The following is a 57,671-nucleotide window of genomic DNA, read 5'->3' on the forward strand; positions in this document are numbered from 1 at the left end:
ATAATCGAGAACGCGGCCGCCCCAAGGAACACCCAGGAGAATCCTCCGGTCAATGCTTGCGCTTCGGCTACGCCGCGGCCCATCAAGCGATCGATTCGACCCGACGCCGCCGTTGTCAGCACCGCAAGTCCAATGGCTCCGCCGATCTGTTGGCTCGTATTGACCAAGCCGCTGGCAAGCCCCGCTTCCCCATCCGCCACGCCGTGAACCGCAAGCTCCGTTCCGGAGATGAAGGCGCCTCCCAGTCCGACCCCGATCAAAATAGATGGCCCCAGCAGATTAGCTGCGAATGTAGCGTCGCTAGGCGAAAAGGATAGCCATATTAACCCTGCGGCTAACAGAAGCAGCGATGCCGCCAGAGTCTTGCTCGTACCGATTGCCTTGATCGCTGCAGGAACGACTCCGGCGATGGCGACCAGCGCTCCGGCGAGCGGGAGCTGGGTGAGGCCTGCTTTTAACGCATCATAATGAAGCACTTGCTGCATGTAAACCGAGAGCGCGAAGAACAATCCCGTCGTCGCTCCTCCGATGAGGAACATGGCTAGATTGCCGCCTGTAACCGACTTGTTGCGGAAGATGCCGAACGGCATAAGCGGGTTCGAAGCACGCTTCTCGAGGAAGAGAAACAATCCGAGCAGCACCACCGCCAAGCCTGCGAGAATCAGCGTCTGTGGAGCCGTCCAGCCGACCCGCTCTGTCCCGGAGAGCGCAGCTACGAGCGCTACGATGCCGGCTGTTACAGTAGCCGAGCCCGAGATATCCAGGCTAAGGCGTTCGCCTAACGAATCCTTGGCGATGAGGAAGGGAACAGCCACCAGAACCAATGCGGCTACAGGAACATTCACATAGAACACCGCGGACCAGCCAAGCGAAGCCGTCAGCACGCCTCCCAACAAGACGCCCGCCGCGCTGCCGATACCCGCAACCGCGCCCCAGATGCCGAGCGCCTTCGCCCGATCCTTCGGATCCGCGAACAGCTTCGTGACGAGAGCAAGCGCGGCCGGGGCCAGCAGAGCAGCCGATGCGCCTTGAATCGCTCTCGCCATGAGCAGCCAGGCTCCCGAGTTTGCCATTCCGGCTGCGGCCGAAGCAAGCGCGAATCCGGCGACTCCGGTCATGAACAACCTTCGATGTCCGAACCGATCTGACAGCCTTCCTCCGAAAAGCAACAGGCCCCCGAAGGGCAATACATAAGCCGTAATAACCCAGCTCAGAGTAGTTGTGCTGAGGTGAAGCTCTGATCCGAGAGAGGGAAGCGCGATATTGACGATGGATGCATCAAGCACGACCAGGAATTGCGCGAACGCCAGCGCGATCAGCGCCCACCATCGTAGTGAAACAGCGCGAGAATTCGCGATTGCCGATTGAACCATGGAACTCATAAGAATCCCCTCCTATTATTGATTAATCACTTACACTTTTTCAAAAAAATATTCGACCCGCCAAACCGCTTATCCGTATTTATTAGAGTCCCTTTACCCACTGTTGCTCGACTCGTGACCAACAGGTGGATCGTGCTTGATCCCTCGCTTTCTCTGGTAGTGATTGATCAATTACTAACTTGTTGATTTCACTATATCAGAATGTTAGTAATTGATCAATAACAAATTTAGAAAAAATTTCACCCCTCACCCTTTCATCAATTCAGGCAAGTTAATCGCGACGGCGACGTTGCACAGCATTCCGCGCGCGAGGAACAGCATCGTCCGCTCTTCGGGCTTCTCGATACCGGCTTCACGGAAAGCGGTCAGCACCATATCGCGAACACCCTTAAGCCCGTTGCGCATCGTGTCCTGGATTGCTTCCTCCCGAATGGTCTGTGCTTGCATCTGCAAGAACATTTCGTTTTGGTACATCGCCTGAATGTTCTCGTACTCTTGAATAAGCTTCGCTTCCAGCAATTCCAGCGAAGTCGTCTCCACCACCTGGCGGAACGATTCGATCACCCGAGACCAAGAGACCTCCAACGCGGCCAGCAGCAATTGCTCCTTGGTCGCGAAGAATCGGAATACGTAGGGCTGCGAGATGTTCGCCCGTTCCGCCACCTGCGCTGTCGTAGCTCGGTAATATCCGGCTTCCGCGAACACTTCGATCGCTGCGGATATAATGTCCGATTTGCGATTGACTGACGTTGCTTCGGATTTAGCCATCCTTTAATTCCTCCTGTCGATAGTGATTGATCAATAATAAATAAAGTATACAATGGCCGACGGATCGATGCAAATCGGTCTGCAACAGTCCCGTGAGTGCCGATCGGAATCATCCGTATCTCTACGGCACCGGGACAAGATCGATTATAGTATACATATGTAATATTATACAATACGATTTACAAACGTTGCTATTGGGCTAAACTGCCCTTTAGCTGAATGATTGTTACAAAGATACGACCGGATTTAGTGTACTGCGCTCCTGTCGTATCTTTGTTAACTACTAGTCAAACTCACCGTTAATTCCACCTTACGCTTTACCCACTACATGACTATTTATATAGATAGAAATAATGGGGCAATAAGTTCTCCAGCTATTGCTGTAGACTTACAAAAGCACTACTCTTCCCAAACTTTACAAAGGCCCCATACTCAGTTAAAAGATCGACTTTACAACTACCTACATCGCCCAATTTAGGTTACAGCCTTATTTTTACGCAATAGGAGTACCATTAGGTATTTCAGTATCCGGCTTCAATAGAATAACATCTCCTTTTTCCGGGACTCCTCCCAAAACTAATACCTCCGATTTGAATCCCGCAATGCGCCGAGGAGGAAAATTGACGATTCCTATAATTTGCTTCCCTACAATTCCCTCAACCTTGTAACGCTTAGTTATTTGTGCACTTGAGGATTTCATCCCGATCTCCGGTCCAAAATCAATCTTAAGCTTTATCGCAGGGATCTTTGCTTCTTCAAAAAACTCCGCTTCCTTAATCGTTCCGACACGAATATCCAATGCTGAGAAATCATCAATCGTTGCCAACGTTTTGCCTCCTCCACTAAAGTCTTTAACCGCTCACGAAAATATCTCTCACGCTTTCCGGCAGAACTTAATGAGTTCCGCTCGGTGTTGCATTTACTGCGCTGGGCGGAACGGCTGCAGGAGTCGAATCCCTTCCTCAATGGATCCCTCCATCAGTTCTAAGAGCTGGGGCACCAGTTCCTGCATCCGGGGGGCGCTCAGGTGCCGATCGAGGGCATCCCGGTTTTCCCAGCGCTCGTAGATGATGAATGTGCCAGGCTGGCCTTCTACCTCGTGAGCCTCGTAGTCAATGTTGCCCAGGTCGTTGCGCGACGGGGTGACAGCAGCAGTCATGAAGGCCTTCATCTCGGCTTCTCTCCCTGCCTTAGCTCTCGCCTCCCAGAGTACAGTAACGTAACGGTTCTTTGTATCGTTCATACTAATTCCTCCTAATTTATAAATACTTCGTATTTTTTGCTTTACCGTTTTCTCAAATGGGGGAATTCCCCGTTTATGCTTGAAAATCTTGACGAACCACATCTAAACGCCGTGTTTGGTATTCACCCAAAGCTTTGGTTATCGAATTCGGATACTGTTTAATGGAGTCCATGATGGCAACCGTATCATCAAGTGAATCATTAAAGCCTGCGCCAGTCATTGGTGACATGGTATGAGCTGCATCGCCGATTATGGCTATTCTTCCTTTTGACAATATATTAGGGATGTATTCATTAACAGGTGCCCCGATCAAACTGCGGTCCTTAATCGCGATTTGCAAAATTGCATCATCTTCTTTATTCCAATTGGCTTGGCTGGTTTGTGATAGTTCTTCTAGAAGGGAATCCGGAATATCTTCACCGTATAAGGAATGCTGGGCAATCCCGCCCTTTAATACACCTAGTTCAGACAGCAAATGATTATGCGAATGATCAAACCAGCAAAAGCCAATCCATCGCTGACCAGGCTTAGTTCCCCCTTCTATACCTGGCATCACCGCAGTTGTTAATGTACCAGCAGCACTATTTTTAAAATAAGCACTCGAAAGTTTCCGTTTTTTCCAGTCCTTCTTTGGCAGCAGTTCTTCGTCCACCTTCCCTACCCAAACCAGATAGCCAGCATAATCTGCAAATGGTTTGTCAGGGTTTAAATAGCGGCGGACTATACTGCGATATCCATCTGCACCAATCAAAAAGTCACCTTTAAACGTCTGCTCCTCTTCACTGGTAGCCCAAGCAGATGATTCATTTTGCCCAACACTAACAATTCGTGTATTATGCCGAAGGATAATACCCGGTTCTTTAGCAACCGCATTGCGCAAACGTTCTTGAATGGCTGACCAGGCTTCGACATTGTTGTTACCATTGGATGCCAAGTGTCTTAATTCTCGTTCAATTTCACTATTACTATAAGGCTTTGTTTGCAAACGAATAAAAGCACCATTTCTTAATGATGAATCTGCACGTTCAAGAATGGTAACTGTATAACCAGAACGAGATAACGCAAGCCCCATCATTAGACCACCTAAAGATCCACCTACAATGATGGCATGTTCAAACTTGTTTTGTGGCATATTTCATTCCCCCATTTTAGCTTTCTGTCCAAGAGAATTCCTGAAACTGCCGTTACTGCAGCTTCATCTGGCTGCGGAGCATCCGGTCGAGGAGTTTGTCTGGGAGAATGCGGACCAGTCGGGTCAGCAGTGCCGAATCGCGACCGACCGTATAGCGGGTTCGTGGCTTTCTTGCGTGGATTGCGCGTGAAATCACTGCTGCCACTTTCTCAGGGCGGATACCGTCCGTTGCCCACGTTTCAGCCTGAGCCTTCACGGCGTCAAAAAGACGATCATGGCGTCGATGCTGGTCCGGCGTCATCAACTTGGCCAGCCGCTCCGCTGTCGTAATCCCGTGCTCCGACAAGCCAGTGCTTACGCCACCCGGGGTGATCATGATTACCTTGAGGCCAAACGAGGACATCTCCCTGCGGAGACTGTCATTGATCGCTTCCATAGCATACTTTGCTGCCGAATATATCCCGAAACCAGGCATGGAGACCTTGCCGCCAACTGAACCAATATTAACTACGCGCCCGCCGCTGTTCAGCAAGGCCGGGGTGAGCGCCTGAATAACCGCGACCTGTCCGATCACGCTGACTTCGATCTGGCGGCGAAATTCATCGAGCGGAACCATCTCAAGAGGTGCATTAACGGCGATGCCGGCATTGTTGACCACTGCCCGCAAAGGGCGACCAAGCGGATCTTGCTCCACCCGTTCGGCCAGTGCCTTTAGTGTGTCGATGTTGGTAACATCGACGATCACCGGCTCGATATTTTTGCGTCTGATTTTGTCAGCGTCTTCCTGACGACGAACCCCGGCCAAAACGTGAAATCCTTCATCGGCGAGCTGCTCGGCGGTAGCCCTGCCGATACCGCTGGACGTACCTGTGACCACGACCAGTTCTTGAGTTTTGAATGACATAGTATCCCTCCTAGGTTTGATAAGATATGGATCACGTTATAGCACCGCTATACAGGTATTATAGCACCGCTATACAAAGTTGTATATAGCGGTGCTATATATTTTCTAAATTGTTGCCCTGCGGCCTGAACATCGTTTTAGCGGGCGGTGCGTGATGCACTCGGCGTACTACATTTCACTTATCACACAACACAAATCCGAGCGAACTAAAGCTCGCATCCTCCAAACATAAAAAGATCGCCATCCTCTGGAGGTCCAGTTGGATAGGCGATCTTTATTATGCGTCTTCTAAATTGGGGCTTTGCCTGGAGTCTCCAGGCTCTGTCATCGAATCCCTCATTTTAAATCGGCGTCCGGCCTTTGGATCAAAATGATCTGCATTACGCTTTCCCGAATGAGATCAACGACGTCGGGTTGGGGTGGGGGTGCCTTACGGATCTGGGCCGTCACATAGAGCCAAGAGGCCGTATTGGCGGAAGCCCAGACCAGATCTGCCGCAGCCTGAGCTGACACAGCCAGTTTACCTTCGGCGGCGACTCTCTGAATATTTTGCACCAGTGTTTGGTACGAATGATCTGCCGCCTCGATATGGGCGCCCTCCAGCAACCGCCCCATCATCGCTGCATAAATCCGAGGACGGGCTGCCGCGAAGCGGACATAGTCATCCCATCCTTGACGAAGAGCCATCTCTGGAATGGTGGACTCCACTGCGGCAATCTTGCTTTCAAATAACTGTTTGAATGCTTCCACTATAGCTGCACTTAGAAGTCCATCGGCATTGCCGAAATGGTGGTAGAGCGTAGGAGCCGTAACCTGCGCGATCGCAGTTACGGCTCGCGTCGAGAAATGAGCTCCGCCCTCCTCTTCGAGTACCTGAAGAGCAGCTGCCAATATTTTGTCATATGTGTTCATACGTCCATTATAGCAGTGCTATATTCATATGTCCATGATGAAGGTTGTACGCCTGTGACATTATCCCTGTAGCCAAAAAAGGTACTGAGCATTTTTCTTTCAGATTAACTTCCTCATTGTTTTGTTCATTGGCTGAGAGTACGAATAACATCGACCGCAGCCTTAGGGTCTGCTCCGATCTCCGTTCTCTAGCATATCAAACAGCAGGCTGGCAAGCGGAGCCGGGAATTGTGCGCTTTGCGCCGCCGACAGAAAGAGACCGACATCCTTCTGCGGAATTTTGCTTTCGTATACGGATGCTGACTTTTCGGCAATCATTTTGCCGTAGCTTTGATAGATTGGGGCGGTAAACAGTGTGCTCGTAAGCATATTAACCGCCGCAGTGGGATCAACACCGCTGCGCTCAGCTATTCCTAGTGCTTCTTCCATTGAGCGTGCGGCGGAGACAATAAGGAAGTTACCGATCAGTTTGATGATTACAGCCGAACCGGCTTCCTCGCCAAAGTCAAAAATCCCCTTAGCTCCCATCGCATCCAGCATCGGCCGGATCCGCTCCTTTGCTTCCTTGGGACCCGCTATTGGAATCCACAATTGCCTGGCAGCGGCTGCTTCCGGCCGTCCAAAGATAGGCGCCTCAACATAGAAGGAGCCATGCCGCGCGTGCAGATCCGCCAGCTTCCTGCCCGTATCCGGCGACACCGTACTCATTGATACATGAATACCGCCTATGCCCAGGCGTTCTAGGAAATCTTCGCTTTTGACGACGTCTTCCAATGCTTCATCGTCCCAAACCAAGGTGACGACGATGCCGCCGGTTGTCATGGTGTCAGCTGGACGGACCGCCTGCAGCGCACCTTGGGCCACGAGCGGCTCCGCTTTTTCTGGGGTGCGGTTGTATACGGTCAATGCATATCCTGCTTGGAGCAGATTGGAAGCGACTGGAACACCGAGCAGTCCGAGTCCGATAAATCCAATGTTTTCTCTCATGAATTTAACCTCCTTAAATGCTAAACATTACGTTAACGTCATGTTTAGAGCAAAAAAAATTAATCGCTATCATTGGCCTCGAGCCATCGCTCGAAACGTTCTATATGTGACTGCAAATCGCTGCGGAACTGCCCGAGCGCTTCAAGCCTTTGATCCGTGTCGTCCAGATGTTGGCGCAGTATGCCGAGGACTTTCCGCTTCGGCAGCACCCCGCTCGTATCCGTAAAGTAAAGCTCAATTACGTCCCGAATTTCCTCCAAACTTAGGCCAAGCTTCTTCAACTGATCAATCTTACGCAGACGAGCAACCGTTTCTTCCGTATAGTAATGATGACCATTGCCTTCGCGCTCGCCTGAAGGAAGCAATCCGATGCTCTCGTAATAGCGAACCGTGCGCTGGGTTACCCCTGCTCGTTCTGTCAAATCTCCAATGCGCATGCGGTTCATGATGAACACTCCTTTCAAGACATAATATGACGTTAACGTCATGTTTGCATGATAGCATTTGAAATGGAAAATGTAAATTCACCTAAACTTGCCCTTATTTATGATAAGGTTCACCCCCATTACTCGAATGGGTTGCATGAAAAGCATAATAATGGAGATTCATCAGTCGATCTCATCCTATTACTCCTCTTTCTTTAAGAATATGACATAATGTTGTCAAGTTACCCATGGTACAATCCAATCGAATTCAATCATTGGAGGTTGAGCCGAATGAGCGAGAACCAAATGTCGCAAACTGAGAACCGTACCATTACCCCTTGGATCACTACAAAAAGCACAGAAAAATTGATTGCCTTTTTAGTTTCCGCATTTAATGCACAGGAACTTGGCCGGGTATACAATGCTGACGGAAGTATAGGGCATGCAGAGGTACGCATCGGCGATTCAAAAATTCTAATGTTCGATTCTCCTGCCGAATGGCCGTCGTTTCCTTGCTTTATTCGTCTGTACGTAGATGATAGCGATGAATTTTATGATCAGGCCATAAAAGCCGGCGCTACATCCATGACGAAAGTGATAACCCAGGCATGGGGGGAGCGGGGGGGAAGAGTGGTTGATCCATTTGGAAACATATGGTGGATAACATCTAAAATAGAGGACGTTAGTCCTGAAGAAATGGTGGAGCGTTCAAAACAGCAAAAGTATATCGATGCTTTGGAATATGCACATAAGAGCTTTAATCCATTATTGAAGGATGTGAAAACTAGCTAAGTTATTTAGCGCGACGCCAATAAGAGTATGCCACTGTACTGTTTTTACATTATGAGCAGAAAGCTAAAGCTGAACCTTCAGAAAGAGGATTTTTGCAGCCATTTTTCGCCGTCACTTATGATACGGTTCACCGTAATGTATCTAAGCACAAAGGTCGGTTTGACCACAAGGTATACATCTGTATATAAAGGACAAAACCACTCTGGCATTGGAGTGGTTTCTTAATTAAATAGGACTTTCTCTATGTGTTACGCCATCCCTTGATACTGACTATTCTCCTTTTTTTAGAGCGTCGACTAAATCAAAAGAGCATATGGAGTATCCCCATTTTTTCTCAATAGATTCTATTGCAACTTTTGTTCTCCACAATCCATTTAGTGTTTCAGCCGATTCGTATGTAGTAGTGCAGTCCCGAACTATATTAGTCATATAGCCATAGCTATTCATATTCACGATACCATAATCGCTATGCTGGACACATTCGTCGGTTTCAAACCCCATATAAAATAGAACTCGAATTTGCTTTTTCTGAAGCAATCGATGAAATTGTTGGTGAGAATACACAAGTATGTCCCCTTCTTGTGGTTCCATTGTCTTAGGAATTGAAATCTGCTCATAGGCATCACCCTGTATTTCCATCCATTTGCTATTGAATACATCGTCAATGTGCTTGCCTTTCCATGAATCTACCCACTCAATTGAAGGATAATTTCCCTTGTGGCTTGTGCTAGAAGTTGAATATTGGTTAGATGTTATCCTTTCGTCTGGAATTGTTGAACTATGCCACTGAGGGTATATTTCAAGAAACGGTTTATGGTTACAATGAAATATTTGAACACCTATCTTTCTTAATTCATCAACTGTTGGTTTAATTGCGTTTATGGTGATTTCACGTTTTCTTCTTGCATGAGATACTCCACGCTCTAGACTTAATTCATATCCCAATGAATCAACAACTGGACTATTTTCCCATCCAAAATTCCAAACATCTATTAGTGCTACACCAATTTCTGTAACATCAAAGGTGAATGGAGTTTTTCTACGTACAAAACTCGCTTCAGTATATGGAATACCATCAACAGGGCTTCTGGGGGTATACTCCAATTCAATATTAAATTTCATATAAACTACCCTCGATTCTAAAAATAGTTCATTCACCGTCATACTGCTTCTCTTAATTATACCACATGTTGGTAATTGCAAACTCTCGTATCGGTTCGAATTAGACTCATAGTCGGTCGATTGATGTGCCTACAACATATTTGAAAACAACAAACACAAAAATGATGTTAACTATCCCCCCACCCTTCAATAGGTCGCCAGACCGTTCAGCATCCTTTCTGACGTGTTTAGAGGTTGCTTCCATACCAGTTTAAGGGCAATCGTTAGAACTCATCACAAGCCCACTTTCGCCCTTACGGCTTATGTCAAAAACTATACGAATTGACAAGGTTCTATTACCCTTCAAAACTTAATGTCAAAATGTCTATTGTGACTATTGAAACATTTCATAATCGTTGATATACTTTATGACATAGAACGGTGCATAGGAGATGAACAAGATGAACGTTGCTTATGTCAGAGTATCAACCGCTGAACAAAATGAAGAACGGCAATTGAAAGCATTAGAGCAACACCAAATCGGTAAATGGTTCACTGAGAAGATCAGTGGTAAAGACCGCAACAGACCTCAACTACAAGCCCTATTAGACTTCGTAAGAGAAGGCGACACAATTTACATAGAATCAATCTCACGGCTTGCTAGAAGCACCTATGACTTCCTGAGCATTGTTAAAGAGTGCGAAGCAAAGGGAGTACAGCTTGTTAGCTTAAAGGAGAGTATTGATACAGGCACTCCACAAGGGAAGTTTATGCTGACCGTCTTCGGTGCTTTGTATGAACTTGAAAGGGATAATATCAAGCAACGACAAGCCGAAGGTATTGAAGTTGCCTTGAACAAGGGAGTGAAGTTTGGAAGACCCAAACAAGCGATTACACCTGTCTTTGAGAAGGTATATAAAGAATGGAAGGCAGAACAAATCACTGCGACAGAAGCCATGAGAAGACTTGACATGAAGCCAAATACTTTCTATCGTCGTGTCAAGGAATATGAACAATAAACCTATGTCTATCGCAATCTAACGAGCAAATGTTACTTATACTCGTGTACACTCACGATTACCTGTACTATCTCCCAAATACTTATTTTCAGTCTCATGCTATTTCTTTGACGATAAACAACTTTATATTGCTCGGTTTTCGGCTACATATCCTTATCGTATCGTAAAAAAATAACATCAGTCGGTCGAAAGATGTGTCATTTTCAATCTCAGACCAATTCACGGATACAAAAAAGAATCCTACTTCGTGTAGAAGCAGGATTCTGGGTTATGCTGTCATATTCATTTGCACTCTATGAGACATGAAGAGATCGAACAAATTTACGGATTGTTCTTTTGCTTTCTCTCTGATTCTTCGTTTAACTGAATCCCCACCGTATGCCGACCAATCCATTCTTGTATTACGTCTTAATGCCCGAAATGCCTTCCTATCCTGTTCCTTCAAACATCGTGATAGCTTCGCTGCATTTTCAACAAAGATGAATTTGTCTAAGTGCTTTCTCAACCATTCAAGGTTATTCGCACTTACTGACAAATTGTTCAGCTTAGGACGAATACGGATTTCTAGCCTTGTTAGATGTTCTTCTGGTATTTCTATATTCTTTTTCTGTTTTAGCTGTAACTTCTTATCGTATATTACTGCTCGGTTTTCACTTCTAATACCGTAAAGATAGTAGTTCTGATTACCGATAACCTCATCCTTTTTCACGTTTGCATTTTTCCAAATGAAATGCTGGCTTATCGGAGTTGACCAATCATAGGCAATGTCCATTCGCTTTACTCGCCAATCTCCAATATTGAAGATCAATTCAAGAATTGCTGGTTTTGACTGTATCGCTTCTTGTTGGAGTATAACTAGTATGTCATAGTGCGACTTTGTCCATAGTCCTGTCCTCACCCTCGGCTCAAAGAATACCATGAAGAATGGTTCTTTCGAATGGATGATGTGCTTATACACGGCATTCCCCTTCCAGTAAACCTTAAAGCCCTCACCGAAATCTTTACCAAAATCAATTAGATCATACAATTCGTCCTTCTGATCGTTAGTCAGCTTCGCCACTAGATGAAGCGTGTCGATCTGTATACTCTTCAACATAATTATTCCCCCTTGTCAAAATCTTGATCTACAAACGATATATAATTCTTTCATTACATCCGTATCTAACACACCATGTAGTGTGCTATTAATATAGAGGGTAGCATGACCAAATTTATGTCCACTGTCATGCTACCATTGCCATCTCTAACTCCCAATAGACTCTTCTGGCTTCTTCTTGCTCTGCGAAATAACTGTGGTATTCTGCTGGTGTTAATGATTCAAGAAATTCGGCAAATACCCTATCTTGTTCACTTATCCAATCCTCATCAACTGACCAACACTGCGTAAACACTGCTGGTGCAATGCCCCATTCATCATTAGCTTCGCCCGCTTCACTAGAAAGAAAGTCTAGTACAATACTCGACACCCTATCTATAAAAACATCAAGTCGGTTAATTGTGTTCATTCCGTCTGTTCCCTCCGTTACAAGTAAGTTTGTATTACTAAAGTAGCATGTGGTAGCATGAAAATCAAGTATTAAATTGCATGTATTGAAATTCATGCTACTATATGCTATCATTAAGAGTATCAAAGGGAGGAATGAACGTGAACGGTATTGATTTCGGACAAGAACTCAAAAGAATACGGACAACCGCAGGTATCTCCTCTAAGGTTCTGTCTTCGAAAGTTGGAAAAGCAGTAACGTACGTCTCACAACTTGAAAACGGAAAGATAAAGAATCCCGATTACAATACCTGTTACGCTCTGCTTAACGAACTTGGAGTCGACGAATCTAAAATTGAAGGTATTTTGGACTTCTTTGGATTCATCTCACCTGAACGAGAGAAAACAAATCTAGAGATGAATATAAAATTGATGGAGCAAGAGGAAGAGAAATGGGCTTCTGGATGGTATTCAAAGAGGTATGACGAAATCCATAAGAAACAATCCATCTTCGAAAACACCTTAACCAGCTTTATTCAGTTTGATCTATCCAGAGCAGAGAAGGTCATTGGTAACTTAGCTATGCTTACCGAAGAGGAAGAAGATTTCGAGTTCTTCTGTTCCTTGTTCGAAAATAATATCGCTTCACTTGATTCCAAAAGCAAAAGGGAAGTATTACGTTGGGTAACTGAATACGTTCGAAACAAACAGAACGATGCGTTCTTTGCAGACGATGAGGTTGATACGGAGGATATGGAGCGATGAGGGTAGCATTGTATATACGTGTTTCGACAGAAGAGCAAGTTAAAGAAGGTTACTCAATTGATGCCCAAATCAATGTGCTAAAAAGTCATTTTGAGAATAAGGGCTATGAAATTGTAAATGTTTATAAGGATGATGGATACAGCGGTAAGAATATCGAGGATAGACCGAATCTAAAGATGCTTCTAGCCGATAGCGGAAACGGTCTGTTTGATATGGTGGCAGTATGGAGAATTAACCGAATGTCACGGAAGCAATTGGATTTTCTTCAGATCATTGATACGCTTGAAAAAAACTCAGTTGCTTTCTTCAGCCTTAGTGAAAACATCGATGCTTCTACCCCAGTAGGTAAGTTGATGTTACAAATATTAGGAAGCTTTGCTGAGTTAGAAAGAAATCAAATCATTGAGAACGTGAAAATGGGTATGAACGAACGTGCCGAACAAGGCAAATGGAATGGTGGTATTGTATTAGGCTACAAGTCAGTAAACAAACAGCTTATTATTGATGAAAAAGAAGCCACCCTTGTACGCTATATATTTGACCTTTACATCAATGGTAAGGGCTATAAAGCGATTGCTAACCAGTTGAACAAAGAGGGCTACAAAACCAAAAAGAACGCCTTCTTCGCCATCCCAACAATACGTACAATTATCATTAATCCTTTGTATGCGGGCTTCATTCGGTTTAATCAGGTTCAAAATTGGAACGAAAGGAGAAGAGCAGGTAAGAATGAAAACTATACTCTTGTCCAAGGTGAGCATGAACCTATAATCGATCTGGCTGTTTGGGAGAAAGCTAAATCAATGAATGAAATGAAATCTCACAAGCCTACAAAAACCTTTCACGGTCACTTCCCACTTACTACCCTATTGCGTTGTCCAATGTGCGGACAGGGAATGATCGGACATAGAACTAAAAACTCCACTGGTGAATACCTCCGTTATTATCAATGTGCGGCATTACGCTCTAAAGGCTCTGCTGTATGTAAGACCAATTTAGTAAGGGCAGATGAAGCTGAAGCCTTCGTCTTTAAGAGAATCGAGCAGATTACATCCAATCCCGATCTCTTAGAGAAAATTGTGGGGAATGTAAACGGGAAGGTCAGAACATTAAAACAACCCCTCCAAGATCAACTTGAATATATTCAGGAGCAACTTCTGAATATTGAGAGAAACATTAAGCGGTTAATTGATGTGATCGTAACTACAGACAATCCCCCTTCATCTGTAGTGGAGAAGTTGGGTACGTTGGAAGATGAAAAGAAAAAGCTGATTGAAACAAAGAAGGATACAGAGTATGAACTCAATAGACCAACCATAAAAGAGGTGTCTTTTGAACAGGTTCATCAAGTCTTAATGGGCTTCTCAATGGTAATAACGAAGGTTGAACCAGTGAAACAAAAAGACCTACTTCACTCCATCATCAACAAGATCACTGTTAACGTTGGAAACAATCCCGACGAAAGAAGCGTCAAGGACATTGAATTGTTCTTTGACGCTTCAATTAACAACGACTTTGTGCTTACTTATGGTACGGTTCATTCCGATTAATCTTCACTGCGCGATAAATCTGCTCCACCAGCACCAGCCTCATGAGCTGATGCGGCAGGGTCATGCGCCCGAAGCTCAAGCGCTGCTTCGCGCGGCGCAGCACCTCATCGGAGAGCCCATGGCTTCCTCCGATGACAAACACGACATGGCTCGTCCCATACGTGCCGAGCTTGTCGATCTCCATAGCCAGCTCCTCGGAACTCCAGAGCTGGCCGTCCAATGCGAGCGCGACGACATGCGCCTCGCTCTTCACATGCGCGAGGATGCGTTCACCCTCGCGCTCCTTCACCGCCCGCACCTCAGCTTCGCTCAGGGTGTCGGGCGCTTTTTCGTCTGCGACCTCGATCATCTGAAATTTGATGTACGGGGCGAGGCGCTTGGCATATTCCTGAATGCCCAGCGTCAAATATTTTTCCTTCAGTTTGCCTACGCCAATAATCTGAATCAACATGAAGATTCATTCCTCCTAAATTATCTTTTTTTCGCAATAATCTATAAGTAGATGCTTCACAGCATCATTCGTTCCAACTGTGTTACCTTTACTACATATCTCTCCAATTCTAACGAACCCCACACACCTTACTCAGCCTCATTTCGGCTCCTTTAAAATCTAACGAATCTGAAACACGCTATCCCATTCAAAACGAGCTCTTCCCACCTGTCTCGAGGCCTTTTCAGTAATGTAACGTGTCTACGATTCGTTAGATTTTAACCAGACGGTATTTGCCACGAATAAGAAGTATCAGGTTCATTAGAGCTACTAGGCTCGTCTACATCCACGTCCCTACCCACATCAAGGTTACCCAACGTCACTTTCTCCCATGCCCAGGCTTCGATTACCTGCACCTTGCACCGTTGTTACAACCTAGCTGGCTCCCATCTCGGAACTTGGCACCTACCTAACTTTAACTCCTACTCTCGCCTAATTCCACATTAGCCCCTACGATCCAAGCCCAACTCCACGCTGCCTACCAACCCCACCACTCCCCAACAAACACAAAAAGAGCGCTCATCACGCTCTCCTTGGCTTCTTGCTGTGATGTTCATACCGGATGGAAAGTGATTTCTAGCTCGAAGCGCCACCTAAAGTCACACCTCCAGCCATCCATTTCCTACAGTACGCTAAACGACAAGGAATTCTGCGTGCTGTTCGCACTCGGCGCACTTCGCAGGCGGGTCCCAATCGGCAAATTCCGTCTCCTTCAGATCAACGATATCCGGAGCGTCCTCATACTCATCAACAAACATGTCAATGGCGATGTCCACGTGTTCTTTGCATACAACGTACATCCGTTCAAGCATCCTTTCTGTATCCAGCTATGCTCCCGATTCACAACCGCTTATCCATACAGGATAGCCACTTCTCTGTTCTATCACACCTGCCGCGGAAAAGAAACCCCTAGCCCCCATTTATCGTGTCCAACTTCCACCAGTCCTCTCATTTCAGCACAAACAAAACCAAAAAAGCGTCACTTCTCGACACCCGGTTGGCATCCCAAAGTAACACTTCTCCAAATTCCGAATCTATTCCATGCGGTCGTTACTATTCAGATTAACGGACACATGAAAGCAATCATCATATCTATTGTATTCGAATCCATACTCAATGAATATCGATCTTACTCCAGCCCCGACTGCGCCTTCGTCAGCAGCTTGCCGCCCTGGAATGCGATTACTGCATTGGCTCCCGAACCCCCGGTGCCTTTATAATTGTAGACCACCATATTTTCCGCTTCGCTCAATGCCTCGCCTTCACCGCCAAGGATATCGATAACTTCCTCTACCGCCATGCCAACCTCTAGCTTTTCATACTGGGCAAACGTAATCAGCACCCCATCGCCCTTTCCAGCCGATCCATTGTTCTCACCTCCAGGCTCATTCACCGCAATCACGGTGGAGCTCAGCTCCTCCAGCTTTTTCTCCAGATCCTCGATCTTTTTGTTCTGCTCACTATTCTTCTCGCTCTGGTCCGCAAGCTTCTTCTCCAGACCTGTAATCTTCTCCTGTAAACCACTAACATCAGCAGTCCCTGACGGGGACACCTCAGAAGTACATGCGGACAAAACAAACAGCGCAGATACCAGGCCTGTTCCCCCCAACATGGTTTTCGTCAAACGTTTCATTGAATTAACCCCTTCCACTCCAGATTGAGAATACCGATCGACAAACAGATGTTACTCGCACAGCCGCCCATCACCAACACATTCCCAACAGTTTACCATAAATGAAACCCTCTATAATAGAGACTTTGGCTCTGGTCCTAACTATCATAGGGAAACGACAAAATCCCCCCTGTAACCTCATGAATTTGGTTTATATGTAAATCAAGATTAGTGCAATAAAAAAGAGCAAATCAACGAGTTGATCGACTCTCCTTTATTACCCTATTTCTGTGTGTCATGTACATGAAAGCCATTCCCTTTACTCCGGTTTATCCGTGAGCTTCGCCGACACCTTCTCGGCGTTGCCGTCCCGGTAAAAGGTGATTTCAATCGTATCGCCGATCTTCTTCTTATCGTACAGATATTTCCGCAGATCAAGCGTAGAGGTAATTTTTTGCCCATCAAATTCCGTAATGACATCATTCAGCTTCATGCCGGCATCGGATGCCGGACCAGACGCTTCCAACACGACCACACCGCTATCTACGTGGGATGGCAGCTTCAGGTCTTTACGCTGCTCGTCATCCAGCGGAGCATATGGATTACTCAGATCGACAGTATATACGCCCAGATATGGACGTGATACTTTGCCATTCAGCAGCAGGGAATCAACAGTTTTCATCACTTCGTTCATCGGAATCGCAAAGCCGAGGCCTTCAACGCCTGTATCCGAGATCTTCATCGTGTTGATGCCGACCAATTTGCCGTTCAGATCGGCTAGTGCCCCGCCACTGTTACCTTCGTTAATCGCCGCATCCGTCTGGATCACGTTTTGTTCCCAGTCGTACACACCGTCCTGATTAATAGATACCGGCAAGATCCGATCTGTGTAGCTCACAATACCGGATGTCAGCGTACCGCCCAGACCGAGCGGATTCCCGATCGCCAGCACCGTTTGACCACGCTGAAGTTTGCTGGAATCTCCAAGCTCTGCGGCTGGACCGATGCCCTTATCATCCTGCACGGACAATACGGCGATGTCACTCACCCGGTCTTTGCCCACCAGCTTCGCCTTATGCGTTTCCCCGTCCACCGTTACAATCTCCAGATCACTCGCACCTTCCACAACGTGATGGTTGGTCATGATGTAGGCTTTGCCATCTTCCTTCTTGAAAATGACCCCTGATCCCAACGCGGAATCTTCCATCGACAGGCTGCTGCCCGTCTTATGGTTCACAATGCTCACCACGGAAGGGCGGACCTTCGCCGCTGCCTGGATAATCCGGTCGTACGGATCAGCCGCCTGCGCCGTCTGTGTACCGCCTCCGCCGTTCCCTGCAGCGTTCGCCAGAGGTAATGATGCAGGCTGCATAATAAAGCTGAACAGCGTAACGGTCACGATGGAGCTGATTACCGAACTGATCACGGCTACCTTGACCGTGGAGCTAAAGCCCGAGCGTGACTTGCGTGGATTCTGCCAGCGGTCCCGTCCCCTGCCCCTGCCTCCAGGGCGAATGATCTGAAGTTTACCTTTCTGTTCAGGTTCGGCGCGTCTTGATACTTTGGTTGAATAAAAATCGTCTCCAAACAATCCCATCGTGATCCTCTCCCCTTCGTTGTCACGCATCAAGACCCTGACTGCCGCCCGATCGTTGCCGCATGGCCAACGACTGTGTCCTTACGTTACCCCACTCCGGCCACAGCCGAGCTTCCGATCGCTGTTATCCCCAGATTTCCTCGATCCCTTTCCACAGGGTGAAATCCGGTGATAGCGTATCCTTCCGAAGCAGCTTTCTTTCAGAAAGCTTTCAGGCGAACGCTTCGCTTCTCCAGCTTCGTTCTGTGTCCTCCGTTACGCGGTTACCGTAAATACCAACTCATTCTTCCATGCGTTCCTGCATAAAAAATCGTTTTGCATATCGCTACCATCCCCACTAACTCGAAATGAAGCGTCTATGTACAACAGAACGGACATCCCATTCTGCCTGTGACTCTATCAGAAATGCTCTCGCATTCTACGACATGCCTTTTTGCGCGCAAAACAGCCTCTACTATTAAAAGCTCCTTATATACTAAACACGCCAAATCTTAAAAAGTTGCATAATTACGAAGATTATCGGAAATTTCCGCTATAACGCGCTTAACAATAAAAGGTCCATAGTATCTATCACCACAAAATCCAGTTCGCTAAGCGCAAATTTGCCTATTCCCGTGAACTTTTTCATCTTCTTAAGCAAAATGCAGCCCCTGGTTCAGCATACACGTCCCTTACGTGTAATTATAGCGGCAAAAAGAGGAATGTTTTCCATCAAGCCTGACTACAATAATAGTAAAAGACAATTCGAAGCTTCATAGAAGGAGGATTCACATGATGGATCGCACGCGTACACTCACAGCCATGGATGAAGTTCATATGGTGGCCAAGCTGGCCGATCTCAAGGAAGAGCATTACCGCAATACCCTTGCCCTAAGCACGATTATTGAACTGCTCGTCGACAAAGGCATTCTGACCCGCGAGGAAGTGGAGCGCAAAGCTACCGAACTCGACAGCTTTATGGCTCACCCACCCTATCCCATGGCGTAGGCCGATCATAATACGTATCACAGAGCTTGAACTCATGATCCCGATAAAAGCAACCACGGCTCTCCATCGCATCACGCACCGTCATTTTCGCCAAGTCCATCATATTATGATCCCGGCTCAAATGTGCCAGATACGTACGCTTGATGCGTCCGTTCATCAGTTCACTAAGCGCTGCTCCCGCCGCTTCGTTCGACAAATGCCCAATGTCGCTCAGGATGCGGCGCTTGGTGTTCCATGGATACCGCCCCATACGCAGCAATTCGACATCATGATTCGCCTCCAGCACAAGTACATCCGAATCCGAGATTGCATCGCGAACCTTGTCGCTCATATACCCGAGATCGGTCGCGACGGACAACTTCTCACTGCCATCATCGAATGTGTACCCTACCGGTTCCGCCGCATCATGGGAGATGCCGAAGGATTCCACGCGCAGGGAGCCAAAATCATGCTTCTCTCCCGTCTCAAACACCCTCCGGTTTTCCTCTGGAATCGCCCCAACGGACTTCTCCAGTGCCGCCCACGTATTCGTATTTGCATAGATTGGTAAATTATATTTCCGAGACATCGCGCCTAGTCCTTTAATATGATCGGAATGTTCATGTGTAACCAGAATCCCGTCCAGCTCTGTTCCCGAAATCTCCCGTTCCAGAAACAATGCCTCCAGCCGCTTCGCACTGAGACCTGCATCAATCATGAGGGACGTGCCCCCATGCTGTATAACCGTGGCATTCCCTGTCGAACCGCTGGATAACACGGTAAAATAAATCCCCATAACGCATTACTCCCCTGGTTTGTCTGTCTTGGGACTAAATACATCCCCGCTGATGCCCTGCACGTACAACACTTCGCCACTTTCCAGCACGAACCGCCATGCCGGCATCGCCACCTGCATATCTGAATTGAACAACTGGCCGTAATAGCCCAACTGAATATCTTTGACAATCGCATCATTTGGCAAAAAGTTCTCGATCAGCGTACCCAGCGCCTTCGACGCCGGAAGCACCTGCTGATCGCTTTCCTCCGCTGTCGTAATCCGCACCGGAGTCTGACGGTAACCCGTGATTTTCTGGTCACTGTAGAATAGCTCCAGACTAACATTAAAGAGCGGCCATTTGCCATCCACCAACGGATGAAGCACAAATGCCCCATCCTCCGCCATCAGCTGATCCCATCGATACGTACCGATCTGGGGAATCTCGTCCTGCAGTGCATCCTCCAGCTCGCTTTGCGAGAAGATCAGCTTGCTGTCCACAGGCTTTTCCAATTCAACCTCAATGCCTGTCTTGTTATCTTCAATAAACTCATACGACAGCTTCGGCAGCTTCGGCGTCTCATTCGGAATAGGAGCCAGCACCTGAATGCCCTTCTCCTCCATCGCCTGCTGTGTATTATCCGCCAGTGAGGTGAAGTCCAGATTGGCTCCGGCCGTCTCCCGTGCATCCATCCAGATCTGGTATCCCAGCACCAGATTGAGCAGCAGGAAGGCATAGATCAACACATTTTTCGCCCGTCCCCAATCCAAAACATCCACCTCCCTAGAAGTTAACTGACTGACATACTCTCTACAACTCACACAAAATACAGCCGTATGTCCACGTTAGCGCTACTTGTTCCACACGGTAGAATGTCCACCTCAAATAATACGCTTCACCAACAATATCACAAGTAAGTACAAATGGCTGAACACCTTTGGACATACAGCGTTACAACATGCGTTGGGAAACTCATCGTATTTACGTAACATGAGCTTGGAACGTCAACATGAAGATGACACGCTTATATCGTTATTTCCACCTAACGAACTGTACACGCCCTATTTGTGCTATTTTCCACAAGTTTGTAATCTAACGAATCTGAGAGAAGTTATCTCAATTATTTATAGGTTTCCCATCCGTTTTCACTCATTTTCGATGGAATAACGTCGCTGAAGTTCGTTAGATTTCGAGTTTGATGCTAATTCGGCATTTAAGGCTTGTCAGATTGGTTAGATCTCCGACCCGGCGAACCTCCCTTGCAACAGCTCACAACAGCCATCGGAAGGTTGTTCTGACCGCGGAGTGGATAGTGCAGCCCACCTTATGTTCAATGACTATAACCCATCAAGAAACGGTGGTCTCCTCACCGTTTCCGAAATGGATTACCCACACCGGGATGAGCTTCAGCCCGTCCTCAATGCTGGATGGACGGTACGCCGGATACACGTCTACAACCTTCCGATTGGTTCCCGCCACCTTCTGGATGAGCGCCTTCAGCTTGTCCCCGCCGGGCAGGGTGACCGATTTCTTCGTCTCCGCGCCTTCGTTCAGATATTCGAGCGAACGTTCATAGCTGGACACCGTCTCCTGCTGCATCTCCATGCTGATCGTACCGAACCTGAACTGCATCGAGTCCATAATCGGGAAGCTGCTGTAATATTGCTGGAACTGAAGCTTCGTCTTTGTATCGGTTGTATCCAGCATCATGCGCGAACGACCTTTCCAGCCGCCGTGCTGATTCACAAAATCAACCGCGGACAGCGCATCCTTCGCTGCATCAATCTGTCCCGCAGGCGGCGCCGCCGGATCAGTGTAGCTAATCCAGCGCTGTTCTTGCTTCACTTGCAGACTGCGTTTGCTGTCTGTATAGATCTCCGATCCATCCTTTTCCCGAATGTTTCGGGTCATACTTGGATCAAAGAATAGGCTGCGCTGCATTTGCTCGACAGTGAACTGGCCTGTAGGCACGTCAGCCTCAATCGTTTCCAGTGCTTCTGCCGGGATATAATACCCGCCGTCCATCAGCATATAAGGTGTCCAGCTGCTGCCGAAGTCGACATGCTGCTGCACGTCCTGAACTGTCAGATCCGCCTGCGTCGCCTCGTAGACCACATCGCCTTTGGCGCTGAAGAACAGTGCGTGAGCCTTTGTTTCATTTTTGGCGGTATAGATCGAGATCCGGTTAATCGTTTCCCCTTGGAAGAGGGAGTCTGTCCCGAGCCGCATTACGCGCTGCAACAACGCTACAGGGATGCCTTCCTTGAACGACAGCTCAAAGCCAGGATTCTCCTTCCGAATCTGATCCCAGTTGACCGATTGCACGCTCCGACGCTGGAAATCATCAAACGTACGTCCCTGCAACCGTGAATAGATCAACTGATAGAATGTATTACCCGGATAAAACACCGTATGTTTGTCCTCCCCTAGATGAATAACCAACTGATCAGGGAAAATTAAATCTTCAATATTGCGCTCCTGGCCCATATTCTCGGTTTTCACATAGTTCGTCTCTGATGTCACAATCGAATCACCACCACCGGGCAAACGATAGATCAGGAAGTAACTTTGTACCAAACTGGCAACGACGAGGGAAGCAAGCACCAGAGATTTAATCCGCTCTTTCAAGGTGCTCACCTCCTTCCTCACGCATAGGCAGTGTGAACGTTACCGTTGTCCCCACGTCCACCTCGGACTCCAGTGAGATATTGCCATCATGGGCCTTCACAATTTCCCGGGCAATGGACAACCCAAGCCCTGTGCCGCCCATACTGCGGGAACGAGCCTTGTCTACCCGATAAAACCGTTCAAAAATGCGATCCAAATCCCGCTGTGGAATTCCCATCCCCGTATCGGTCACCGATATGGCGAGAGTATGATCATCATTGCGTCTGGCTGCAATTGTAATCGTGCCACCTTCGAGCGTGTATTTCAGCGCGTTGGACACAACATTATCAAGCACCTGATCAATTTGGTCGCGATCCAGCGGAACCGCTGGAATCCCGTTCTCTACAGAAAGCACAGGTTGAATATCCTTCTGATGCATCTGGAACGAAAAACGATCCGACACTTCTTCCAACATCTCCATGATGTCGGTTGGCTGTTTGCGCAGCATCGCTTCCTTGGAATCGAGCCTGGACAGATGCAGCAAATCCGTAACCAAGCGAATCATACGCTCCGTCTCATTCTGGATTACCCCAACGAATCGTCCAGCGAGCTGCGGATCTTCCAGAGCTCCATCATCCAGCGCTTCCGCGTAGCTCTTAATGGTGGTCAGTGGTGTACGCAGCTCATGAGAGACATTCGCCACGAATTCACGTCGTGAAGCTTCCAGTTCTTCCTGCTCCGTGACGTCCTGAAGCACAGCGATCGTACCTGTAATGCCTAGCTCACGACGATGAACCGGTGTAAACGTCATGCGGATGACAACGGGATCTTCCTGTCCCGCAGGCGCAATCTGAAGCAGCGTCGAACCTGTAAATCCACTCGCTAACGCTTCTGCATCTTCCGGATCAATACCCAGCAATACCGCAAAATGCCTTCCTTCAATGTCCGCCGGACGCATGCCTAGAATGCTGCTCGCACGACGGTTCACCAGAATGACTTTGCCATATTCGTCCGTTGCGACCACGCCATCGCTCATATTGGTCAGAATGGACGTGAGCTTCTCCTTCTCCTCTTCGTTCTGGGAGAGTGCATCTCGCAATCTGCTAGTCATATAGTTAAACGCCCGACTGAGCTGGCCAATCTCATCCGTTCCGAATACAGGGGTCTGCTGATCAAAGTTGCCTTCCGCGACCGCCGTCGCCCTTCGGGTAACTTCCTTGATCGGCTGCGTTATCGTATGTGACAGAATGACACCAAGCACTGCGGTTAATACCAAGGCAATCAAAATGCCGGAGATAAAAATCTTGTTAATGCCCTCCATTGTGGCATATAACTCATTCATCGAAGCGGCGATGTAGACCGCGCCGATAATCTTGCCGCCGGACAGTACTGGCTTGGCAACGACCTTTTTGCGAACATTATCCTCGTCCACGATATATTCCTCATTGTCCCGAATGCCTTGCAGCGCACGGCTGACAACGGTCTGGGTGTTTTTGCGCCCAACATAGTCTGAATGGGAACTTAGCGAGGTGGTCAGCACTTTGCCGCTGGCATCCAGCACCTGAATCTCGGCGCCGTTAATGTTGAACAGGTTGTTAACCAACACACGCAGGTTTTCCGTTTTGTCCTCGCCAGCCTCAGCTTCCCCACCAGCCATCGTCTCCCCTACAAGCACAGAGAGCATCTCAGCCCGCGCCTGCAAATCCTCAGTGAAGTTGCTGGTCAGTGAGTTCTTCATTGCACTGACAAAATAAACACCGATCAATTGCATCGCAATCAGAATCAGCAGTACATAGATAATAATCAGTTTCGCCTGAATCGTTCGAAAGAACGAAAATCGCGAGAAACGTCCCATTATATCCCCACGCTTTTGGGACTGCGCACGAGATATCCCAGCCCGCGGCGAGTCAGAATCGTTTCCGGTTTGCTCGGGTTCTCCTCAATCTTCTCACGCAGACGACGAATCGTAACATCCACGGTACGCACATCCCCGAAATATTCATATCCCCATACCGCCTGCAGCAGATGTTCACGTGTCATGACCTTGCCGGAATGCTTCGCCATATAATAGAGAAGTTCGTACTCACGGTGGGTCAGATCCAGCGGTTCGCCGCCTTTGTAAGCTGTATACATGTCCATATCAAACGCCAGATCAAATAAACGCATGACCTGCTTCTCCTCGTCTTCTGGCGCTTCAGCTGTGATGGCAGGCTTCTGGCGTCTGCGCATCTGTGCTTTCACCCGGGCGAGCAGCTCGCGCGTACTGAAAGGCTTTGTCACGTAATCATCCGCGCCCAGCTCCAGACCGAGCACCTTGTCGATCTCGCCATCCTTTGCGGTCAGCATAATGATCGGCATCTCCAGATGGGCACGCACCTCGCGGCACACATCCATACCATCCTTACCTGGCAGCATCAGGTCCAGCAGCATCAGATCCGGCTTCTCGGATAACGCCAATTCAACCGCACGAATGCCATCAAAAGCGCAGATGACCTCGTACCCCTCTTTTTCCAAATTAAACTTCAGAATGTCCGCAATGGGCTGTTCATCGTCCACCACCAAAATCTTCCCCTGCATCGGCTGTCTTCACCCCTATATCCTGCTTGATCCGCCTGAGCGGTCTATCTCTCTTATTCAACTTATATAAATTGTGTTTCCTACGATTTCATTGAATATGGTCTATATCATATGTCTTGTTGCCTATAGTCTATAGTTTAACATACCTGGAGCACCGTCACATCCCGATCAGGGCCAATGTACAGCCCAAACTGAAAAATTTTTACAGCAGCAAAAAACAAGGCCAGCATCAACTGCCAACCTTGCCCCGGGTTGCGATATAACTAGTTCAAGTATGTCAACGGATTTTCCACCGTTCCGTTCTTGATAATCTCAAAATGCAGATGCGTTCCGGTCGAACGGCCCGTGTTGCCCATGACGCCGATGCTCTCACCTTTTTCGACGACTTGACCAACCTTAACACCGATGCTGTTCAAGTGCCCATATAGTGTTTCGTATCCATTACGGTGGTTAATAATAATCACATTGCCATAACCACTCTTTTGTCCTGCAAAAGTAATCACGCCCTCATCAGACGCTTTCACGTCCCGGTTACCGACAAGATCCACACCTTTGTGCTGGCGACCCCAGCGTTGTCCAAAGCTGCTGCTCATCGTAGCGTTCGATACTGGCCAAGCAAATTCGCCTGTACCTTCACCGACCACTTTGGTTCCACTCAGGACTACTTCAGTAACCGCTGCTTTGATGACTTCCTGGCCAAGCCATTCTTCCTGAACGACTTCTCCATTTTCCTTCGTTATCCGATATTGCATGCTCTTCAGACCGCTTTGACCTGGACGCACCACTTTGGTTGTGCCTGCTTTGAGCTCAGCACTTTTGCGTACTTCCACCTGCGGTTTAATCTCAATCTGTTCAACCACCTGCTCAACCGATTTAACCGTAACGGCTGGCTTTGGCACCGTCAGCGTAAGCTCGTCCCCAATTTGCAGCGACGTTTCTTTGATGCCCGGATTATGTTTGCGAATCTCGCTTTGCGTAATTTCGTATTTGGCAGCAATGGAAGAGATCGTATCTCCTTCACGCACGACATAGGTTACAGGCGCGTCTTTACCAACGGTTAAAGCTTTAACCGCCTCGGACACATCCCATATTTTGTTTGGATCAGCCTTCACCACATCTGTCGCTACATCTTCCTTGATGCCTACCGACTTCAGCGTAGTACTCGGCCCCTCGGCTTTCTTCGATGAGTTGGCCGATACCGACTTCGTCTTGAGCGAACTGCGCACAGCCGATGCCGATATGTACTTGTTCTGCACTTGTTCCAGAATCGCGTCTGCTGTTGCCTGATCCTTCACAATGCCGATCACTTCACCGTCTACCTTGAGCTCTACACCCTTAGCATAGGCGGTAAGCATGTCGCCGAGCTTGTCCAGCGTCTCATCACTGTTCACTACGGGTTTGTATGCTTTAATGGTTTCGGTCGTGATGCCGTCTGTGTTCAGCACCATTTCCGCTTCTGGATATTTATTTTGGAATTCCTCGGTTTTGTCTGCAAATAATTTCTGTAATTGCGCCTCATCCGTGATGGTGCCAATCTCATTTCCTTTAACCATCACTTTATAATATGGAACGGTGTTTGCAGCAACGTATTGTTTGCCTGCGAATCCGATCGATGCAGCGATGAATAAACCGCATGCTGCTGTAATGATCCATTTGCGCGAGGCCAGAACGCGCTTTTTGTTACTACTGAAGTTGGACATGCTCATGTTGTTTTTGTCTTCGGCCGTCCGGTGTTCCCCGGATTGTTCGTGTTCCCGGTTCTTGCCCGGTTGGCGTATGCCTCTGAAACCTTTCATGATTCTCTCCTTTTCAGCACTTCTCAGTTCGCATTTCTGTCAAGACATCACCCATTGTGTCTGTCCCATGCTTGTCGATATTTGTATTCGGGTGTCCGCAAATCAGGACTTTAGCTGCGCTCATAAAAGTGTCAAAATTTTAACCTTTTATCACACCCGTATACTTTAACACAGGTTTTACACTCATTTCAACTGTACACGTCATAGGGCAAAGCCGCGCCACGCTTGGTTTTCCTGTATTATCCATAAGATGGAAGATCAATATTCTTCCCCGTAACACCTCTACTTCAGGTATACTATGTACTTTTGATCATTTTTTAAGACTAGGTTCTAAGACCCACTGAAATGTGTTTTCTTTTTCATAAAAATACAAATAGAAAATCCCTCGCCAGATCATCTCTGGTGAAGGATTTTGTTAAACTCTTGCTATATAGTGCCTCATATGGTTGAATTGTATGCTTATTCCGCCTGAAGGACTTCCATCAGATTATCGTATTCTTCGCTCGTCAGATATTTGGAGATCACCTGCTCAATATCGCGCAGCTCCTGCTCAGTCAGGCCACCTTCCATGGCGCCTGAGATTTGCTGCATTTCTTTCTGAGGCAGCTTGTTCATCAGCAGGCTGAAAATCTTTTCTTTTTCCTCCAGCGGCAGCTTGTCCTTCTTGCCTGTGATGTCATCGGGAGATACTACAATCTCATCATTTCCTGAAGAAGACGTACCATTGGAATTCGTACCTGTTCCGTTGCCCGATGCTGTACTGTTGCCCGTTGTTGTCCCTGAATCGGTTCCAGCATTTGAACCAGCATCTGCGTCTGTTCCCGTGCCTGAGCTCCCCCCTGGACTCAATCCCGTAGCAGAAGAGTTCGTTCCTGAACCTGCTCCTTGGCCCTCGTTTGTTCCCGTACCCTGTCTTGAGCTGTTGCCTGTATTCGCGCCTGTTTCTCCACTTTCTGTTCCATTGACCATGACAGAGATCGCATCTTCTGGAACGTGTTCCTCCTCCGCTCCTGCTGGCTGATCTGTCGTGCCCGTTCCCGGCTTCTTCTCTTCACTGGATTTACCACCCAGTGCACCCTGGAACATGGCCGTTAATCCCATGGGCTGGCCTTCCCACTGAATATTGAAACTCGCCAGCAGCGATTTTACATATGACTGAACGATTAATCCGGTTGTCAGCAGGGTCAGTGAACTGACCAGCATCACGGTAAGCAATATTTTAATGAACCATTGAAGCAACTTCATTCCCGTTCTCTCCCTCCGTTTTCCGACCCTATATCACATTCGATGTTCAGGATCTATGAGTCTACTGTTAACCAGTATTGACGGAAATTCGGGGATTATATCAGGGAGATGTGCGAAAAACCCCAGATATCGCTATTTGAGCGATATCTGGGGCTCTATGATGCCTGTATAGGCATATCATTTGGATGAACGTTTAACTTCGTATTGCCAGGTTAAGCTAGCTGCTTATTCGTAGATAGGAAGAACCTGATTCGTTTGCTCACGGTTACGGCCTACAGAGAAGATGGCAATTGGAATGCCTGTCAGTTCGGAAACACGTTTCACATAGTTCTGTGTGTTCACAGGCAGGTCTTCCAGCTTCTTCGCCGAAGTGATATCTTCGCTCCAGCCTGGAAGCTCTTCGTATACCGCTTCACATTCTGCCAGCATTTTCAGGCTTGCTGGATAGTGAGTGATAACCTCGCCACGGAATTTGTATCCTGTGCAGATTTTCACCGTATCCAGACCTGTCATTACATCCAGGGAGTTCAGGGACAGACCCGTAATTCCGCTGACACGACGAGCGTGGCGAACAACAACACTGTCGAACCAGCCCACACGACGCGGACGTCCAGTTACAGTACCGTACTCATGTCCGGTCTCACGAATTTGGTCACCAACGGCATCATGCAGCTCTGTCGGGAAAGGACCATCTCCTACACGTGTTGTATAGGCTTTAGCCACACCGATAACCTGCTGAATACGGGCTGGGCCAACGCCAGAACCGATACATACGCCGCCTGCGGACGGATTGGATGAAGTAACAAATGGATAAGTTCCTTGATCAAGATCCAACATCACACCTTGTGCACCTTCGAACAATACTTTTTTGTCCTCATCGATGTATTCGTTGAGCACAACGGATGTATCACGCACATAAGGACGCAGAATTTCTGCATATCCCAGGTAATCTTTCAAAATTTCTTCTACATCTACAGGCTCGCCGCCATAGACTTGCTCGATTACACGGTTTTTTTCTTTTACCAGATGACGCAGTTTCAGTTCGAACTCTTCCGCATCCAGCAGATCAACCATACGAATACCGATACGGGCTGATTTGTCCATGTAACATGGGCCAATTCCCTTACCTGTTGTACCGATTTTGTTCGGCCCTTTGCTCTCTTCTTCCAATGCATCCAGTACCATGTGATATGGCAGGATGATGTGTGCGCGTTCGCTGATAGACAGGTTTTTGGTCGTAAAGTCATTGTCATGAATATAGTTAATTTCTTCGATGAGTGCCTTCGGATTGATAACCATACCGTTACCAATTACACATGCTTTATCTGTGTAGAAGATACCCGATGGAATCATCGTCAATTTATATTTTTTGTTATCGATCAGAATCGTGTGTCCTGCATTGTTACCACCTTGGTAACGAGCTACCACATCTGCGGATTCCGCCAAATAATCCGTAATCTTGCCTTTACCTTCGTCTCCCCATTGCGTTCCCACTACAACTACCGTTGACATAGTACATACCTCCGTGGGTGCCTTGCGCACCTTTGTATTGGTCTGTCCGTCCTCTATCTCGGCAGGAATTTGAAGTGAAATTACCAGCGGAGAAGCGTGCTAACGGACAGTGAAAATCCCCCTCGGTTTACATCCAAGGGAAGGTTTTCGCTGCTTTAACGCAGCAGTACTAGTGTACCAGTCCCTTTTTTCAAAGTCAAATCAAATGGCGAACAATTAGATATCCTCCAACTCTAATGTTCGGAATTGACTCCATATTTCGACGCAAAAAACCGGCGAAGCCAGTCAAAGCTTGCTTGACGGCTAACCCCGGTTATACGCTACGCATTCAAATCCAACGCTATATGTCGCATTCACAACGTACTTATGAGTTCATATGATCTAATGATAGATGCCGGGACAGACGATTTCACTTCCTGATCGAAGCAGTCTGTGCCTGTCCCCTACATGGCAAAGGCGTCATTATGTGCCCGCTCGTAGTTAACGAATTTATTAAAGTTTTTCAGGAAGACCAGTTCCACCGTGCCTACCGGACCATTACGCTGTTTGGCGATAATAATCTCGATAATGTTTTTCTTCTCGGTCTCCTGGTTGTAGTAGTCATCCCGGTACAGGAACGCTACGATGTCGGCATCTTGCTCGATCGAACCCGATTCCCGCAAGTCACTCATCATCGGACGCTTATCCTGACGCTGCTCTACACCCCGGCTCAGCTGAGACAAGGCAATAACCGGAACTTCCAATTCCCGACCAATCTGTTTCAGTGTACGCGAAATCTCGGATACCTCTTGTTGACGGTTCTCGCCGGCTTTACCACGTCCACTAATTAGTTGAAGGTAGTCAATCAGAATCATGCCAAGGCCTTTCTCTTTCTTGAGACGACGGCATTTCGCACGAATGTCAGCTACGGTGATCCCTGGCGTATCGTCAATGTAGATATTTGCTTCATTCAAGGCTGCAATGCCCATCGTCAGCTTCTGCCAATCCTCATCACCTTTGAAGTCACCCATACGCATGACACCCGCATCCAGATTGGCCTCTGCACAGATCATACGCTGTACGAGCTGTGCGGCTGACATCTCCAGACTGAATATCGCAACCGTCTCCTGCGCACGAATGGCTACATTCTGAGCGATATTCAGGGCGAAAGCGGTCTTACCTACAGATGGACGTGCCGCTACAATAATCAAGTCGCTCCGCTGGAATCCGGCGGTCATCTTGTCCAGATCGATAAACCCTGACGGAATACCCGTCGTCGTTCCCCGGTTCTGATGCAGCGTCTCCACACGGTCGAACACTTCCATAAGTACATCCTGTATGGCTATAAAACCACTACTGGAACGTCGGTTGGAAATCTCCAGAATTCGCCGCTCTGCTTCTCCAAGCATAGCCGCGACATCCTCGCCGCCCGTGTATCCTTCACTCACGATCTGCGTAGCCGTACGAATCAGGCGACGCAGCATGGATTTCTCTTCGATAATCTGAGCGTAATAATCCACGTTCGCAGCAGTCGGAACACCATGAGCCAGCTTGGCCAGATAACTGACGCCGCCGATGTCCTCAAGCTCACCTTTATCCTTCAGTAGCGAAGTCAGTGTCACGAGGTCAATCGGTTGATTTCCCTCGCCAAGCTGGATCATCGCTTCAAAAATTAATTGATGGGGTTTATCATAGAAATCCTCGGTTTGCACCCGTTCCATCGCTGTAATCAGGGCTTCGCCCTGCAACAGGATTGCACCCAGCACGGCCTGTTCGGCTTCCAGGTTCTGTGGGGGAATCCGGTCGAATAACATTTCGCCGCCCATCTTACTCCTCCGTTACCTGTACCTTCAAGGTAGCCTTCACTTCAGGGTGAACCTTGACGGTGACTTGCGTTACGCCGAGTGTGCGAATAGGCTCGTCCAGTTCAATTTTGCGTTTGTCGACTTTCAGACCTTTCGCTGCCAGAGCTTCTGCGATTTGTTTGCTTGTGATTGCACCGAACAGACGGCCGCCTTCGCCGGCTTTTGCCTTCAGTTCAGTCACTTCAGCTTCCAGCTTTTTAGCCAGCGCTTCCGCTTCTGCTTTCTCTTCCTGCTTACGTCTGTCTTCCGCTGCCTTCTGGTTGTCGAGTGTTTTCATGTTTCCGTCTGTTGCTGGACGTGCGATTCCCCGTGGCAGAAGGAAGTTCTGTGCATATCCCTCGGACACTTCCTTCACTTGTCCTTTTTTGCCTTGACCCTTCATATCTTTTATAAAAATGACTTTCATTCGAACAAACCCTCTTCCTTTTCGATTTCAGCCAGTACGTTCGTCAGCCGTTTTTCCGCCTCTCCAAGCGTTCCTTCAAGCTGCACGGCAGCATTCGTCAAATGTCCGCCACCGCCCAGTCGTTCCATGACCACCTGAACATTCATGCGCCCCAGCGACCTCGCGCTGATGCCAATTAGTCCATCCGGGCGTTCACTAATGACAAATGAAGCGACCACGTCGGTCATATTGAGCAATGTGTCCGCCACTTGGGCGATCATCATCTGTGGAATCTTGTTGCCAGGGTCCGTGACCGCCAGCGCAATGTTCCCGTATACCATTTTAGCATGCTTTATGATTTCTGCCTTAGCAATATATTCTGACAGATCTTGTTTCATCAGCCGCTGGATCATAATGGTGTCTGCACCACTACGACGCAGGAAGCCTGCCGCTTCAAACGTTCTCGATCCCGTGTGAAGTGCAAAATGCTTCGTATCCACCGTAATTCCGGCTAATAACGCCGTCGCTTCCAGCGGAGTGAATTGTACCTTGTCATGAATATACTGAAGAAGCTCAGTTACCAGCTCTGCTGCAGATGATGCATAGGGTTCAAGATAGATCAGCACTGCATCGTTAATGAATTCTTCACCCCGACGGTGATGATCCACAACCACGACACGTGTAGCGGATTGAACCAGTTTCGGCTCCATTGTCATGGATGCCTTATGCGTATCGACAACAACGAGCAGCGTATGCTCCGTCATCATCTGCGTTGCCTGTTCCGGTGACACAAAGGCTTTGGACAGCTTCTCATCCTTATTCACCTGTTCCATCATGCGTTCAATGGAAGGATTTGGCCCATCCAGCACAATTCGTGCCTCCACATTGTACAGACTTGCCGCTTTCCATACCCCAATGGACGCGCCAATCGCATCCATATCGGGCATTTTGTGACCCATGATAATCACCCGGTCGCTCTCCTGCATCAGATCACGCAATGCATGCGCGATAACCCGGGCTCTTACCCGTGTACGTTTCTCCACAGCGTTGGACTTCCCACCGTAAAAGGACAGCCGTTGTCCAGATTTTACGGCAGCCTGATCACCACCACGGCCAAGTGCCATATCCAGACTGGACTGAGCCAGTTCTCCCATCTCACTGATGGTATCCGAACCAAATGCCAGTCCAACACTTAGTGTCATCGGCACCTTAAGATCAGCCGTCATCTCCCGGACTTCATCCAGAATGACAAATCGGCTCTGCTCCAGTTCCTGCAAAGACTTGTAGTTCAGCATCATGAGATAACGATCAGAGGAAAGGCGGCGCAGGTATACCTCGTACCGCTTCGCCCAGGACGTGATCTCACTTGTTACGCGGGCAATCAGTGCAGTCCGCTGCTGATCATCCATACCCTGGGCTGCTTCGTCCAGGTTATCGAGAACCAGAATGCCTAGTGCCATGCGTTCATTCTCATATTTATCACGAAGAATGGCTAGCTCCGTAATCTCGTATACATATACATACCGTTCCTGCGGGTTATGGATAACTCCATAATATCGATCATCCAGTTGGAATTCGTCATGAAGTTCCTTGGAAGGCTCCTTGGTCCCATCCTTTTTCTCCTTCGGTTGAGGAAGTTTGGGAAATAAATTTTGCAGCGGATTGCCAACCATCGTCTTCTCTTGGAACATGTCCGCGACGAAGCGGTTATGCCACTCTACGGTACGATCTTCGCTGTACAGCACAATACCGAATGGGAGCATACTGACCGCTTCCCCCTCCATCCGCTTAATCCGAATGGAGAGGCCATTAATGTAGTCGTTAAGCTCACGACGGAACGCTAGCTCCGCCTTAATCATGACGATTCCCAGCGCCGAAGCCAGTATCAGACTAATCAAACCAAGCGTCCAGTTGTAAATGGTCACGAACATAACAAGCAGAAGCAGCAGTATGAACGCCCATACGGTATAGTAGCCGTGCCAGCGTTTCTTCAGAAATTTAGGCATGACTCATCACCCTATCGTTTTGGTTTCGATATTGCCTCGCGAAGCGGGAACGCCAGATCGATAATCCCGATAATCCGCAGCGGTCCAATGAAGAAAACTGCCGCCGCCAGCAAATACGGTACAACCGGATTCCATTTCTTTGCATGTGAGAGAAAGAAGAAGAATCCGATGGCTTGAATCATGAAGCCCAAATTGATTAGAGGCGACAGGTTCATGGCAATCATGGTCCAGTACGTTCCGTCACTCTGCCTGGATATCACTTCGAACAACAATGCCAGGAAGTAGTACCAGATCAGGGCACGCGGCATGCGCCATTCACGCGCAGGTGGAAATTTCGGTACAACCACGCCCATAACGTTCAGAATCGGACGTGCAATGAGATGTGTGATTAGAGCCATGACCAGAGACGTGACCACCAGGGCAAAAGGAATCATAAGCTGCGTCTGTCTTGCAACATCCTGAGTCATTTCAGGTGTCCATACAAACCCATTTACCATCTGATTGGATGTATTCGTCAGCGGTTCAATCGTCAATCTGACCACATCATTAATATAACTCGACAAATCAAACTGGAAGATTACACTTCCAATCAACAGGAGCAACAGATATTCGGCCAGCATGGCTCCACTTCCGGCCATTAAAGCGTACAGGGCCGACTTCTTTTTCTTATACGCATTGCCCATAACAATGGCGGGCAGGGTGAACAAAAGCAGCAATAACAAATAAATCGGACTAAATATGACCAAAATAATCGCCACTGGGACGAGATGCCATATGAAAGATTTTACCGGTAATGAAGCATACAAAATAACTCCAGGTATCATCATGAAAAATATGGCCAAAACCGATAAAGGAGTTAACAGCGAAAGTAGCAAGAGCAGATAAACTACGCTCCAGACAGCTGATTTAAAGCTAAACTTCAACAAATTCACCTCTTACGCATGTGATCTTCTAGCGCGGAAATATCCTGGTACCAATCTTCCAACTGGTGACCTTCCTGTTTATGCTTTTTCAATTTCTCAACAAGCAGTGCATCCAGATCCTTGAAAGGAATACCGAGCCTGCGGCCCAATATGTAACTACTCATCATCAAACTGGCGAGACTGTCCCCGATTCGGGTTGTACTGCCTTCCCATAACGCTTTGAATAATCGGGATACCTGATCAAGCACTTCGGTTTTAAGCCATTCAATCACTTTTGCGCGTTTGGCTACATCCAGTTCCTTAGGCATATTGGCGAAAGTCACTCTCCCCCGAAAAAGCTTTATTCTCCATTATAGCATAAAAAGGGGGGCCGCAAAATTATCCCAAAAAGCGGAGAAGTCCTCCGAAACTTATCTCAGGTACTTTGCGGGGACCCCGTACAACGAATTCGTATTTTATCTTGTCGAAAATTCATTTAAGTTCAGCTGTTCTTAAGTTTAACATGATACCGGACGGCTGTGATTATCCACGCTGTTGCAACAATATCAAAATTTATTTTGACTTACTTCACTTTCATGGATTCCTTAGCTACAATGCCCTCGCAATACTCAATAATCTGACTCCGTCTTACGATCCCAATAAAGCGCTCCATATCATCGACGACCGGCACAAAGTTCTGAACTTTGGCCAGATTGATCAAATCCTCCATGTTGGCTTCAATGGATACCGGCTTGATGTCCAGCCGAAGTGGAACGTCTTTGAGCAGAAATTTTGAAGCGTTTTCAAATGTAATCTTTCCCTCGGAGTTCTTCATATACCACAACAGATCACCTTCGGTAACCGTGCCAATATACTTGCCTTCCTTATTCAAAATGGGCACCGCCGTGAACCGATGATATTCCATCCGTTCCAACGTTTGCCGCAGAGTAGAATCCGACGTTACGCACGTAACTTCTTGTTTGGGCAGCAAAAAAAATGCGATGTTCATACCCTTACGTATCCTCCTTGTGAATTTCATCATTCAGCTTATTACATTCAACTTACATAGTACGCATTAGATCGCAAGATGTTCCAAAAGGCAGGATTCCTTCTACAAAGTAAAAAAAACAGCAGCCCGCCAATAAACGCACTGCTGATCGATGTTAAAACATAACGTCTGTATGGAATTGGTTACTCGATCTTCTGCCGGTCAGGAATCATCACTTCACCGGCTGGGGTCGACTCATCCATCCAGTTGTTAATCAGCTCTTTGGCATATTGGACGTCTTTCTCATCTGCCTTGCCATAATAAATTCCGTCTTTCCGCATCCCTTCGCCCAAAATAGTGAAGCTTGAGATTTGCGGTTTTTCCTGAGTCAGTACCTGCTTGGCCAGATCAATAATGAAGGAAGGCTGCATATCCGTCTGGAAGCTGTCTCCCATAATCTGAATTAATTCCGGAATTTTGCTGATGGCGTTCAGATTAAGCATCTCATTGGCCATCGCATTCAGGAAAATCTGCTGCCGCTTGGTACGATTAAAATCGCTATCCTCACGGTATCTTACATAGTAAAGTGCTTCCTGACCGTCATAGATCGGCTTACCGCCTTCTATTGTGAACTGTACATGTTCAGGGTTCTTGTTCACAATGTCCTCATCAATCGGCAGCTTCACGCCCCCAAGTGCATCAACGACTTTTTTGATCCCATCAAAGTTAATCGTTGCATAATAACCAACATCCGCATCGAGAAATTTCTCCACCGTATTGATAGACATATTCTCCCCACCGAAGGCGTAGGCATGCGCGAGCTTGTCATAATCATCCTCGCCATCCTTGTTGGCATCACGCCCAACAATCTGCACATAGGTGTCACGAGGAATGGAGACCAGGAGCACGCGTGATTCTTTGGGACGAACAACGGCATAGATGACCGTGTCCGAGCGCCCACGTGTTTTCTCATAGGCACGTTTGTCTGAACCTAGAAGCAACACCGAGAACGGTTCTTTGCGATATACTGTTGGGTCAGGCGTATTGTTGCCCTCCTGCGGCACATAGGAACGGGACAATTGATCTTCAACTGAACCAGCGAGAAACAGATCGAAGGCCGCTACAGCAAGCTGCTGACGAAACAAATAGCCCCCGATTAACAAAACAACGAGCGATACGAGCGTTATATATAGACCTTTTCTTCTTTTCTTCTTCTTATCTTTAGTTCTGCTTGTCATCCATCGATTCCTTCTTCACTGTCAAAATGAAATTCGATACTACTACGATATAAGTTGAATTTAACTTGTCCTGACCCCGCAACGGTACAGTGTTAATTAAATCGAACAACTTATATACTTACCATTAAACGTGCGCAATGGCTTGTGACACGGTGTTCTCTGAAGTTTTCTCTATCTGAAAAGAAAACGCCGCTCACGCTCGTTCTATTGTAATCATTGCTGGGTGATGAAAAGTTACAATACGGTTAAATTAAAAAGAACAGCGCTCCTTTTTTACTGGCAAAAGGTGCACTGTTCTCTTGATGTGGAATGTCCATCCATTCAGTTTGTTGAGGCTATCTCTACCTGATTCTTCTTCTCTTTATGACGCTGACGTCCTGTAATCAACGCAGCGACCAGCGTGAGTACACTGAAAATAACCGCAGACCAGAACAGCCCACTATAACCCTCGCCGGTTGTCTGATGTAGAGCCTGTAGCAGCACATCTCGAATGCCCGGATCAGGGATTTGGGATAGTCCCTCCGTTAAGCTGGAGATATCGCTCCCTGAAGCCGAACCGCCGCCAGACGCATATTGTTGAAGCGCTTCGGGCGGCACCTGAATGCCCTTATCTGCGAGACCCTGCTGAATATTAGATCCCAGGTTGGAGAAGGAGCGAGCCAGAAAACCGGCAAAAATGGTTGGCGCGATCGCCATAGCCATCTGACGGAACAAGGAACTGGTCGCTACTGCGATGCCCTTGTTGTTCTCTCCCGCTTGCTCAGTAACGAGCACGTTCACTGGAGCTCCCAGCATCATACCGAAGCCAATCCCCACGAGTACACTCGCAATCACGAATTGCCAGATATGCTCTACCCACAGCGGGAAGAGCAGGAAGCCGATTGCCGACAGCAAACCTGCTACAGATAACGTCCAGATTGGCCCTTTGCGGTCAACCAGATAACCGCCACCACCCGCACCAATGCCTGAAGCCAGAGCAAGCGGTGTAAACCAGTAGCCGGAGGCTGTGTTGGATACCCCGAGGTATTGCTCAACAAAGCCTGGAATGAAGATCACAGATGCCAGAATGGCTCCTGAGAAAAAGGCAATCAGCAGCGTCCAACGAAAGGACGCAATGCCCAGAAGTTGTGTAGATACAACAGGTTCACGTTGTGATCCTTCCAGCCTTTTTTCAAGAAAGTAGAAGACGACCAGAATGACCACACCTGCCAGGAAGAAGCCATAGAACGTCGGTGATCCAAGACTTCGCAGCATATTTACGCCATCCAGGTTGCTGAAGCTGTACATCAGACTGAGCACACCCAACGTCAGGACCGCGATACCACTCCAGTCCACCGCCTTACGGTGCAGCTCCTGTTCTTCATGAATATAACGGATGCCTGCAATAAACAACAAAATGGCGATCGGTACATTGATTAAGAACAACCAATGCCAATTCCCCGTAATGTCGAGGATAAAAGCACCGATATTCGGCCCAAGAATCGCGGCAACCCCGTTCATGCCTCCCAGAAGACCCAAGGCTGTACCCTGACGCTCCGCTGGGAACTTGCTTAATACGTAAGAGCTCGCAATGATAAAAATCCCGCCACCACCCAACGCCTGGATAACACGAGCAATCAGGAAGAAGGTAAACGATGTGCTTAACGCAACGAGTAAAGACCCGATTCCGAACAAAGCTACTTCAATCAGAAACAGCTTCTTGCGTCCATAACGGTCGGAGAGCTTACCCGCAATGGGCACACTCACCGCAAGTCCGAGCGTATAGAGCGTGATTGTCCATGCTCCCCATGTCGGCGACACGCCAAACGACGCATTTAAAGTCGTCAGGGACGACGTAATAATTCCGTTATCCAGCGCAGCCATAAACACCCCGATAGCAAATAGGATAAGCGGCCATTTCATTTGTTTTTGCATCACATGTTTCCTCCCCGTCAGATTGCAATCCAGTAGCGTATGGCTGTAATGATACATATATATTAAACCTAATCGTACATTAATGACTCACTGGTCATTTTAAACAAAATGATTTCATATGTCAATTTATTAATATACTTGTATTCCTATTCACTCATTCCCTGCTCTACCAAATAAAACCGTCCCTCAGGTTGGATGAAACCCATGGGACGGTCTTCTTTGTTGAACTAACCTACTATTGCTGCATCAGGTGACGGTTCAGAAATTTCTCAATAGCACGATACAAATCCAATTGATTTTCAACATTGCCGAAGCCATGTCCCTCATTGGCTTTTAGCATATAAGGCACATCTACTCCACGCTTGCGCAGAGCCTCCACGATCTGATCAGACTCAGCCTGTTTGACACGCGGATCATTAGCACCCTGAACCACGAACAATGGGGCTTTCATCTGATCGATATGGAACAGTGGTGAGACAGCTGTCAGCAGCTCCTTGTCTTTCTCCGGATCACCCATACGTTCATAGAACATGTTGCGCTCCGATTCCCAGTAAGGTGGCAGTGAATCCAGCAGCGTGAACAGATTGGATGGTCCAACATAGCTAATTCCAGCAGCATACACTTCTGGTGTGAATGCCAGTCCTGCCAGGGCAGCATATCCACCATAAGATCCACCGTAGATGGCTACGCGCTTCGCATCAACTGTTCCCTCTTTAACCAGCCAATTTACGCCGTCTGTGAGATCGTCCTGCATCGCTTTACCCCACTCTTTGTTCCCGGCATCCAGGAATTCCTTACCGTATCCAGTAGAACCACGGAAATTCACCTGTAGTACGGCATAGCCGCGGCTTGCGAGAAATTGAATTTCCGGATTGAAGCCCCACGAATCCCGGGCCCAAGGTCCACCATGCGGAACAACTACCAATGGCAATTGGGAAGCCTCAGCTCCTTGTGGGAGGGTCAGATAACCATGAAGGGTTAAACCGTCACGTGACTTGTACGTAATGGGTTTTACATCCGACATTTTACTCTCATCAATCCAAGGTGCCGCGTCAGCTAATTTATCCAGCTTACCCGTCTTGGAATCGTAGAAGTAATACGTACCCATGGTTTTATCGCTATAGGCAACGAACAGAACCTGACCTTCTTCACTTATGTTTGAAATGCTTATTTCTTTAGCCGGAACTTTCGCCTGGATATCCTGCATCAATTTTTTGAAATCATTATCGAAGTATTCATAGTTAACCTTGTCCGTCTCATAGACAGCTGCAAGGATTGTGCCTTTTTCTTTAGAAGGAACGAAACTGGATACGTCCACATCTTTGTTTTCATAGATGGTTTTTGTTACTTTTTTGCTGCTTGGGCTGTATTCGACAATCGCTGTTTTATCCCGCTCCAGATTGGATACAGCATAGATGTTTTTGTTATCATACGTGAACATCACCGGCGCAAATGTTTCTCCAAGCTTGGTGGTCATCAAATTTTCAAATGGTTTATTTTCCGATTCACGATACATCAACGAAGAGACATTACCATCACTCGATATGGCCACACGGATTTTACCGTCATGGTCTGTTAACCAGCCCGTAATATTGCCCGGATTCTCTGCAGCAAGCACAGCCTCACCTGTCTTGATGTTTATCCGGTACACATCAAAGATCCGCGGATCACGTTTGTTCATGCCCACTAGAATTTCATCCGGAATGTTCTCCAGCGAGTCTACCAGGATCGCTCTTGTATTCGGAAATGGTGTCAGATCTTTGCTGTTCTTCCCATCGATATCCGTTACATAAATATGATAGTTCTCGTCCCCTGCTTCATCCTTTACGTACAACAGCTTATCCTTTGTCGCCCATACAAATTCCGCTATACTGCGCTCTGTCTCACTCGTGATACGTACTGCCTTGTCCTGACCATTCTCTTTCACCACGATATTCATTCGGTTGTTCCAAGGCTCCATGTAAGCCAGATGTTTACCATCCGGAGACATCTGGAATCCTGCTTGAGCCGGCTGTTTGAAGAAGTCTTCCAGAGGTGTGAGACCTTCTGACTGCACATCAAGTCCAAGAGCAAGATACAGTGCGTCAGCAAACTCACCGTGGGTCACCGAATTTTTGGCGTTAAAAGCGCTGCCTTCGATAATAAAATGCTGCTTCAAACGAATGGCATCCTCCGTATGAACCTTCGGAATCTGCGCCATATCACTGTAGACAACCTGAATGCCATTATCCTTCAGTTCAAACGCCCGAGTAAACAACGATGCCATCTGTGCTTTTGTGAGAGGTGCATCTGGTGCATATCCTTTGGCTTGTCCTTGAATAAGACCACTTTGCTTCAGCGCGTAAATGGCAGGAGCAGCTCCATCCTTAGCCAACACATCTGCGAAACCAGTAAGAGACGCTGGAGCATCCAGTTTAAGTACACGCTGCAGGATGATTGCCGCCTGAGCACGGGTAATTGGCGTTTGTGAGTCTTTCATTCCATCTGTTATGCCATCTATGTATCCCAGTTGCTGTAGTGTCTGTGTTGCCTTCGAAGCAATGGATTCAGCGACTGTCGCCGTAGGCTTCACCGCTTCTGCTGCCTGGACCGCTGGTTGAATCAGAGCGATTGACATCGCCATGGTAAGCGTGAGAGTATATACTTTTTTACTCACTGTGTTCAAGTTATTTCCCCCTTTAAAGTGAAATACATCATAATTTGGAATTATACGTAAATCATTTTACCATGATACACCATTGGTTAACAGCGGTAGAGCCCTAAGTTCCATTACCCCTTACTTTGAACCGGTAAATCCATAATTGAATAGCTTTCGTGTCTCGATAAAACGTCCCTCACGACTGTCCGATCCCAGTACAACGGAGATCAGTCGCTTGCCATTTCGCTCCGCCGTTCCAACGAAGTGATAGCCGGAATCCACATCATATCCGGTCTTCAATCCATCGTTCCCATCGTAAGCATAGGGTCCGCCAATAGAGGACAGCATCCAGTTGGTGTTGCTCATGTACATTCCCTTTTGGTGCATCGAAACTTGCATTTGGCTGGAAACTCTCAATATTTCGGGATAGTTACTCAGCAGATAACGTGCAAGTTTGCATGCATCTACAGCGGTCATTACAGTCTGGCCTTGTATTTCCTTCGGACGATTCGGACCAAGTAGTTTTTCGCTTATACCTGTTGCATTGGTAAACACTGTCTTGTCGGACAGTCCGATCTCTGTAGCCTTCTGATTCATCTTTTTTGCAAAAGTCTGCTCTGTCCCACTGATATGTTCAGCCAGAGCAATAGCAGCGTCATTCGCGGAATAGACGGCTACAATCTGGAATAGCTCCTGCACAGTGAACTGCTCCCCTTGTTTCAAACCCAGGTGGCTGCCACCTACTGAACTTGCATATAGGCTGATATTTACAGGGTCGTCCCAACGCAACTCTCCGTTAATCACAGCTTCCATTACAAGTAGTTCTGTCATCAGTTTACTGATTCCTGCAGGTGCAATCTGTTCAGAACCGTTAAAGTTGATTAGAATCTGCTCGGAGTTCATATCCATTAGTACAGCCGATTCAGCTTTAATCCCCGGTTTGCCCACCAGCATGTCCGGTTTTACACCCAAATATATAATAACGAGTAGAGCCAGAAGCATTCCTGCCCGTATCCACCATCTTTTCATCGGAAAATCACCTCTTACAGATATAGACGAAGTGAAGAGGCATTTTGTCTGCACTTTTTTGAAAAAAAGTTAAATTTTTTTTATTTTTTTGTTACCAAAAAAAACATGGACCCCCTACCCCCATGCCAGAGTGTACGGAATCCATGTTTTTAAGGAATTATTCTAAGGGTATAACTTTAAATATCGCAGTATTCTATCTCCTATTTTCCAATCAAAAGCTCAATTTAGACAACAAGTGAGTTACCCTAACATTAGTTTGCCTGTGTATCAGTAATTAAGATATAAATGCTCTGTCAGTTACATTCTGAGCATTCGGAAGCGAACGTGTTTTATAGTCCAACATCCAATAGATTCCGACCATTATAACTACAAAACCACTCCATCCAATAACCTCCCTTCCATCCACCATCTGACCCACAATTCCTCCTATTAAGGAACCAATAGGCATAGCAATTCCACTCAGGCTATAAGCAGCTGAAAAAACTCTTCCTAGCAGATTCGTAGGTATACCCTTTTGCAGATAAGTATTAATCAAAATGTTGGTTACACCACCAGGAAACCAAGCTAATCCGTATACGAATATCATCAACCACGGATAGGGACAAAAAACAGAGAGCGTCCACAGCAAGCCACTAAGCATGAAAGCTACGGCATAAATTTTCCCCATTCCTATTGATTCTAACCTAAGATAAGGTGCCGACAAAGCTCCTAATAAACTTCCCAACGCTTGGGCCATTAGCAATAAGCCATATATCTCTGCACCTCCATATCCCTTACTGAATTGCGGCAAAACGACAAATGTTGCACCGCCCACCAAATTAATCAGGATTATTCCAAAAAGAAGGCGTGAAACTGTTTTGTTAAATAAGATTTGAATACCTTCTGTGAGTTCAGAACCATATTTCTTGACAATCTGTATTAGATTGTTAGGTTCCTCTCCCCTTGACTCAAGGTGCTTGACCCTGGAGACTTTAATCATAGCAAAGAGGAGCGTACTCATCATGAACATAACCGAATCAAGAAGATAGATGGAAATTGCCCCAATGGATACCAACAGTATTCCTGCGAGAGCGTTGCAGCCCGTTTCAATGCCTTGATTGGCAAAGGTGAACATGGAATTAGCCTTGGAGAGATTTCGATCCTCAACAAATTGTGGTAGGGAGGACATCTGGGCCGGATAGACAAACATGTTGAACGTGGAGATAATGGGAGAGACGATAAGAACAAGACCCACAGTTAGGAAACCCATGTAGTGAGCAATGGGAATTAATAAAAGCAATACCGCCTGTATTAACTGTGTATAGATTAGAAGAGAACGGATATTAACCCGATCGATTATAGGACCTGAAAAAAATTGAATAAACCTAGGAATTATCGTAAGAAACCCAGCTAATCCTGTATAAAAAGTAGATCCTCCCAATTCAGAGACCAACCACATCGCTGCTACGGCATAAAGGGAATCTCCGATATTCGTGACCACTCTCCCAAGAAACATGAGTAAAAAATTACGGTTACGCAGCATACTCATTGTTACACCTCCGTATTGTCACCTGTTTCTTTTTTCTCCTTTGTTGACTTAATCTGGATTCCTACGCTATACTCCTGACTTATTGTTAAATCATTATCCGTCGTATGCATTGACGTTTTATCCACCCACCTCTCAAGCAGCTGTTTAAATTCTTCATGTAATTCATCCTTTTGATCGTTGGTAAGATCCAAACGAAGGATCAATTTGGTTACATTACTCGAGTCAAACTCATCAGCCAACACGGGATCGACAGCTCCAGATCCTATCGTATTGAACCATTTAGAGCGGGACAGGTAATATTTTTCAGTAACTCCGCCAACTTTTTTTTCCTCTACCATCTTAATCAGTCCACCATCATACAATTTCATCATATGGTAATGGACATTCCCCCCTGATTCTCCGAGCATATCCGCTACTTGTTTTGCCGTCCTTGGAGTATGTAGCAACTGTTTAATAATTCGTACTCGAAGCGAATGCCCCAACAGCTTCGCTTGCTCAATAGAAATGTTAAAAGATTCATCGCCGCTCATTCATGTTACCTCCTCTTCAAAAGTAATCACACTAACGATCTGATTTTATAGATTGACGATCTGCATAATTAGATTATCATGCTAATCCGATTCTGTATACCCTTATTTTTCCTAAAAATTGCTTAAATTTTTATCTTTTCTTTTGTTCAATACCTGCTCGACCCCGTTGTTATATGATAGAATTTTTTTCATATGTCGACCCTTCCTAAAAATAACGTTCTGTAAATTATGATGTTTTCTATCTCCGTACGTGGGGATGTATACAATACATTTAAGTCATGTGAAACTAAAATTATGATTTTATCTAAATAACTTTTATATAAAGTTCCCCTTTTATTGTGTTAAAAACAAAAAAAGCACAACTGACGGCAATATTGCCAATCACTTGTGCTTTTTTAAGATGGCTTTCCAACTCGTTCAGAACCCCAATTCCTTAAGCTGGACATGCCCATATTTAACTCTTTACTCGTTAGACCAGGTGACAAGCTACAAAATGTTGAGATCCAACATCACGATATTCTGGTACTTGTTGTTTGCAAATATCAGTCGCCAGCGGACATCGCGTATGAAATTTGCAGCCGGACGGTGGATTGGCTGGACTCGGAATGTCCCCTTTCAGGACAATTCGCTCACGACGCAACGTTGGATCCGGTATAGGAACTGCAGACAGCAGCGCCTTGGTATATGGATGAAGCGGATTGCGAAACATTTCTTCCTTGCTTGCCATCTCTACCATGGAACCAAGATACATAACCCCGATACGGTCACACAAATGCTCCACCACACTAAGGTCATGGGAAATGAAAAGATAGGTAAGCTGTTTCTCCTGTTGCAGATCACTCAATAGATTTATAATTTGAGCCTGAATAGATACATCTAGGGCGGATACAGGCTCGTCCGCTACGATAAAATCAGGATTCATAATCAATGCCCGAGCAATACCGATACGCTGTCGTTGTCCGCCGGAAAATTCATGTGGATAACGATCATAATGATAGGCCGCAAGCCCGCAAATTTTTAGTGTCTCAATGACTCTGTCCTTCACTTCACTCCGGCTACATAGGCCATGGTCAATAAGAGCCTCACCAATGGCTTCGCCTACCTTGATTCTTGGATTAAGCGAACTAAATGGGTCCTGGAACACAATCTGCATTTTTGGTCGAAGGGAACGCAGCTTCGTTTTATCCAATGCATGTATGTCCTCACCCTTAAACACAACCTTGCCATCCGTCTTATCCAACAAACGGAGGATTGTACGACCAATCGTACTTTTACCGCAACCGGACTCGCCTACAAGTCCGAAAGATTCACCTTTATTAATCTGAAAAGAGACGTCATCTACGGCTCTTACGTTTCCAACTACCCGTTTAAATACTCCGCCAGTGATTGGAAAATATTTTTTGAGATTTTGTATCTCGATCAATGCCTCAGCCATATTATTTCGCCCCCTCTTCATACAACCAGCAAGCAACTTTATGGCCAGTAGCGTCAGTATGTAGAGGTGGTTCCTTCTCACGGCATACATTCATACAAAACTCACATCTGTCGTGGAAGTGGCAATTCTGTCCCAATTCAATAGGATTAGGAACCTGACCCGGGATGGAATACAGTCTATCCTGCTTCTGATTGATCACTGGCTTGGCTTTTAACAAGCCCTGTGTGTATGGATGCTTGGGTGACTTGAACAGCTCGTAAACCGAAGCCTCTTCAATCACTTTACCTGCATACATGACAACCACATAATCGGCCATTTCTGCAACGACTCCTAGATCATGAGTAATTAGCATAATGGACGTATTTATTTTATCTTTGATGTCACGCATCAAGTCCAGAATCTGAGCCTGAATCGTAACATCCAATGCAGTTGTCGGCTCATCAGCAATTAAGAGTTTAGGATTGCAACTCAGCGCAATTGCAATCATAATTCGTTGCCTCATGCCACCACTGAGTTCATGCGGATAAGAATCATATATTTTCTCAGGGCGAGGAATTCCCACCAATGTAATTAACTCGATCGCGCGCGCCTTTGCTTCCTTACGGCTCAACAGTGTATGGAGCAATATGGGTTCGGTAATTTGCTCTCCAATCGTCAGTACCGGATTCAGAGAGGACATCGGTTCCTGGAAAATTACAGATATATCATTACCACGAATTTGACTCATATCACCTTTGCTAAGCTTCAGAAGATCCTTGCCTTCAAACAATATTTCCCCGCCCGCAGGAGGGGTATCCACGAGGCGCATCAGAGACATCGCTGTAACACTTTTTCCGCAACCTGATTCACCCACAACACAGAGAGTCTCTCCTTCACGGATATTGAAACTCACGTCATCGACGGCTTTCACGACTCCAGCAGAGGTATGAAAATGCGTTTTGAGATTACGGAATTCAACTAAGTTTTTTGCCATATCGCATCTCCTACTTCTTCATTTTTGGATCAAGCGCATCACGCAGTCCGTCACCAATCAAGTTAATCGCTACAACCGTTATTAATATGCATATTCCCGGAGGAATCCAGAGCCATGGTCTTTTACGGAATTCGATAATACCGTTCGCCTCAGAAATCATATTCCCCCAGGATGGAGTTGGTGGAACTACCCCAAGTCCCAAATAACTTAGCGCAGATTCAGCCAAAATTGCAGAAGCCACACCCAGCGTAGCGGATACAATAATAATTGGAACAGTATTGGGAAGTAAATGTCTAAATATTTTACGCCGATCGCGTAATCCTAGTGCCTCAGTAGCTTGCATAAACTCTTGCTCCCGAAGCGTTAGAATCTGTCCACGAACCAGTCTTGATAGACCCGGCCACGACAGAACACCCAGAATCAGCATCAGAAAATAAATCCGGTCCTGTGGAGGTACCTTCAAATCAGACAACAACGCCCCTAAAATGATTAGAAGAGGCAGCGTAGGAATCGACATAAAGATCTCAGCAATACGCATGATAAATGAATCAATAAATTTTCTGTAAAATCCCGCCAAGGCACCGAGTGTGGCGCCTAAAACAACTGAAATAACGGTAGCGACCACTCCGACCATAATCGAGATCCGGCCAGCCAACATTACGCGCAGTAACACATCGCGACCCAACTTGTCTGTTCCCAACCAGTGCGCGCTGCTCGGTGATTGGTTTTTATCTATTACCTTATAATCGTTTATGTTATACGGAGAGATCCACGGTCCAAAGAAACAAATGAGAACCATCAATACAAGTATTAAAAGTCCTGCTAATGCGAGCCGATTCCGGGAAAAGCGTCGTACTGCAATCCGCCAAGGAGAATCGGGCTGCTGGACAGGAACCTGTGCTTTCGATTTTAGTGGTGCAGCCTCAAGTGACAATGATATCTCCTCCTACTTCAATCTAATTCTGGGATCTGCTACCCCATAGAGAACATCCGACAAAAGCGTACCTAGAAGGGTCAACGCAGCCATAAAGATAGTGAATCCAAGCATAAACGGATAATCACGCATCGTTATGGACTCCAGATAGACCTGTCCTACGCCTGGCCATACAAAGATTTTCTCAAGGATAATAGCTCCACCGAACAGAGCTGGCAATTCAAATCCCATAAGAGTGATGGCAGGAAGCATGGCATTGCGAAGTGCATGTTTAAAAATAACTGTTCTTTCCTTCAATCCTTTTGCACGGGCTGTACGAATATAATCCTGACGGATGACCTCAAGCATACTCGTTCTGAAATAGCGAGTAAGGCTTCCTGTACTTAACATTGTTAAGACCAGTACCGGCATAATAGCATGATAACCGATGTCCATAATCATGTCCCATGTAGATCCTGTTTGACCAGCTGTAGTCATTCCTCCGACAGGCATCAACCTGAGATCAATTGCAAGGAACTTGATTAGAACCAATCCTATAAAAAAGGATGGAAGAGACATACATAAAAATACAGCCATGGTGACTATTTTATCGAAAAACGAGTATTGAAATTTAGCTGAAAATACACCGGTAAAGATTGCTATGATCCATGAGAGAATCAAGCTCAGAAAAGCGATGATAAATGAATTCCACACATAATCCCCGATAACGTCCGTGACCGGACGTTTGTGTTGTAACGAATCGCCCATGTTACCGGTAAGCATGTTACCCACCCAAATAAAGTACCTCTCTACAGGGCCCTTATCTAGTCCGTAAATTTCTCTTAACTGCGCTGCCTTTTCTGCTGTCATACTCGGGTTTTGCTGAGCCGTAATATAATCACCTGGAACCAATGTTGTGATCGCGAAGACAATGATTGTAATTCCGAGCATTGTCGGAATCATTTGCAGCAGCCGCCGGATAATGTACTGCTTCATAATATTCCTCCTGGGTCAGAAGTGGATAAGCTCAGCTCTGGCGAGAGCTGAGCTTATCGATTTCATGTTGATATTCTTATTGTTCCAGTTCTGCTTTGTACAGATCTACTACAAACTTTTTATAAGGAGTAATATCCAAGCCGTTCACACGACCGTTGATTGCCCAGCCATCTCTTCTTTGATACATCAGAATGTCTGCAATATCCTTATTCAACTCTTGATAGGCTTTTGCATAAATTTCTTTACGTTTCTCAAGGTCAAGTTCTCTTTTACCTTGTTTCATTAGATCATCATAAGTTGTATTGGAGTATTTAATACGATTTTGTGCTCCATTTGACAAATAAACTGTCGAGTCGGGATCAGGCGTCAACCCCCATGCCATAAAGTACATATCGAAATCGCCTTTGTCTGTTTTATCCAAGATTGCGTTAAAATCTAGTGTTTCTGCTACAATATCAATTCCAAGTTCTTTATAGTTTGCTGTCATAATTGGCAGGATAGCATCTACAACAGGGTTCTCGGATGTACCGGAAAAGTCAATTTTAAATTTCTCTCCGTTTTTCTCACGAATACCGTCGCTTCCTACAGTCCATCCAGCTTCATCCAGCAGAGATTTTGCTTTTTCGATATCGAATTCATATTTCTCGATACCTTCATCTGTATAAGCCCAGGATTGCTTCGATTGAGGAACGTTGATAACATCTGCGAATTTACCATAAACGGCTTCTACAATCTCGGCACGATTCAAACCGTATACAAGGGCTTGTCTTACTTTAGGATCTTTAAATTTTTCTTTTTCATGGTTCATACCAATGTAGCCATATCCATTAGTAGGGAAGATATTGATGTCCAGGAACCCGAGTGCTTGCAAAGCTTCTACGTTATCTTCATCTACAGTGACCATATCCATATCGATTTCACCAGTTTCGAGCATAGCGAGTTTAGTCTCGTCTGTAGTGGACTTGAAGATGACATTTTTGATTTTTGGGGCACCAGCAAAATAATTCTCATTGGCCACCATTGTTACTTCTTGACCTGGTTTGAAAGAAGTCAAAATATATTGACCCGTACCCAGTGGTTTATCATTCAGAGCTTTAACCGTCTCTACGTTACCTTGTTTATAGTCCTTACCATAGTAATGTTCTGGGAGGAAAGCTATGCCACCCAAAAAATCTTTGGTCAAGGCAGTCACTTCAGTGACTTCAACTTCCACTGTATTATCATCAATGATTTTTACACCAGAAATTTCATTTGATTTTCCATCGTAATACTCTTGTCCACCTTTAATTGAATAGGACAATGGATCAGAAGAGCCGTCATAGCTCTTGTCATGGAGAACTTTCAATGCGAAGTAGAAATCTTTAACCGTCGCAGGTGTACCATCTGTGTAAGTTACGCCTGGCTTCAGCTTAAAGGTGTACTTTAGACCGTCATCACTGACATCGATGCTTTCAGCAAGGTACGGCGAATATGTCCCGTCACCATTAATGGTCTCAAAACTGTCAAACACCAGCAGGTTGATCATATCATCGTAAGCTGAGTCCTGAAATAAAGGGTTAAAGACCCCTTTAGGTGAGGTGGTACCTACAACTAATGTGTCTTTACGGTTTGTAGCGGTTGATGGATTCAGCGACATGTCAGTTGCTTCAAATAGACCATCGTTTTGAGTCGAATCTTCCGGAGTCGGATTCTCAGTCTGCGTTTCTGTTTTCGGTGTGTCTCCTGGAGTTGGTTCAGCGCTCTCTCCACTAGAACATGCTGCCAGTACAGTTACCAACATTAGCATGATGACCAGCATTAAAGAAAATCTCTTCTTCATGAAAATCCCCCTCGAAAGTTTTCTGATTTCTCACTTCTAATAAATTATCTGGATATAAATATCCATGAATAATTACGCATATTGGCTCATGCTGTGAAATCTTGATGTAAACTATCTAGGAATGATGGATTTAGACCGATGGTCAATTAATACTGACAATTCCTAGCGGGATTATAACGCAAAATAATTAATGTAATCATACGTGTAAATTTAGGTGACGTCAATGCTTAATTTGAGATTTATGGTATAAATGTTTTTTATAGCACAGTTTTGGGTATTGTTATACGTTAAAGGGAATAAATCAAGGGATTTTAGAGCCAATTGGATGCTTTTGATGGTAGAGTTTGAATCTTAAAAATACCGATTATCTAAATACATGACATTATCATTACACATGTTGTGTAGTTATATGTTAGAAATGTAGATATAACAAACTATTATGTTAGGTATGAGGGAATTGTGGAGGTCTTATTTCGTTTGGAAGTGAAATTGATTTCTATCCAAATTCTGTACTTTTAGAGGTGTAAATTAGATACTACTAAAGGATTGGAGTTAAATTTCTAGTTATTATAGTATAGTTTCATTTAATCGCTCATGTAAAGAACAAATTGTCATCTTTTATCATTTATTTTACAAAAGCAAGCAAAAAGCCCTGCAAAATGCAAGGCTTTTCTAATATTTATACATATACATGTATATATAATATCCTATTTACTGTGTGTCCGGTGGTCTTTTCCCACGCTTCAAATCGTTGATACTTAAACCAAAGTCCATCTGCAAGTGAGGATAATCCGGGAAGTTAGCCCAATCTCCGCCCCACGTAAACCCTAGTTCTTTGGCAAGCTCCACAACTTCCAGCCAATCGGCCTTTCCATTGCCATTATCATCACGTTCCATATCCCACACTACATCTCCTTCAGGAGTCCGCAGTGCAAAATCAATAGCCAAACCATAGTTGTGATAGGACTCTCCCCCTTTGGCGTTGGTAACGATATTTCCGGCAATGGAACGTCCTTGATTATAGAGGGCATCTTGTTCCTCCATGCTGCGAAAATCATGTGTAATCACGACTTCAATTCCTCGTCTAGCCGCCTTTCGAACCAACAACTTCTCACTTTCCGCAACTAACGGGTGCAACCCTGTGATCGGCACTGTTTCTTGTTCGTTGGTTTGTGGCCATAGATCATAGGTATCTCCTTTTTGCTGTAACCATACATATATAATGGAAAGCAACAACGTAGCTGCGATCCAAAATCGCAGACTACTCTTGCGTCTCTGTTTTACTTTACGTTTGGATGTATTCATGCTCTCTCCTGATGGTGGAATCTGTATTCGTTCATACTCACGCTATCTGATATCAGCAATAATAGACTCTATTATAAATCATTTACGCCCGAATTGCTTCTCTATCGCCGCAGCTCCTTACGTTATCCAATTACTAGGAGAGAACTACCTGAATGTATTCTAGGATGCAAAAAAGCAGCCGGCTATAAGCCGACTGCTTTGTATCCATGCTGAGTAAGACTACTCAGTTGTGTATGGCAGCAATGCGATTTGACGGGAGCGTTTGATGGCAATCGTCAGCATGCGTTGATATTTAGCGCTAGTACCTGTTACACGGCGTGGCAAAATTTTTCCGCGCTCGCTGATAAATTTACGAAGCAAGTCCGTATCTTTATAATCGATGTGAGTAATTTTGTTAGCTGTGAAGAAGCACACTTTACGACGTTTGTTACGGCCGCCACGGCGAGCCGGTCTTTTATCGTTGTCTCCGCCTTCTCTTTGCTTGAAGCTCATGCTTTTCAGTCCTTTCCTATCGTTTAGCCAATCACTCTAAGAGTGTCGGCTCACGTTAAAATGGCAAATCATCATCCGATATATCAATCGGTTTTCCGTCATCGGAAAAAGGATCCTGATTGTTGCTACGCGAATTGTTGTTATTGTTCGCGCGCCCGCCGCCTCCGTAAGAAGGCTCTTCACGCATTGGTTGCCCACCGCCGCCACCGTTATTATCACGGTTAGCTGACTCCAAGAAACGGACGTTATCGGCAATGACTTCGGTCACGTATACACGTTTTCCTTCGTTATTCTCGTAATTCCGTACTTGAATGCGTCCTTCGACTGCAGCTAGGCGTCCTTTGCGCAAATAGTTTGCACAAGTCTCAGCAAGCTGTCTCCAGGTTACGACCGGAATGAAATCCGCTTCCCGTTCTCCCCCTTGGCTTGTAAACGGTCTGTCCACTGCCAAAGTAAATTGCGTTACAGCTACTCCAGCTGGAGTATAACGCAACTCAGGATCCCGGGTTAACCGGCCGATCAGAATGACACGGTTCAACAATGTAATCCCCTCCTTCAGAGCGTATTGGTGCGTTGATCACGAGTTATCGTCTTAAGCAGACTTAACGTCGTTTGTAATGAGATAACGAATTACTTCGTCAGAAATCTTCATGAGACGCTCAAGTTCAGTAACTACTGCTGGTTCAGCAGTGAAGTGTACCAATACATAAACACCATCACGGAATTTCTTGATCTCATACGCAAGACGGCGTTTACCCATAACGTCGTGAGCTGTAACTTCACCACCGCCGTTGGAGATGATGCCTTGGAATTTATCGACTGTAGCTTGAACAACTTCTTGCTCAACGTCAGGACGAATAATGTACATCACTTCATATTTGCGCATAATTTTCACCTCCTTATGGACTCTGGCCCTCAATCTAGGTTGAGAGCAAGGAACGAGCACAAACTCGAACTATATTAATATAACAAAAATGGCGTCTCAATGCAAGCAAACGTTCCCTCTTCTTATTACACATGATCATAACTCCAATGGAGCACACTACAGAAGCAACATTGAAATCCATTATGCCAAGGAGGTTTTATCATGGGTGAAAAAACCGAGTTTGAACCAGGAGACAAAGCTCCAAACGATGGCGAATACACCGAGGTTGGTGAGAAGAGCTTTCATACGGAGATTAACAATCCGAAACGGGTAACTCTCCAAAAGGGTGAAGCTTTCCCTGAAACAAGCAATCAGAATCGCAAGTGGAAAAAGCTTACCAAAGCCCGCGTCCACTAAAGCGTAAAGTTTCTTTTCAGACTGCTGTATATAAAACGTACTAATGCACATAATACAATCAGGCGATGCACGAGAGAGGTGTGGTTCCGTTGGACAACGAAGCCGAACATTCACTGTTGGAGATTCATCACGTAATTTAAGAAGCAAGATGGTTGTGTGTAAGGCTTTGTCTGAAGCACGAGTATTGCTACCTGCAGTACACCAAGTTTCTGATCGTTACGACCGATTGTTTCCTAACAAACCGAATGCATCGCCGGATGAAGAGCCCTTAGGGGCTCTTTGTTTTTTCAATTACAAATGATTATTAGACAACAAAATTAAAAATAAAAGACCTTCCATCTGGAAGGCCTTTTTGCATGTATAGAGCTCAAAACACGTTGAGTAAGTTGTTCAATTACAATTTCAGGCAAGATCTATTAGTGGCGGAAAGGGTGGGATTCGAACCCACGCACGCTGTGACACGCCTAACTGATTTCGAGTCAGCCCCCTTGGGCCTCTTGGGTACCTTTCCGCAGCAATAATGATTATAGCATGATCATTTACAGAACGCAATACCTCAGCTATGCTTACATGTAAACGTTATTATGGAGTGCGAAAAGAGGAAACATTAGCCGCATTATTCCATTAGGATTCAGTCGAATCCTCTGCCGAACGAAGCACTTTTTTCATGTTTTTCTCGAATTTCGCTCTGGGAATTAATACGCTGTGTTTACACCCTACACACTTGATGCGAATATCCATACCCATCCGGATAATCTCCATTTCATTGCTACCACATGGATGCTGCTTCTTCATCTGCACAATGTCCCCAAGCTGGAAAATTTTACGCTCCACCTATGCCATCCCCCTCATCCTTCTCCTGAGCTGCTGCTTGCTCTAATGCTGCCCGATTGCTCATCTCATGATACTCCAGTGTTTTCTTCACATCACTCTGAATTTGACGCTCTACAGATGCTCTGGAGTTCGGCAGGCACTCAGCAACAATGCGAACCACATATTCCGAGGTAGACATCGACTGGATACCAAGCACGTCAGGTACTTTAACGATGTTCAGATCACGATCCTCAATTCCAGTCAATGCTCTTTTCACCAAATGCACTGACTCGTCCAGGGTCTGCTCACCCTTCATCGGAATATCCACAACTGCAAGGGAATTCGACATTGAGAAATTGGTTACACTTGCAATCGTACCATTTGGAATGATGTGCACCTCACCTTGCCAGCTAACCAGTTTGGTCGTTCTCAGGCCAATGACCTCAACCGTTCCTTTATAGGTACCTGTTTGAATAACATCGCCTACCGCGAATTGATCCTCCAATATAATGAAGAACCCGGTAATAACATCCTTAACCAAGCCCTGAGCACCAAAACCGATAGCCAGTCCAAGTACTCCCGCACTCGCTAACAATGGTCCAACTTTGACATTGATCTCAGATAACAGTAACAGAATCATAATGAAATTACATGTTATGGAGGTCGCATTTTTCATCAATTCTCCAACCGTTATAAATCTCCGCGGATTGACGCGAATCTTGCCTTCCTGCTTACGTGCCATCGTGCGATCTATAATACGTGATACAATCTTAATCACAATACGCGTAATAATGAAAATAATAACGATGCGGATCGAACTGAACAGAATATTAAACCACATATCTGCATCAGCGACTTTATCCCATAATCGGTCTGTCCAGCGAACTGCACTATTTATTGTTTCTTTCACATCCGGGCTAGTATCATTCTGAGCAAACTTAAATGGCAACATAGATCAAACCTCCTCTACATGGGTATGTTATCATAGCTGTCAGCGGTTTTGAAATAGAGGCCACGGATCTCCACAAATTCGTTACGAATGATCTGCTTCACTCTCTCCAGATCTTCTTTTGGAAACTGAATACATAGAGCACAGCCCGCTGTGATCTCTTTTGGGGTAGGAAATAAGTCGATCTCAATCTCGGCAAACTCCAGCAGCATTTCTGCCCGCAGCGCCTGCTGGGTGGAATCAAAAGCAATCAGCATCCAATCATCTATCCACTCGTCCATGTCCGGCTCCTTTCACAATACATTCATCCCTTTGAAAAAGCTTGTCCCCACGAAGTATAAAACGTTCTATCCTTCCATATACTGTTACTACTATCTCCAAGGGAAAGGATAGATCCTATGAATCCCATTTCACATTCCTTCTCATCTCAAGACATGGCCAGCCTGAAAATCCCACATACAGATCCAGGCATTCACTCAGCCATCATTCATCGTTTAATGTTTCATCTCTATAAAGCTCATTCTTTGCAAAATGTAGTTGTCGTCTGTATCGGTACAGATCGCTCTACGGGGGACTGTCTTGGTCCACTCGTCGGCTCGTCGCTTGCCAAGTGGGACAGCCCTCTATTCCATCTCTATGGCACATTGGATGAACCCGTACATGCAATGAACCTGCAGGACACCCTACACAAAATACACACCACACATCACAACCCTTATGTGATCGGCATTGATGCCTGTCTCGGACAGTCTTCGAGTGTTGGATGTATCCAGGTCGTGAATGGACCGCTCAAACCAGGAGCGGGTGTAAATAAAGAATTACCGCCGGTCGGCGATATCCATCTTACAGGTATCGTTAACGTCGGCGGCTTTATGGAATACTTTGTTTTGCAGAACACACGTCTCAGTCTCGTCATGCGCATGTCCGAGATTATATCCAGCAGTCTCTACTCCGCCATTCGCGAATGGCATACCCGTTCTACTCTGCTTGCTGTGCCAGAGTAATGGCTTCCTTTTCCTCAGGGGAAAGAGTATACGTGGACTCTCCCCCTTTAAGAGGTTTGGCATATACATAGGAACCATCTCGATTATAGATACCGGTGAGTACCATACCGTCCTGGCTATCGTTAACCATCGCCATGGAGAAACTTAGGTCACTGCCAAGCTCCCCATAAGCGTTGTACCGTTTCACGCCCACTTTCCCCTGAATACGGGTCAGCTTCTGCATGACAGCCTGTAACTGATCCGTTTGCAGTGTATGCTCATCCTCAATGCTGTCCATCTGAATTTTCAGATTGATTAACAGCGACTCCAGATCTTCCACTCCACTGCCAGCCATCATGGCCTCATATTTCCGTTTAAACTTCCGTAGCTTTGCGGCCTGAGCAATACTTATGATAAGCAAAATCACCAAAAGTAATGCCATGCCGCCAATAATCCATATCAGCTGTTCCAGAATCAGCTCATTTAATTCAGCCATGTAGTGCAACTACCCCTCTGTTGGTTTGTTCAGGTTAACGTTTGTAGCTTCAAACGTACTCCAATCATCGATCCATTTCAGCCAATTAAAATCATCCAAACACTCTAATGTAACCCTCAAGCATACCCTTATTATTCACCAGGTAACCCATACGGTTAATCACTCGTTTTGGCCTCTTGCCTCTTTTGCTTTTTGCTTCTTCAAGCCATTGAAATTCATGTTTTATTCGAGCTGATTTATACCGATTTCGATGCTGTTAACTCGATAACCGCTTCGATCAACGCATCGACATCTTCTCTTGATGTACTATACCCCACACTCGCTCTGACAGCCCCACTTGCCGTGGTTCCAGCCGACTCATGTGCAAGAGGTGTGCAATGAAAACCTGAACGCACAGCAATGCCATAATTTCGATCTAATTGAAATGCGAGTTGAGCCGAATCATATCCTTCAACAGTAAAGGATAACAATCCGGTACGCGCCTGTCCAATTTCAGGACCAAGCATTCGAATCCCATGTACTGATGATAACCCATCCATCATATGCTGAGTCAAATCCCACTCCTGTTTATA

57 protein-coding genes and 1 tRNA gene (2 of these 58 running past the window's edge) are annotated in these 57,671 nt (G+C 46.2%); 7 read left to right on the forward strand and 51 right to left on the reverse strand.

Translation table 11 applies throughout. From position 1 onward, the window contains the following. From MKY42_RS32395 to MKY42_RS32435, 9 genes are all read right to left on the reverse strand, one after another. On the reverse strand, positions 1–1,382 hold the 5' portion of the coding sequence (locus tag MKY42_RS32395) for a DHA2 family efflux MFS transporter permease subunit (RefSeq protein WP_339847751.1). Its footprint begins 52 nt before the window's first position; the window shows 1,382 of its 1,434 coding nt (coding positions 1–1,382); it begins with the start codon at positions 1,380–1,382; the stop codon falls past the left edge of the window. A gap of 246 nt (positions 1,383–1,628) precedes the next feature. Further along, positions 1,629–2,150 carry a TetR/AcrR family transcriptional regulator gene (locus MKY42_RS32400; protein WP_090902724.1) on the reverse strand — a complete coding sequence of 174 codons (522 nt, stop codon included), beginning with the start codon at positions 2,148–2,150 and terminating at the stop codon, positions 1,629–1,631. 493 nt (positions 2,151–2,643) lie between these two features. Continuing rightward, a complete protein-coding gene (csaA, locus tag MKY42_RS32405) occupies positions 2,644–2,976 on the reverse strand; it encodes a chaperone CsaA (RefSeq protein ID WP_339847756.1) in 333 nt (110 codons plus the stop codon). A gap of 93 nt (positions 2,977–3,069) precedes the next feature. Continuing rightward, the gene (locus MKY42_RS32410; protein WP_013312741.1) at positions 3,070–3,393 is read right to left on the reverse strand and encodes a putative quinol monooxygenase; all 324 of its coding nucleotides are present in this window, start codon (positions 3,391–3,393) and stop codon (positions 3,070–3,072) included. Positions 3,394–3,466: 73 nt separating this feature from the next. Then, a complete protein-coding gene (locus MKY42_RS32415; protein WP_179262304.1) occupies positions 3,467–4,525 on the reverse strand; it encodes an FAD-dependent monooxygenase in 1,059 nt (352 codons plus the stop codon). A gap of 52 nt (positions 4,526–4,577) precedes the next feature. Continuing rightward, positions 4,578–5,429, reverse strand: a complete 852-nt coding sequence (locus MKY42_RS32420; RefSeq protein WP_090902718.1) for an SDR family oxidoreductase — start codon at positions 5,427–5,429, stop codon at positions 4,578–4,580. Positions 5,430–5,765: 336 nt separating this feature from the next. After that, positions 5,766–6,341, reverse strand: coding sequence for a TetR/AcrR family transcriptional regulator (locus tag MKY42_RS32425; RefSeq protein WP_339847763.1), 576 nt, complete (start codon positions 6,339–6,341; stop codon positions 5,766–5,768). A 162-nt stretch (positions 6,342–6,503) separates the two neighbouring features. After that, on the reverse strand, positions 6,504–7,328 hold the full coding sequence (locus MKY42_RS32430) for an NAD(P)-dependent oxidoreductase (protein WP_339847765.1): 825 nt from the start codon (positions 7,326–7,328) through the stop codon (positions 6,504–6,506). A 59-nt stretch (positions 7,329–7,387) separates the two neighbouring features. Further along, on the reverse strand, positions 7,388–7,774 hold the full coding sequence (locus tag MKY42_RS32435; protein WP_062327780.1) for a MerR family transcriptional regulator: 387 nt from the start codon (positions 7,772–7,774) through the stop codon (positions 7,388–7,390). Between the two features lie 270 nt (positions 7,775–8,044). On the opposite strand from MKY42_RS32435, the gene MKY42_RS32440 reads away from it, so the two are divergent. Further along, entirely contained in the window at positions 8,045–8,545 is a 501-nt protein-coding gene (locus tag MKY42_RS32440) for a VOC family protein (RefSeq protein ID WP_339847770.1), read from the forward strand. 270 nt (positions 8,546–8,815) lie between these two features. Here MKY42_RS32440 and MKY42_RS32445 read toward each other — a convergent pair whose 3' ends face one another. Further along, positions 8,816–9,667: a hypothetical protein gene (locus MKY42_RS32445; protein WP_339847773.1), complete on the reverse strand. Its 852-nt coding sequence runs from the start codon at positions 9,665–9,667 to the stop codon at positions 8,816–8,818. Between the two features lie 440 nt (positions 9,668–10,107). Here MKY42_RS32445 and MKY42_RS32450 point away from each other — a divergent pair, with 440 nt between their 5' ends. After that, a complete protein-coding gene (locus MKY42_RS32450) occupies positions 10,108–10,665 on the forward strand; it encodes a recombinase family protein (RefSeq protein ID WP_179262294.1) in 558 nt (185 codons plus the stop codon). Positions 10,666–10,933: 268 nt separating this feature from the next. On the opposite strand, the gene MKY42_RS32455 is transcribed toward MKY42_RS32450, so the two are convergent. Both MKY42_RS32455 and MKY42_RS32460 read right to left on the reverse strand, forming a co-directional pair. Beyond that, a complete protein-coding gene (locus MKY42_RS32455; protein WP_179262292.1) occupies positions 10,934–11,761 on the reverse strand; it encodes a hypothetical protein in 828 nt (275 codons plus the stop codon). 127 nt (positions 11,762–11,888) lie between these two features. Next, positions 11,889–12,170: a hypothetical protein gene (locus MKY42_RS32460; RefSeq protein WP_179262290.1), complete on the reverse strand. Its 282-nt coding sequence runs from the start codon at positions 12,168–12,170 to the stop codon at positions 11,889–11,891. 140 nt (positions 12,171–12,310) lie between these two features. Between MKY42_RS32460 and MKY42_RS32465 the strand changes: the two genes are divergently transcribed. Further along, complete coding sequence (locus MKY42_RS32465; RefSeq protein ID WP_179262287.1) at positions 12,311–12,913, forward strand: helix-turn-helix transcriptional regulator; 603 nt, start codon at positions 12,311–12,313, stop codon at positions 12,911–12,913. Then, on the forward strand, positions 12,910–14,463 hold the full coding sequence (locus MKY42_RS32470; RefSeq protein ID WP_339847780.1) for a recombinase family protein: 1,554 nt from the start codon (positions 12,910–12,912) through the stop codon (positions 14,461–14,463). The genes MKY42_RS32465 and MKY42_RS32470 overlap by 4 nt, the downstream gene beginning before the upstream one ends. Here MKY42_RS32470 and rlmH read toward each other — a convergent pair. From rlmH to MKY42_RS32490, 4 genes are all read right to left on the reverse strand, one after another. Then, positions 14,435–14,914: a 23S rRNA (pseudouridine(1915)-N(3))-methyltransferase RlmH gene (gene rlmH, locus MKY42_RS32475; RefSeq protein WP_053781980.1), complete on the reverse strand. Its 480-nt coding sequence runs from the start codon at positions 14,912–14,914 to the stop codon at positions 14,435–14,437. The two genes, MKY42_RS32470 and rlmH, sit on opposite strands and share 29 nt — an antisense overlap. Before the next feature lie 671 nt (positions 14,915–15,585). Continuing rightward, on the reverse strand, positions 15,586–15,753 hold the full coding sequence (locus MKY42_RS32480; protein ID WP_017691462.1) for a CxxH/CxxC protein: 168 nt from the start codon (positions 15,751–15,753) through the stop codon (positions 15,586–15,588). Positions 15,754–16,082: 329 nt separating this feature from the next. Beyond that, positions 16,083–16,586 (reverse strand): hypothetical protein, encoded by a 504-nt coding sequence (locus tag MKY42_RS32485; protein ID WP_339847784.1) that lies wholly within the window; start codon positions 16,584–16,586, stop codon positions 16,083–16,085. A gap of 298 nt (positions 16,587–16,884) precedes the next feature. Then, positions 16,885–18,162: a trypsin-like peptidase domain-containing protein gene (locus MKY42_RS32490; protein ID WP_339847787.1), complete on the reverse strand. Its 1,278-nt coding sequence runs from the start codon at positions 18,160–18,162 to the stop codon at positions 16,885–16,887. Positions 18,163–18,936: 774 nt separating this feature from the next. Between MKY42_RS32490 and MKY42_RS32495 the strand changes: the two genes are divergently transcribed. Then, the gene (locus MKY42_RS32495; protein WP_339853207.1) at positions 18,937–19,149 is read left to right on the forward strand and encodes a hypothetical protein; all 213 of its coding nucleotides are present in this window, start codon (positions 18,937–18,939) and stop codon (positions 19,147–19,149) included. Here the strand turns inward: MKY42_RS32495 and MKY42_RS32500 are convergent. The 29 genes from MKY42_RS32500 to rpsF all read right to left on the reverse strand — a co-directional run bounded on the left by MKY42_RS32500 (position 19,118) and on the right by rpsF (position 53,462). Then, a complete protein-coding gene (locus tag MKY42_RS32500) occupies positions 19,118–19,924 on the reverse strand; it encodes an MBL fold metallo-hydrolase (RefSeq protein ID WP_062327768.1) in 807 nt (268 codons plus the stop codon). The genes MKY42_RS32495 and MKY42_RS32500 overlap by 32 nt on opposite strands. A gap of 6 nt (positions 19,925–19,930) precedes the next feature. Next, the gene (yycI, locus tag MKY42_RS32505; protein WP_090902707.1) at positions 19,931–20,674 is read right to left on the reverse strand and encodes a two-component system regulatory protein YycI; all 744 of its coding nucleotides are present in this window, start codon (positions 20,672–20,674) and stop codon (positions 19,931–19,933) included. 577 nt (positions 20,675–21,251) lie between these two features. Further along, positions 21,252–22,532, reverse strand: coding sequence for a two-component system activity regulator YycH (gene yycH / locus MKY42_RS32510; protein ID WP_339847790.1), 1,281 nt, complete (start codon positions 22,530–22,532; stop codon positions 21,252–21,254). Continuing rightward, positions 22,516–24,366: a cell wall metabolism sensor histidine kinase WalK gene (gene walK / locus MKY42_RS32515; protein ID WP_076287197.1), complete on the reverse strand. Its 1,851-nt coding sequence runs from the start codon at positions 24,364–24,366 to the stop codon at positions 22,516–22,518. Before walK ends, yycH begins: the two co-directional genes overlap by 17 nt. After that, complete coding sequence (gene yycF / locus MKY42_RS32520) at positions 24,366–25,088, reverse strand: response regulator YycF (protein ID WP_062327757.1); 723 nt, start codon at positions 25,086–25,088, stop codon at positions 24,366–24,368. Before yycF ends, walK begins: the two co-directional genes overlap by 1 nt. A gap of 263 nt (positions 25,089–25,351) precedes the next feature. Beyond that, a complete protein-coding gene (locus tag MKY42_RS32525) occupies positions 25,352–26,884 on the reverse strand; it encodes a peptidoglycan DD-metalloendopeptidase family protein (protein ID WP_090902701.1) in 1,533 nt (510 codons plus the stop codon). 459 nt (positions 26,885–27,343) lie between these two features. After that, positions 27,344–28,129 carry a hypothetical protein gene (locus tag MKY42_RS32530; RefSeq protein WP_090902699.1) on the reverse strand — a complete coding sequence of 262 codons (786 nt, stop codon included), beginning with the start codon at positions 28,127–28,129 and terminating at the stop codon, positions 27,344–27,346. 225 nt (positions 28,130–28,354) lie between these two features. Further along, positions 28,355–29,641 (reverse strand): adenylosuccinate synthase, encoded by a 1,287-nt coding sequence (locus MKY42_RS32535; RefSeq protein ID WP_090902697.1) that lies wholly within the window; start codon positions 29,639–29,641, stop codon positions 28,355–28,357. 443 nt (positions 29,642–30,084) lie between these two features. Continuing rightward, positions 30,085–31,446 (reverse strand): replicative DNA helicase, encoded by a 1,362-nt coding sequence (gene dnaB, locus MKY42_RS32540; RefSeq protein WP_062327745.1) that lies wholly within the window; start codon positions 31,444–31,446, stop codon positions 30,085–30,087. Between the two features lies 1 nt (position 31,447). Then, positions 31,448–31,891, reverse strand: a complete 444-nt coding sequence (gene rplI, locus MKY42_RS32545) for a 50S ribosomal protein L9 (protein ID WP_090902695.1) — start codon at positions 31,889–31,891, stop codon at positions 31,448–31,450. After that, positions 31,888–33,876, reverse strand: coding sequence for a DHH family phosphoesterase (locus MKY42_RS32550; protein ID WP_090902693.1), 1,989 nt, complete (start codon positions 33,874–33,876; stop codon positions 31,888–31,890). The genes rplI and MKY42_RS32550 overlap by 4 nt, the downstream gene beginning before the upstream one ends. A gap of 11 nt (positions 33,877–33,887) precedes the next feature. Next, complete coding sequence (locus tag MKY42_RS32555) at positions 33,888–34,808, reverse strand: DUF2232 domain-containing protein (RefSeq protein ID WP_244192795.1); 921 nt, start codon at positions 34,806–34,808, stop codon at positions 33,888–33,890. After that, positions 34,805–35,107 (reverse strand): MazG-like family protein, encoded by a 303-nt coding sequence (locus MKY42_RS32560; protein WP_024629547.1) that lies wholly within the window; start codon positions 35,105–35,107, stop codon positions 34,805–34,807. Before MKY42_RS32560 ends, MKY42_RS32555 begins: the two co-directional genes overlap by 4 nt. A gap of 254 nt (positions 35,108–35,361) precedes the next feature. Continuing rightward, complete coding sequence (locus tag MKY42_RS32565) at positions 35,362–35,787, reverse strand: CBS domain-containing protein (RefSeq protein WP_090902691.1); 426 nt, start codon at positions 35,785–35,787, stop codon at positions 35,362–35,364. Between the two features lie 182 nt (positions 35,788–35,969). Then, complete coding sequence (locus MKY42_RS32570; RefSeq protein ID WP_053781967.1) at positions 35,970–37,004, reverse strand: LCP family protein; 1,035 nt, start codon at positions 37,002–37,004, stop codon at positions 35,970–35,972. A gap of 321 nt (positions 37,005–37,325) precedes the next feature. Next, positions 37,326–38,918: an MFS transporter gene (locus MKY42_RS32575; protein WP_090902689.1), complete on the reverse strand. Its 1,593-nt coding sequence runs from the start codon at positions 38,916–38,918 to the stop codon at positions 37,326–37,328. A gap of 235 nt (positions 38,919–39,153) precedes the next feature. Beyond that, a complete protein-coding gene (locus MKY42_RS32580) occupies positions 39,154–41,574 on the reverse strand; it encodes an alpha/beta fold hydrolase (RefSeq protein WP_257031975.1) in 2,421 nt (806 codons plus the stop codon). Between the two features lie 120 nt (positions 41,575–41,694). Further along, complete coding sequence (locus MKY42_RS32585) at positions 41,695–42,585, reverse strand: D-alanyl-D-alanine carboxypeptidase family protein (protein ID WP_090902685.1); 891 nt, start codon at positions 42,583–42,585, stop codon at positions 41,695–41,697. 274 nt (positions 42,586–42,859) lie between these two features. Then, on the reverse strand, positions 42,860–44,113 hold the full coding sequence (locus tag MKY42_RS32590; protein ID WP_090902684.1) for an MFS transporter: 1,254 nt from the start codon (positions 44,111–44,113) through the stop codon (positions 42,860–42,862). A 2-nt stretch (positions 44,114–44,115) separates the two neighbouring features. Next, positions 44,116–44,643 carry a helix-turn-helix domain-containing protein gene (locus tag MKY42_RS32595; RefSeq protein ID WP_179262279.1) on the reverse strand — a complete coding sequence of 176 codons (528 nt, stop codon included), beginning with the start codon at positions 44,641–44,643 and terminating at the stop codon, positions 44,116–44,118. A gap of 469 nt (positions 44,644–45,112) precedes the next feature. Next, positions 45,113–46,078, reverse strand: a complete 966-nt coding sequence (locus MKY42_RS32600; RefSeq protein WP_090902680.1) for a dipeptide ABC transporter ATP-binding protein — start codon at positions 46,076–46,078, stop codon at positions 45,113–45,115. Between the two features lies 1 nt (position 46,079). Beyond that, entirely contained in the window at positions 46,080–47,051 is a 972-nt protein-coding gene (locus MKY42_RS32605) for an ABC transporter ATP-binding protein (protein WP_090902678.1), read from the reverse strand. Positions 47,052–47,061: 10 nt separating this feature from the next. Next, entirely contained in the window at positions 47,062–47,985 is a 924-nt protein-coding gene (gene opp4C, locus MKY42_RS32610; protein ID WP_090902676.1) for an oligopeptide ABC transporter permease, read from the reverse strand. 12 nt (positions 47,986–47,997) lie between these two features. Next, a complete protein-coding gene (locus MKY42_RS32615; protein ID WP_090902674.1) occupies positions 47,998–48,960 on the reverse strand; it encodes an ABC transporter permease in 963 nt (320 codons plus the stop codon). Between the two features lie 76 nt (positions 48,961–49,036). Continuing rightward, positions 49,037–50,779, reverse strand: coding sequence for an ABC transporter substrate-binding protein (locus MKY42_RS32620; protein ID WP_090902672.1), 1,743 nt, complete (start codon positions 50,777–50,779; stop codon positions 49,037–49,039). 711 nt (positions 50,780–51,490) lie between these two features. Further along, positions 51,491–52,084, reverse strand: a complete 594-nt coding sequence (locus tag MKY42_RS32625; RefSeq protein WP_179262277.1) for a M15 family metallopeptidase — start codon at positions 52,082–52,084, stop codon at positions 51,491–51,493. A 219-nt stretch (positions 52,085–52,303) separates the two neighbouring features. Beyond that, positions 52,304–52,576 (reverse strand): 30S ribosomal protein S18, encoded by a 273-nt coding sequence (gene rpsR, locus MKY42_RS32630; RefSeq protein WP_062327715.1) that lies wholly within the window; start codon positions 52,574–52,576, stop codon positions 52,304–52,306. A 55-nt stretch (positions 52,577–52,631) separates the two neighbouring features. Continuing rightward, entirely contained in the window at positions 52,632–53,117 is a 486-nt protein-coding gene (gene ssb / locus MKY42_RS32635) for a single-stranded DNA-binding protein (protein ID WP_024629535.1), read from the reverse strand. A 51-nt stretch (positions 53,118–53,168) separates the two neighbouring features. Next, the gene (rpsF, locus tag MKY42_RS32640; RefSeq protein WP_024629534.1) at positions 53,169–53,462 is read right to left on the reverse strand and encodes a 30S ribosomal protein S6; all 294 of its coding nucleotides are present in this window, start codon (positions 53,460–53,462) and stop codon (positions 53,169–53,171) included. A gap of 201 nt (positions 53,463–53,663) precedes the next feature. On the opposite strand from rpsF, the gene MKY42_RS32645 reads away from it, so the two are divergent. Next, a complete protein-coding gene (locus tag MKY42_RS32645) occupies positions 53,664–53,858 on the forward strand; it encodes a YjzC family protein (protein WP_024629533.1) in 195 nt (64 codons plus the stop codon). Between the two features lie 420 nt (positions 53,859–54,278). Here the strand turns inward: MKY42_RS32645 and MKY42_RS32650 are convergent. From MKY42_RS32650 to MKY42_RS32665, 4 genes are all read right to left on the reverse strand, one after another. Then, positions 54,279–54,369, reverse strand: a tRNA-Ser gene (locus MKY42_RS32650). 113 nt (positions 54,370–54,482) lie between these two features. Beyond that, positions 54,483–54,692, reverse strand: coding sequence for a DUF951 domain-containing protein (locus MKY42_RS32655; protein ID WP_090902668.1), 210 nt, complete (start codon positions 54,690–54,692; stop codon positions 54,483–54,485). Beyond that, positions 54,682–55,623 (reverse strand): mechanosensitive ion channel family protein, encoded by a 942-nt coding sequence (locus MKY42_RS32660; RefSeq protein ID WP_179262275.1) that lies wholly within the window; start codon positions 55,621–55,623, stop codon positions 54,682–54,684. Before MKY42_RS32660 ends, MKY42_RS32655 begins: the two co-directional genes overlap by 11 nt. 14 nt (positions 55,624–55,637) lie before the next feature. After that, positions 55,638–55,901: a DUF3343 domain-containing protein gene (locus tag MKY42_RS32665; RefSeq protein ID WP_029880815.1), complete on the reverse strand. Its 264-nt coding sequence runs from the start codon at positions 55,899–55,901 to the stop codon at positions 55,638–55,640. A gap of 117 nt (positions 55,902–56,018) precedes the next feature. Between MKY42_RS32665 and yyaC the strand changes: the two genes are divergently transcribed. Continuing rightward, positions 56,019–56,624 (forward strand): spore protease YyaC, encoded by a 606-nt coding sequence (yyaC, locus tag MKY42_RS32670; protein WP_024629529.1) that lies wholly within the window; start codon positions 56,019–56,021, stop codon positions 56,622–56,624. On the opposite strand, the gene MKY42_RS32675 is transcribed toward yyaC, so the two are convergent. Together MKY42_RS32675 and MKY42_RS32680 are read right to left on the reverse strand one after the other, a co-directional pair. Next, positions 56,599–57,099 (reverse strand): DUF4446 family protein, encoded by a 501-nt coding sequence (locus tag MKY42_RS32675; RefSeq protein ID WP_090902664.1) that lies wholly within the window; start codon positions 57,097–57,099, stop codon positions 56,599–56,601. The genes yyaC and MKY42_RS32675 overlap by 26 nt on opposite strands. Before the next feature lie 236 nt (positions 57,100–57,335). Then, positions 57,336–57,671: the end of an aminotransferase class V-fold PLP-dependent enzyme gene (locus MKY42_RS32680; RefSeq protein ID WP_090902663.1), read on the reverse strand. The gene runs 825 nt beyond the window's last position; the window shows 336 of its 1,161 coding nt (coding positions 826–1,161); its start codon lies beyond the right edge, outside the window — the gene reads right to left on this strand; the stop codon is at positions 57,336–57,338.

The sequence above is a fragment of the Paenibacillus sp. FSL W7-1088 genome (assembly GCF_037969855.1).
Classification (GTDB): domain Bacteria; phylum Bacillota; class Bacilli; order Paenibacillales; family Paenibacillaceae; genus Paenibacillus.

Bases quoted from the DNA above. Each gene is read 5' to 3' on its own strand.
- MKY42_RS32455 (WP_179262292.1), bottom strand. From the start codon at position 11,761: ATGTTGAAGAGTATACAGATCGACACGCTTCATCTAGTGGCGAAGCTG.
- MKY42_RS32440 (WP_339847770.1), top strand. From the start codon at position 8,045: ATGAGCGAGAACCAAATGTCGCAAACTGAGAACCGTACCATTACCCCT.
- MKY42_RS32430 (WP_339847765.1), bottom strand. From the start codon at position 7,328: ATGAGAGAAAACATTGGATTTATCGGACTCGGACTGCTCGGTGTTCCA.
- MKY42_RS32530 (WP_090902699.1), bottom strand. From the start codon at position 28,129: ATGAAGTTGCTTCAATGGTTCATTAAAATATTGCTTACCGTGATGCTG.
- MKY42_RS32645 (WP_024629533.1), top strand. From the start codon at position 53,664: ATGGGTGAAAAAACCGAGTTTGAACCAGGAGACAAAGCTCCAAACGAT.
- MKY42_RS32665 (WP_029880815.1), bottom strand. From the start codon at position 55,901: ATGGACGAGTGGATAGATGATTGGATGCTGATTGCTTTTGATTCCACC.
- MKY42_RS32560 (WP_024629547.1), bottom strand. From the start codon at position 35,107: ATGCCTAAGGAACTGGATGTAGCCAAACGCGCAAAAGTGATTGAATGG.
- MKY42_RS32445 (WP_339847773.1), bottom strand. From the start codon at position 9,667: ATGAAATTTAATATTGAATTGGAGTATACCCCCAGAAGCCCTGTTGAT.
- MKY42_RS32485 (WP_339847784.1), bottom strand. From the start codon at position 16,586: ATGAAACGTTTGACGAAAACCATGTTGGGGGGAACAGGCCTGGTATCT.
- rpsR (WP_062327715.1), bottom strand. From the start codon at position 52,576: ATGAGCTTCAAGCAAAGAGAAGGCGGAGACAACGATAAAAGACCGGCT.
- MKY42_RS32470 (WP_339847780.1), top strand. From the start codon at position 12,910: ATGAGGGTAGCATTGTATATACGTGTTTCGACAGAAGAGCAAGTTAAA.
- MKY42_RS32590 (WP_090902684.1), bottom strand. From the start codon at position 44,113: ATGAGTATGCTGCGTAACCGTAATTTTTTACTCATGTTTCTTGGGAGA.
- MKY42_RS32420 (WP_090902718.1), bottom strand. From the start codon at position 5,429: ATGTCATTCAAAACTCAAGAACTGGTCGTGGTCACAGGTACGTCCAGC.
- MKY42_RS32585 (WP_090902685.1), bottom strand. From the start codon at position 42,585: ATGAAAAGATGGTGGATACGGGCAGGAATGCTTCTGGCTCTACTCGTT.
- MKY42_RS32550 (WP_090902693.1), bottom strand. From the start codon at position 33,876: ATGCCTAAATTTCTGAAGAAACGCTGGCACGGCTACTATACCGTATGG.
- MKY42_RS32565 (WP_090902691.1), bottom strand. From the start codon at position 35,787: ATGAACATCGCATTTTTTTTGCTGCCCAAACAAGAAGTTACGTGCGTA.
- MKY42_RS32625 (WP_179262277.1), bottom strand. From the start codon at position 52,084: ATGAATACATCCAAACGTAAAGTAAAACAGAGACGCAAGAGTAGTCTG.
- MKY42_RS32570 (WP_053781967.1), bottom strand. From the start codon at position 37,004: ATGACAAGCAGAACTAAAGATAAGAAGAAGAAAAGAAGAAAAGGTCTA.
- MKY42_RS32595 (WP_179262279.1), bottom strand. From the start codon at position 44,643: ATGAGCGGCGATGAATCTTTTAACATTTCTATTGAGCAAGCGAAGCTG.
- MKY42_RS32490 (WP_339847787.1), bottom strand. From the start codon at position 18,162: ATGGGATTGTTTGGAGACGATTTTTATTCAACCAAAGTATCAAGACGC.
- rlmH (WP_053781980.1), bottom strand. From the start codon at position 14,914: ATGTTGATTCAGATTATTGGCGTAGGCAAACTGAAGGAAAAATATTTG.
- yycF (WP_062327757.1), bottom strand. From the start codon at position 25,088: ATGCAGGGGAAGATTTTGGTGGTGGACGATGAACAGCCCATTGCGGAC.
- MKY42_RS32410 (WP_013312741.1), bottom strand. From the start codon at position 3,393: ATGAACGATACAAAGAACCGTTACGTTACTGTACTCTGGGAGGCGAGA.
- MKY42_RS32415 (WP_179262304.1), bottom strand. From the start codon at position 4,525: ATGCCACAAAACAAGTTTGAACATGCCATCATTGTAGGTGGATCTTTA.
- rpsF (WP_024629534.1), bottom strand. From the start codon at position 53,462: ATGCGCAAATATGAAGTGATGTACATTATTCGTCCTGACGTTGAGCAA.
- MKY42_RS32495 (WP_339853207.1), top strand. From the start codon at position 18,937: ATGGATCGCACGCGTACACTCACAGCCATGGATGAAGTTCATATGGTG.
- MKY42_RS32600 (WP_090902680.1), bottom strand. From the start codon at position 46,078: ATGGCTGAGGCATTGATCGAGATACAAAATCTCAAAAAATATTTTCCA.
- MKY42_RS32615 (WP_090902674.1), bottom strand. From the start codon at position 48,960: ATGAAGCAGTACATTATCCGGCGGCTGCTGCAAATGATTCCGACAATG.
- yyaC (WP_024629529.1), top strand. From the start codon at position 56,019: ATGAATCCCATTTCACATTCCTTCTCATCTCAAGACATGGCCAGCCTG.
- MKY42_RS32435 (WP_062327780.1), bottom strand. From the start codon at position 7,774: ATGAACCGCATGCGCATTGGAGATTTGACAGAACGAGCAGGGGTAACC.
- MKY42_RS32450 (WP_179262294.1), top strand. From the start codon at position 10,108: ATGAACGTTGCTTATGTCAGAGTATCAACCGCTGAACAAAATGAAGAA.
- rplI (WP_090902695.1), bottom strand. From the start codon at position 31,891: ATGAAAGTCATTTTTATAAAAGATATGAAGGGTCAAGGCAAAAAAGGA.
- MKY42_RS32500 (WP_062327768.1), bottom strand. From the start codon at position 19,924: ATGGGGATTTATTTTACCGTGTTATCCAGCGGTTCGACAGGGAATGCC.
- MKY42_RS32575 (WP_090902689.1), bottom strand. From the start codon at position 38,918: ATGCAAAAACAAATGAAATGGCCGCTTATCCTATTTGCTATCGGGGTG.
- MKY42_RS32675 (WP_090902664.1), bottom strand. From the start codon at position 57,099: ATGGCTGAATTAAATGAGCTGATTCTGGAACAGCTGATATGGATTATT.
- dnaB (WP_062327745.1), bottom strand. From the start codon at position 31,446: ATGGGCGGCGAAATGTTATTCGACCGGATTCCCCCACAGAACCTGGAA.
- MKY42_RS32400 (WP_090902724.1), bottom strand. From the start codon at position 2,150: ATGGCTAAATCCGAAGCAACGTCAGTCAATCGCAAATCGGACATTATA.
- MKY42_RS32525 (WP_090902701.1), bottom strand. From the start codon at position 26,884: ATGAAAGGTTTCAGAGGCATACGCCAACCGGGCAAGAACCGGGAACAC.
- MKY42_RS32425 (WP_339847763.1), bottom strand. From the start codon at position 6,341: ATGAACACATATGACAAAATATTGGCAGCTGCTCTTCAGGTACTCGAA.
- MKY42_RS32480 (WP_017691462.1), bottom strand. From the start codon at position 15,753: ATGTACGTTGTATGCAAAGAACACGTGGACATCGCCATTGACATGTTT.
- walK (WP_076287197.1), bottom strand. From the start codon at position 24,366: ATGGGACGTTTCTCGCGATTTTCGTTCTTTCGAACGATTCAGGCGAAA.
- MKY42_RS32460 (WP_179262290.1), bottom strand. From the start codon at position 12,170: ATGAACACAATTAACCGACTTGATGTTTTTATAGATAGGGTGTCGAGT.
- MKY42_RS32535 (WP_090902697.1), bottom strand. From the start codon at position 29,641: ATGTCAACGGTAGTTGTAGTGGGAACGCAATGGGGAGACGAAGGTAAA.
- MKY42_RS32660 (WP_179262275.1), bottom strand. From the start codon at position 55,623: ATGTTGCCATTTAAGTTTGCTCAGAATGATACTAGCCCGGATGTGAAA.
- MKY42_RS32620 (WP_090902672.1), bottom strand. From the start codon at position 50,779: ATGAAGAAGAGATTTTCTTTAATGCTGGTCATCATGCTAATGTTGGTA.
- MKY42_RS32605 (WP_090902678.1), bottom strand. From the start codon at position 47,051: ATGGCAAAAAACTTAGTTGAATTCCGTAATCTCAAAACGCATTTTCAT.